We start from the raw sequence: 54,833 nt of genomic DNA on the forward strand, positions 1-54,833 counted from the left end.
GTGGCTCCGCGTCCTCTGGCGCTGTTGGCAATCCTCGACCCCCTACCAACTCAGCCACCATACGACCGCACAAGGCCTCACCATCCCCGCGCCCAAACCGGCTTGATGACTGGGGGCTTGACACAGGGTGTCTCATGCCTCGCCCCCCAGGACGTCTTGGATTTGCCCGACCGTCTGCTGCAGACGCTCCGGGTGGAGACTCTCGAGGCTGAGGGTGGCGGCCTTCCCGCCACCGCCCTGCGCCCTGATCAAGAGCGAAGGGAGGCGTTCGAAGTACGGCCGAAGCAGCATGAGCACCGTTTCCCCCACGACCACACCGCCGCCGTGCGCGAGGACCTGGATGAGAATGTTGGTCTGCTCGATCCCGGCGGCCCGGGCACCCGGGCCGGTCGGGGCTTCGGCCAGCGTGGCCCGCACGTCGGTCTCTCTGTTCAATGTTCTGCAGAGATCGCGAGTGAGGTCCTGCAAAGCCTCGGCGGAGAGCGCATCCGCCTGAACGGAAAGGGTCACGCTCATCGCCACACCTCGTGCCGTTTCCACAACCCCCGACGCCCGCTCATCGTACCCGGAGACTTACGCGCTGACCCCGACCCCCCCTTCCGTCAGAAGAACCGGGCCAGGCCGTTCATCCGAATCCCTGCCCGGCGTCGCCGCGGCGCCGGTCCGGGCCTCCCCGGACGACCGCCGGCGTCGAGCGCACCGGGCCGGGACGCCTCCGCGGCGGTCAGTTCTCGCCCAGCCCCCACAAGTCGCCGACAGTAAATCCGTTGGGAAACGGATCGTCTGCGTCGACGACGTACTGGGCAAATCCCGTGATCCACGCCCGGCCGGACAGGCGCGGGATCACGGCGGCGTACGGCCCGACCGTGGTCTCCGCGATGAGACGGCCCGTGAACGTGGTCCCCAGGATCCCTTCGTGCACGAAATCCTCGTGGAGGGGCAGCGTCCCCTTGGCGTGGAGCGCGGCCATCCTGGCGCACGTCCCGGTCCCGCACGGGGATCGGTCTAAGGTTCCCGTCCAGGATGCCTGGCGAGACCAGTCGAGCGTCCCGGTGGAGACGATGACGGTGTTCTTCGCCGTGGCCCCGCGGCGCGTCGGCGGCGCGGTCAACTCCGCGATCGTGACCCCGGCGATCTTGGGGTTCTCGGGGTGCACCACGGGAAGCTGCTCTTTGGTCGCCGCCTTGACCATTTCGCCGATCCGGATGATGTCTCGGCCTTCGTCCGCCGTCAGGCGCAGCCCCACTTGGGACGCGTCGGCGATGACATAGAACATGCCGCCGTACGCCACATCGACCGTCACCGTGCCGAGTCCGCGCACCTCCACCTTGGTGTCGAGATGGACCGCAAACGCGGGCACGTTTTGAAACGTGACCTGGGTCACCTTGCCCTGGGCGACGGCCGCCTGAACCGCGATCAACCCCGCGGGGGTGTCGAGCGTCAGGTTCGTCACCGGCTCGACCGCCGGCACCATGCCGGTCTCGAGCAGGGCCGTCACGACGCAGATTGTATTGCTCCCGGACATCGGCGGATACTCGGTTTGCTCCATGATGACAAAGCCGGCGTCGGCCCCGGGCTGCGTCGCCGGTAAGATCAGGTTGCAGTTGGCGGCCGGATACCCTCGGGGTTCGCGCAGCATGCGCTTTCGAAGGTGGTCCGCATGGGTCTCCAGGTAGACTTTCTTCTCGAACATGGTGCGGCCGGGCACGTCGAGCACACCGCCCACGATGACGCGGCCGGGTTCTCCGCACGCGTGCAGATCCACCGCATGGATCATCGACGAAAACCGCACCGTCCACCCCCGGGATGACGACGTCTCGCTGCCACGCCCGTCCGGGGGCGGGGCTGCCCTCGCATGGTGCGGCAGGGTCTCCTGCGCGAACTCACTCCTGCAACTCAGGCCCCCGGCCCCCGCTCCATCGAGTGGGGCTGCCACCGGGCGAGGCCGGTCTGCGCCAGCACCGACGGGTTCACGCAGCTCATCGGCCACCGACCGCTTAAGACGAGGGCGATCTCCTGCCCCACCCGGCGCCAGCGGGCCGGGTCCATTCGCGCCGACGCCGACGCCACGTGTGGCGTGAGGATAACGTTGTCCATGCGCAGCAACGGGTTCCCGGCGGCCGGAGGCTCCTGCTCCAGCACGTCCAGCCCCGCGGCCGCGATCCACCCCTCGTCGAGCGCCCTGATGAGCGCCCCCTCGGCCACGGTCTGGCCGCGGCCCGTGTTGATGAACAGCGCCGTCCGCTTCATCGACCGGAAATGCTCATCGGTCAACAGACGGTGGGCATCCGCCGTCGCCGGAGCGTGCATGGAAACGATGTCGGAGCGCTGCAGGAGCTCGGACAATCCCACCGGCTCCACGCCCTGCTGGGTCATGACCAACTCCTCCACGTAGGGATCATGGGCTAGCATGTGCACTCCGAACCCCTTGGCCCGGATCGCGACGGCCCGCGCGACGTGCCCAAAGCCGATGAACCCGAGCGTCTGGCCCATCAACCTTGGAAACTGGGACAAGAGCGGTCGCCCCTCTCGCCATCGCCCTTCTCGCACGAACCGGTCCATGACGACCACCCTGCGGAACGTGGCCAGGATCAGCATCATGGCGTGGTCTGCGACTTCTTCGATGAACGTGTCGGGGACGTTGGTCACCGGGATCCCGCGCGACGTGGCGGCCGCGACGTCGACGGAGTCGACGCCGACGCTGCCGAGCGCGATCACCCGACACTTCCCGAGCCCGGCGATGATGCTCCTGGTGATGGGCCGCCCCCCGCCGATCAGCGCGTCGGCGTCGCGCGCGACGCCCAGGAACGCCTCGTCGTCAGGGCCTGGGATTTCCACCAACTCCGCCCCGAGCGCGCCGAGCGCGTCCTCGACACCCGCCCCGAGCGCCGCCCGCACCGTCGTCACGACCTTGACCCGTGGCACGCCCGCCTCCTGGTGGTCGACATGGTCCTGGTCTGTTAACTACTCTTCGGAGGCGCACTCCCCTTTGTCCGGTCGCGCACGAGGACCCGTCGGCGCTGCCACCTAAGTCATTGTCGACGCGAATCGGGGGTGCATCTACCGTGCTGATGTACGACGTGACCAGCGAGCGCAACATGATGATGCGGCTCCACGACGGGACGAAACTCGCCTCTGATGTCTATCGTCCGTCCAGCGGCGGCCCGTGGCCCGTGCTGCTCGAACGCACGCCGTACGACAAGCTCGGCCCCGCCGGGGTCATGGCCGCGAAGTTCTTCGCCAGCCACGGCTACGCGGTCGTCATCCAGGACGTGCGGGGGCGCTTCGCGTCGGAGGGCGAGTGGTACCCGTTCGGCAACGAGGGCCCCGACGGGGTCGAGGCCGTCGCATGGGTGCGCGCGCAGCCGTGGTGCGACGGGCGGGTCGCGACGATCGGTCTGTCCTATTCGTCCTGCACGCAAACCGGCCTCGCCGCCATGAACCCGCCCGGGCTCGCCGCGCAGTTCGTCAGCCACGGGTTCCACAACTACCACACCGCCTCGATGCGGCAGGGCGGCGCGCTTGAGGTCCGCTTCTTCATCTACGCGTTCATGATGGCGACGACGTCGAACGAGGTCGCCGCCGACCCCGTGAAGCGCGCGGCGATGCGGCAGGCGTGGGCGGACATCCGGTCGTGGCTCGGGCGGCACCCGCTGAAGCCCGGCCTGAGCCCCCTTCGCCATGTTCCGTCCTACGAGCGGTGGCTGATGGATATCTGGCAGCACGGCGAGTACGACGACTACTGGCGCAGCCGGCCGGCGTACTCGATCGACGACCTGTACGATCGGCACGCGGACGTGCCGATCTATCTGCTGGGCAGTTGGTACGATTCGTACGCGCGGTCGACCGTCACGAACTACGTCGAGCTCGGCCGCCGCAAGAAGGGGCCCGTACGCCTCGTGATGGGCCCGTGGATCCACGGCGGCGGCAACATCGACCTCTCGTACTCCGGCGACGCCGAGTTCGGGCCGGACGCCCCGCTCGGCTACAACTACTTTCGCCTGCGGTGGTTCGACGCGGTGCTGAAAGGGCAGCATCACGGCGTGCTGGACAGCCCGCCGGTCCAGATCTTCGTCATGGGCGGCGGTTCGGGGCGCAAGATCGCGGGAACCAACAAGCTCGACGTCGGGGGGAGCTGGCGGTTCGAGCGGGAGTGGCCGCTCGCGCGCACCGAGTACACGCCGTTCTACCTGCAGCCCGGCGGGGGGGTGTCGCCAACGCCGCCGCCGGCCGGCGCCGCGCCGTCGCGCTACGTCTTCGACCCGAAGGATCCGGTGCCCACGATCGGCGGCAACATTTCGGTCGGCTACGACCTCATGCCCGGAGGCGGGTTCGACCAGCGAGGCGGCCCGCACGTGTTCGGGGCGAAGGACTCCCTCCCCCTCTCCGCGCGGCAGGACGTGCTGGTGTTCTCGACGCCGGTGCTGGATCGGGACGTCGAGGTCACGGGCACGGTCGTCGTCAAACTCTGGGCCGCGTCCACCGCGCCCGACACCGATTTCACGGCGAAGCTGATCGACGTGTACCCGCCGAACGCCGACTACCCGGACGGGTACGAGCTGAACATCGGCGACTCGATCATCCGCGCGCGGTACCGCCACTCGTGGGAAACGCCGGAGTTGATGGAGCCGGGCAAGGTCTACGAGTTCACGATCACGCTGTATCCCACGAGCCTGGTGTTCCAACGGGGACACCAGATCCGCGTGCACATCTCGTCGTCGAACTTTCCCCGGTTCGATGTCAACCCGAACACGGGCGGCCCGCTGGGTCGGGAGTTCGTGGCGCAGACCGCCGTTCAGACGATCTTCCACGACGCGGAGCGTCCGTCCCACGTCGTGTTGCCCGTGATCCCGCTGTAGGATTCCGGCGGCGGGCCCGGCCGCGAACGCGGCGGGCCCGCCCCTGTGTCTACCGGTACTTGTAGGCCACCACCTTGGGCTGGAGGAAGTTCAGCAGGTAGTCCGGTCCGCCCGCTTTGCTGTCCGTCCCGGACATGTTGAACCCGCCGAACGGGTGCGTCCCCACCATCGCCCCGGTGCACTTCCGGTTCAGATACAGGTTGCCGCACAGGAACTCGCGCCGCGCCTTGGCAAGCTTCTCCGGATTGCGCGAGTACACGGAACCGGTGAGTCCGAACGCCGTCCCGTTGGCGATCCTGAGCGCGTCGTCGAAGGTCTTCGCCGGGATCGCGGCGACCACGGGGCCGAAGATCTCCTCCTGCGCGATCCGCGCGTCCGGGGCGATGTCGAGGAACACGGTCGGCGCCAGGTAGTGACCGCCCTCCCGTGCGCGCCCCCCGCCGACGGCGAGACGCCCTTCGCGCTTGCCGACCTCGACGTATTCGAGGATCTTTTGCGCGGCCGGCGCGTTGATGACGGGGCCCGCCGGGAAGTTCTCCGGTCCCGGCCCCACCTCGAGGCGCCGCACCCGCTCGACCAGCATCTCCGTGAGCGGCTTGTACGCCTTCGGCGTCACGACCACGCGGGAGCCGGCGGAACACTTCTGTCCCTGATAGCCGTACCCCGAGGCCACCACGCCCGCGATCGCCTCGTCGAGATCCGCCTCGTCGTCGACGATGATCGCGTTCTTGCCGCCCATCTCAGCGATGATGCGCTTGAGCCAGATCTGGCTCGGCGGCGTTTTGGCCGCGAGCTCGAACAGGTGGGTGCCGACCTCCCGGGACCCCGTGAACGCGATCATGCGCACCTTGGGGTGGGTCGCGAGCCCTTCGCCCACCACCCCGCCCGGGCCCGGGATCAGGTTCAGCACCCCCGGCGGCAGCCCGGCCTCGGTCAGGGCGTCTAGGATCTGGTAGGCGACCGCGGCCGAATCGCTCGCGGGCTTCATCACCACGGTGTTGCCGGACACGATCGCGCCGACGGCCATCCCGGTGGGAATCGCCAGCGGGAAATTCCACGGCGAGATCACCGCGACGACCCCGATCGGGATGTACGTGTACTCGCTCATCTCGCCTTCGATCGGCGGCAGCGGCCGGCCCTGGGCGTACCGCAGGATCTCGCGCGCGTTGTACTCGACGAAGTCGATCGCCTCCGCGACGTCCCCGTCGGCCTCGGCCCAGTTCTTGCCGACCTCGTAGCACATCCACGCCGCCGCGCGCATGCGGCGGCGTCGAAGAATATGCGCCGCGCGCATGAGCAGCGCCGACTTCTCCTCGGCCGGCACCCACCGCCACGACTCGTAGGCGCGGGCCGCCGCCTGCACCGCGGCCTCCACATCCTCGGCGCCGGCCTGGTGGAGCACCGCCACCGCCTGCTCGGACTGCGACGGGTTCATCGACTGAAACGTCTTTGCACTGCGCACGGGCTTGCCGTCGATCCACAGCGGAAACTCGCGCCCGAGCTCGGCGCCGACCGATCGGACCGCCTCCAGCATCTCCCGCCGCGCCGCGTCGGTCGAGAAGTCACGGAACGGCTCGTTGCGAAACTGCTCCGGCAACATCATGAGCTCATCACTCCTTCGTGCGCCCCGATCACGCGGGGCGCGGCATGGGTCGGGGCGTGCTCCTCAGCGAGAACCGTCCCGCCGGACGGCGCGGGCGGACGCCGCAGCCGAGCGGGGCGCCGTCCCGAACGGGGCGGCGAGCGCCTGCGCGATCCGGTTCAGCCCCTCCTCGATCCGCGCCATCGACGTCGCATAGGACAACCGGAGGTAGCCCGGCGCTTCGAACGCCTCCCCCGGCACGACGGCCACGTGCGCCTGATCGAGAAGATGCTCCGCGAGCGCGAGCGACGTGGCGGGGCGGCCCCCCCGCCCGAGCACGCCGCGGAAGTCCGGAAACGCGTAAAACGCACCTTTCGGGGTCCCACACTCGACACCGGGAATCTCGTTGAGCCGCGCGACGATGTACTTCCGGCGGCGGTCGTATTCTGCGACCATCGCGGAGAGATCGATCCGAGCGGTCAGGGCGTGGAGCGCGGCCTTCTGCGCGATGGAGTTCGGGTTCCCCGCCAGGTGCGCCTGGATGTCCGTGATCGCCGACGCGATCGGCTTGGGCGCCGCCGCGTACCCGATGCGCCACCCGGTCATCGCATACGTTTTCGACATCGAGTTGAGGAGCACGATCTTGTCGCGCGCCTCGGGCCACGTCCCGGGCACGCAGGTGTGACGGGCTCCGTCGTAGACCATGCTCTCGTAAATCTCGTCGCTCAGCAGGTAGAACCCGTCGTGCTGCTTGGCCAGCGCGACCAGGCCGTCCAGCGTCTCGCGCGTGTACACGGCACCGGTCGGGTTGTGGGGCGAGTCGACGATGATCGCCCGGGTGCGCGGCCCGATCATCCGCGCGATCTGCTCGGGCCGCGGCTGCCAGTCGTCGCCCGCGTTCGTGGGCACCGCGATCGGCACCGCGCCCGCAAGCCGCACCTGCTCCGTGTACGAGACCCACGCGGGCACCGGGACCAAGACCTCGTCTCCCGGGTCGCAGAGCGTACGCAGCGCGAAGTAGAGCGCCGGCTTGCCTCCCGCGGTGATGACGACCTCCTCGGGGTCGTACGCGGCACCGTAGTCCTCTCGCAGGCGCGTTGCGACGGCCTCGCGCAGCTCCGGAATGCCCGCGGGGCCGGTGTACTTCGTGAAGCCCTCGCGGATCGCCGTGATCGCGGCCTCTTTGACCGGCTCCGGGGTGTCAAAATCCGGCTCGCCCGCGGCGAAGCTGAGGACGTCGACCCCCTTCCGTCTGAGCTGGCGCGCGCGGTCGTCCATCCCAATCGTCATCGACGGGGTGATCTCACGTGCGGCCTTAGACAGGTGCATCACCAGTCCCTCCGGGATCGTCTCGTTGGGCGGCCCGTCCGTGACGCGGCGCCGCCCGGTTGTTGGGGTATTCGCCGCTGACGGGACCGCTCCCCGTCGAACGTCCCGCGCGGTGGACGGCGCGCCGACACGAGGGTCAGCCACTGGACGCCGGGCGAGCGGTGGTCGCCCGGGCCCACAGCAGGCGGCCGAGCCCCACGAGCCCAGGCGGATAGAGCCGCATCACCGCCACGACCAAGAGCGCAAAGACCACCATGCGCAGCTGGCCGTAGGCACGGAGCGCCTCGGAGGCAACTTCCACGACGACGGCCCCCAGCACCGGCCCGGCCAGCGTGCGTTGGCCTCCGAGAATCACCATGATGATGATCAGCGCCATCTCGTCGAACTGCATCGCGACGGGACTCAGCAACCCGATGTAGTGGCCGTAGAGCGCGCCGGCGAGCCCGGCGATGCCGCTGCTCACGCCAAAGGCGAAGCGCTTCCACCGCACGGTGTTGACGCCGGCGGCGCGGGCGACGCCCTCGTCGTCTCGGATCGCCCGCAGCCGGTACCCGATCCGCGAGCGAAGCAACAGCGCGAGCGCCGCCACCGTCGCTGCGGCGCACGCCAGGAACGCCTCGTAGTAGGGCACCGGCGATGAGGTCGCGAGCAGCCTGGGCACCGCCAGGCCGAGATCCCCCCGGGTGACGCCGTACTCCATCGAGACGACGATTCGCGCCGACTCCGCGAACGCCCAGGTCGCGAGCGCCAGATAGAGCATGCGCATGCGCAGCGTGACCGTACCGAGACCGTAGCCCGCCGCGCACGCGAGCGCGCCTCCGCAGGCGACGCCGACGGGGATCGGCGCGCCCGTCCGGATCACGAGCAACGCCGACGCATACGCGCCGATCGCGGCAAACGTGTGATGTGCCAGCGAGAACAGCCCGGTGTAGCCGGCGATGAGGTTCCAGCTGGACGCCAGGATCACGTAGTAGCACGCGACGGTGAGCACGTGAATCTGGTAGCTGCCGAACGCGAGCGGCAACAACGCCGCCACGAGCAGCCCGCCGGCGAGCGCGGCCGGACCCCCGCGGCCGGCCGGGTCGTCCACCGGCGCTACGCCTCCCTGGCGCGCTCGCCCCACAGGCCCGTCGGACGGAACGCCAGAATCAGCAGCAACAGCCCGAATCCGTACACGTCCCGAAACGACGGAGCGATCAGCACCGAGCCCAGGCTCTCCACCAGTCCGAGCAACAGGCCGCCGACGACGCTGCCCGGCAGCGAGCCGAGGCCGCCGATCACGATGATCTCAAACCCCTTCACCGTGCTGAGCGCGCCGCTCTGCGGATAGACGAGAAACACCGGCGCGAGCAGCGCCCCCGCCGCTCCCGCCAACGCCACGCCGATCCCGAACGCGAGCATGTCGATCCGCGGCAGGCTGATGCCCGCACACAGCGCCCCGATCCGATTCTGCGCCACGCTCCGGAGCGCCAGGCCGAACCACGTCCGCCGCACCACCCAGTCGAACAGCGCCAGGAGCACCACCGCCCCGAGGAACGCGACGAACCGGCTCCCGTTGATCGGCAGCGGGCCGAGTTGGACCGGGGGCGCATAGTCGCGCGGGGAGAACTGGTACGGCCCGAACACCACCACGGCCAGATTCCGGAACAGCACCGTCAGGCTGATCGTCATGATCGTCGCGTACTCGTCCAACCGCTCGAGCCGGCCCGCAAACATCGGCTGGAGGAGCGCCCATTCAACGATCATGCCGAGCACGCCAACGCCAAGGATCGCGAGCGGCAGCGCGAGGTACCAGCGTGCCGGCCCGAGCCAATCGGCGAGCAAGAGATACTGCGCGTACCCGCCGATCATGTAGAACTCGCCCATCGCCCAGTTGATCATCTTCATGACGCTGTAGATGAACGTGATCCCGACCGCCATCAGGCAGTAGATCGCGCCGATGACCAAGCCGGCGAGCACGTATTGGGCGAGCAGGGTCGCATCCATCGCGCGCGTCCGTGGGGGCGGGTCCCGGTCCCTCCTTCGCAGCTTAGCGGGCCGCCTCGAACGTGCCCGTCTTCAACGCCGGCGGATAGAGGATCGGCGCCTGATCGTAGGTTTCGTCCTGTTTCGTGTACTGGAGGATCACGAGCGGCGGCGACCACTGGTGCCAGTACACGCCGGCTGCGCGGGGAAACGTCGCCCCGTTGCCGATCCACGTGTCGAATCGCCCCCGCTCGAGTTGCGCGATGATGCGCCGGGGGTCGCGGCTGCAGGCCTGGTTCATCGCCTCGGCGAGGATCACCGCGTCGCCGAACGAGTTCAGGTTGCTGTACACCGCGGTGGAGTGGAAGCGCTTTGCGTACTCGACGGCCGCCCACGTGCCGAGCGGGCTCAGCGCCATCCGGGGATGGAAGTACGAGATGAAGGCGAGCGACGTCCCCGTCGGGCCGAGGTTCTTCCAGTACTCCTCCGGGCGCACCGGGAAGTCGTAGGAGGCCAGCATCGGCGTCTGCGGGAACAGCCCGATGTCGTGCGCCTGCTTGATGATCAGATACGCCGGCGTCCCGACGCCGACGTTGAGCACGATGTCCGGCTTCTCCGCCTTGAACTTCAACAGCTGCGGCGTCAGGTCGGCCGAGGTGCGGTCGAAGATCACGGCGTCGAGCGTGATGTTGAGTTTCTTCTGGGCGATCAAGGTCTTTGTGGCCTCGGCGAGGCCGATCCCGTAGTCCGTGTTCTCCGCCAGCATCGCGACCTTATGCCAGCCCTGCGCCTGAATGAACCCGATCCAGGCGGCGGCACGATCCGGATCGACGGGGTGCGTACGGAAGACGGCCTGGAAGTGCTTGCCGGTAATGTCCGCCGCGGACGCCTGGGTGGAGATGTACGGCACGCCCGTCTCGTCCGCGAGCGGCGCGGTGGCGAGCATCGCGGAGCTGTGGAAGGCGCCAAACACGCCGACCGCGTGCTCCTCCGTCACCAGACGCCGGAAGCCGGCGACGGACTTCTCGGGCGTCCCGCTGTCGTCCTCGACGGCGACCGTCACCGGCGTCGCGGGAAGCGCACAGGACGTCTTCGGCCCGAACACCCCGCCCATCACCGTATTGATGTACTGTTCGCCGAGCTGTGCCCCCTGAACGATCAGCTGTCCGGCCGCCGGATCGCCGGGCGGCGACAGCGGCGTGAGCACGCCGAGCACGAGCGGACCCGACGTCGCACCCCAGCCGATCCCGGCGCCGGCCCCGCCGGCGAGCACGATCGCGATCACCGCGGCGACGATACCTCGCTGCATCCTCGTTCACCTCCAATCGCGTGTCATGCGAGCTCGGATCCGATCAACGCCTCCTGGACGATCCCGCGAAGGTCCGCCGCGAACGCCTCCCGCGGCCCTGCGCGCTGTACCCGCCCCATCGTGACCAAGTACACGTCGTCCGCCAAGGCTACGGCCTCGGTGATGTTCTGGTCCACGAGCAGCATCGTGATCCCGAGCGCCCGGCTTCGGTGCAGCAGCCCGTAAACGTCCTCGGCGATGCGCGGCGCCAGCCCCACGGTCGGTTCGTCCACGAGCAGCAGCGACGGCATGGCGACCAGCTCCTTCGCGATCGACAGCATGCGAAGCTGGCCGCCGCTGAGCACGGCGGCGCGGGCCCGGCGGAGTCCCGCGAGGGCGGGGAACAGGTCGTAGACCCGCGCGATCCCCTCGCGGAGGCGGGTGCGATCGTGCCGAATCGTCCATCCGCCGACGCGCAGCGTCTCGTCCACCGTCATCTGTGGAAACGTGCTCGTGCCCTGCGGCACGTAGCCGATGCCCAGCCGCTTGCGCTCGTCCGGTTGCAGCCGCTGGATCTCGCGCGCCCCGACGAGCACGCGGCCGCTCCGCGGCTGCAGCAGACCGAACACGACGCGGAGCAACGTCGATTTGCCCGCGCCGTTTGGGCCGATCACCGCCGTGATGCGTCCCGCCCCCGCGCGCAGCGTAAGACCGTCGAGAATGTCGATGCCCTCGTGGTATCCGGCGACGACCTGATCGACCCACAGCATCACGCGGCCACCCCCACCCAGAGGAACGGGGTCGCACGCACGCGGCTACGCGCGAGGGACCGCGGCAAGCTCGACCCCGGTCCGGCCCAGGTACGCTTCCACGACGCGGGGATCGCGCGCCACCTCGGCCAGCGCGCCGTCGGCGATCCACGATCCGTTGTGCATCACGGAGACCCGGCGGGCCAGCCGTCCGAGCACCGCCATCTCGTGGCTGACGATGAGAAACGCGACCCCCTGGGTCCGGTTGACCTCGAGGATCGTGTCGATCATCCGCTCCTTGATCGCGGGGTGGACGCCGGCAAACGGCTCGTCCAGCAGGCAGCACACCAACGGCTCGGCGGCGAGGCAGCGGGCGAGTTGGAGCAGCATCGCCTGGCCGCCGGACAGCACCCGTGCCTCCATGTGCGCCAGCGTCTCGAGCCGCACCACGCGGAGCAGTGCGCCGGCGCGGTCCCGCGCCGCGGACCACGAGGCCCGGCCGTGGTCCGCGCACGCGGGCAGGAGTACGTTCTCAAGCACCGTCATGTGGCGGCAGACCCGCGGGAGTTGAAACGTCCGGGCGAGCCCGAGCGCGGCGACCCGGTCGGGCGGCCACCCGGCGATGGACCGGCCCCCGAGCACGATCTCGCCTCCGTCCGGCGCCACCTGCCCGCCGATGAGGTTGAGCAGGGTCGTCTTGCCGGAGCCGTTGGGTCCGATCAACCCCCGGATCTCGCCGCGCGTCACGGTGGTCGAGACGTCCCACACCGCGGCGACGCCGCCGAACGTCTTGCGCAGGCGGTCCACGACCAGCAGCGGCTCAGTCACGCTGGAGTGTTCGCCGCTCCACATCCACGGTCCCCCGCCCCTTGTCGCGCCACAAGATGACGTTAATGAGGATCAGCATGGGCACCGCGTACATCATCTGCCCCATCACCCACATCAGGGCGCCGCCGAGCTTCAGGTCGTCAAGCGGCGACAGGCCCCACAGGCGCCCGACATCGGTATACGGCGTATAGAACGGGCGGCCGGCGAACGCGAGCGCGAATCCGAGCACGAAGTTGACCACGTCCGCACCCAAGAGCAGCGCGAGGCGAAGCCCGTACGACGCCCGGACGAGCGCCGGGGCGGGAGACACGATGACGCCCCAGAAGATGAGGCCCGCCGTGACGAACGTCGCGTGCTCCATCGCGTGGATCCAGGGGGAGCGAAGCGCCGCATCGTACGCCGCCGGCAGGTGCCACGCGAGCAGCACGCCGTTGTACACCACGAACGCCGGCACGGGCGCCCACAGGGCGCGCAGCACCCGCCGCAGGGCGGGCCGCTGAAACACCCACCCGAGCAACGTCGGGGGCACCGCGAGGGCGAGCAACGGCGGCGCGACGAGCAGCAGCAGCATGTGCTGCAGCATGTGGAGCGTGAACAGGTACGCGGCACCGCGGTCGAGCGGAGACACGAGCGCCAGGGTGAGGGCAAGGTACCCGACCGAGAAGTACCAGATCTGACGGCGCCGCGGCGGAAATCGCGCCGCGATCCACACATACGCGAGCGCGCCAGCCACGAGCGCGCCCAGCACCATCGGGTCGGCGTTCCAATCGGTCCAGCGGAGTGTGACGATGGACGCGCCTGGCCTACCGGCCGATCCAGTTTCTACCCCGATCCACCGCGCAGGTCAGCTTCAGCAGCGCCATGCGGATGTACATGCCCGCCTCGGTTTGATCGAAGATGATCACGCGGGGGTCCGCGTCCACGGACGTCGGCAGCTCGGAGTGAACCCCTTCGACCCGGGGGAGCGGGTGCATCACGATCGCGTTCGCGGGAAGCTCGCCGAGGATCTCCGGCGTCACGACAAACGCGTCGCGCACACGCTCGTACGTGCGTTGATCGTCTCCGAACCGCTCCTTTTGGATGCGCGTCACGTACAGTACGTCCGCGCCGCGGATGCCGTCCGCGAGATCGTCGGTCTGCATCACGGGCACCTTGTGGCGGCGCAGGTAGGCGAGCAGATCGTCCTTCATCTGCACCGCGGGCGGCGCGACCATGCGCACCGCGACGCCCCGGTACTTCGCCAGCAGGTAGCACAACGACCGCGCGGTCCGGCCGTTCATCAAGTCTCCCGCGACCGCGACCGTGACCCCGTCCAGCGTCCCGCGATGGCGCCAGATCGTGTAGGCGTCCAGCAGCGCCTGCGTCGGGTGCTGGCCCGGCCCGTCGCCGGCGTTGAACACGGGGATCGGCCGCCGCGTCCGCCCGTCGAGGGCGACCGAGGCCGCACGCTCCGCGGCGCCTTCCTGATAGTGGCGGATCACGATCGCGGCGGGGCGGTACCGGCAGACGACGCGGATCGTGTCTTCGATCGATTCACCCTTCGCGGCCGATGAAAACTCCCGTGCCGCCTCCGACGAGAGCACGCGCCCCCCGAGGTGGTAGGTGGCAAACTCGAACGACAGCCGCGTGCGCGTGCTGGGCTCGTAGAACAGGGTCAGGACGATCTTGCCCTTGAGGAGGTTGCTGCCCCCCGCGTCGATGATCTCCTCGGCGAGTCGAGCTTCCCGAAACACGCGGTCCAACGCCTGAGGATCGAACTGCTGAGCGCGCAGGACGTGGGGCCATCCGGCCCAGAGGTGGAGCGTGGCTGGCGCCGCCATACCATGACGACTGTTCGCGCCGGGGTCCCGCCGGCCCTCCCGCCGGGACCCAGGGGCGCGCCCCATCGAAGGAGAATTGCTCCCGCGATAACCGGACACGAAGGAGGCGTGACGTATGGTCCCGCCTGCAGGGACCCCCGCGTACCAGGATCTCCTGATCGCCCATTTGATCGCCTGGAGCCGGCACGATATCGAAGCGATCATGGGCATGATGACCCACGACTGCATCTTCGAGACCTCGGGCGGCCCGGATCCGTGGGGCCGCCGGTACGAGGGGCAGGCGGCCGTGCGGGAGGCGATCGAGGAGATCTTCGAGATGCTGTCCGACGTCCGCTACACCAACGCGCGGCACACGGCGTGCGGCGACCGGGGGGTGTCGGAGTGGACGATGATCGCCACTCGACCGGACGGCAGCCGCATCGAAGCCCGAGGGTGCGACTTGTTCGAGTTCCGGGACGGGAAGATCCACCGCAAGGACTCCTACCGCAAGCGCCGCGTCGCGCGGTAGCGCCGGCGATCGCGCGAGCCGATCGGCCCGACGGGGACCTCCCCGCGCGGGTGCGCCCGTCACTCCGCGAGCCTGCCGTCGCCGCCGGCCCACTTGCGGGCGGCGCGACACGGCGTCGAACGTCCCCGCGCGGTCGCCGCGGCTACCCGCAAACCGCCCCCTGAGCAGACGACGACACGAGCTTCGCGTACTTGGCCAGCGCGCCGGTGCGGTAGCGCGGTTCAGGGGCCGTCCACGCGCGCAGGCGCGCCTTGACGTCGTCAGGCGGCACGTCCAGATCGAGCCGCCGGTTCGGCACATCGATGCTGACGATATCGCCGTCCCGCACGATCGCGATCGGACCTCCGTGCGCGGCCTCGGGCGCCACGTGCCCGATCACCAACCCGTGCGAACCGCCGGAGAAGCGACCGTCGGTGACGAGCGCCACGTCCTCACCGAACCCTGCGCCGTACAACGCGCCGGTGACGGAGAGCATCTCGCGCATGCCGGGGCCCCCTTTCGGGCCTTCGTTCCGGATGATCACGACGTCGCCGCGCGACAGGCGGTGGTGGACCACCGCGTCCATCGCGTCTTCCTCCCGCTCGAACACGCGCGCCGGACCGCGGAGGACCTGACGCTTGACGCCGGCCGTCTTGATGACGGCACCCTCCGGCGCGAGCGTCCCGGACAACACGGCGAGCGTACCGCTCGGTTCCATCGGGCTGCCGATCGGGTGCACGATCTGCTGATTCGCCGGGCGCCGCACGTCGCGCAGGTTTTCGGCCATCGTCTTGCCGGTGACGGTCAGCACGTCGCCGTGCAGGTACCCGCCCTCGAGCAGTTCGTGCAGCACGACCGGGACGCCGCCGATCCGGTCGAGGTCCACCATCAGGTATCGGCCGCCGGGGTGCATGTCCGCGATGCGGGGGGTCTTGCGGCTGATCCGATCGAAGTCCGCCAGCGCGAGCTCCACCCCCGCCTCTCGAGCAATCGCCAGCAGGTGCAGCACCCCGTTCGTCGAGCCCCCCATCGCGACCAGCGTCGTGATCGCGTTCTCAAACGCCCGGCGCGTGAGGATGTCGCGCGGACGGATGCCGTCGCGCAGCAGCCGCACCGCAGCGTGACCGACCTGCCGGCATACCTCGGCGCGGCGCGGGTCGAGCGCCGGCACCGAGGCGCTGCCCGGCAGACACATGCCGAGCGCTTCGATGCACGACGCCATCGTGTTTGCCGTGTACAACCCGCCGCACGATCCGGCGCCCGGGCACGCCACGCACTCCAGGTGGTACAGTTGCTCGTCGGTCATCTTCCCCTCGGCGTGAGCGCCCACCGCCTCGAAGACGTCCACGATCGTGACGTCACGGCCCTCGAACTGGCCGGGCATGATCGTGCCGCCGTACAGGAACACGCCTGGCACGTTGAGGCGGGCTAGCGCGAGCACCATCCCGGGCAGGCTCTTGTCGCACCCCGCGATCGCGACAAGACCGTCGAACGCCTCCGCGATCACCATCAGCTCCACGGAGTCGGCGATGATCTCGCGGCTCACGAGCGACGCCTTCATCCCCTCGTGCCCCATGGAGATCGCGTCACTCACCGCGATCGTCCCAAACTCGATCGGCGTCCCGCCGGCCGCCCGCACGCCTTCCTTCACCAGCCGCGCGTCGACATTCAGGTGCAGGTTGCACGGCGTCACCTCGTTCCACGAGGACGCCACCCCAAACTGCGGCCGCGCGAGATCGTCGTCCTTCAGGCCGGTGGCCCGCAGCATCGCCCGGTGCGGGGCGCGCTCGGGTCCTTCCGTCACCGCCGACGAGCGGCGCTTCATGTCGGTCGTCGTTCTGGCCATCTGCGCTGGGCCTCCTGTCGGAAGTTTCCGCACACACAGTATCGGCAGGCGCGCGGGGCGGTCATCCCGCCCTTTCTCCGACGCGTGGGGTGGGCCCTGCCGCGAACGCTAGCGGGGGCGCCGGGACGACGACGCCGGGACCGTCCCGTTCGTCGATCCCTGACCGGCTTGCCCGAGGACGACAAACTCGCGGGCCAGGCGCGCGCGCACCGCCTGCCCGGTCGCGAGGTCCCAGCAGTTCACGATCGCCAGCCGGAATCCTCCCGGCGGCATCGCGTGCTGTTCGGGCGGCTTGCGCGGATCGAAGGTGATCTGGATGCTCGACACGCCGGCGACCGCCCGCAGCGCGCGGACGACCTCGGGGGAGATCCAGTAGCGCCGGCCGTGGGCACCGAACAACACGATGCTGTACCCGCGCCGGGGGCGGGTGTCGAACCGCCACCGCCGGTGTGCGTACAGGTCCACGACGCTTTCGAGCCACCCGGGTCCGTTGAGATCGACCCACTGCTCGGACATCCGGAGGTGGCATTCGATGATGGCCCCACCGATCGACTCGAAGTTCACGATCCCGGTGAACCCGCGCAGATGGCGCCGGATCCACCGCCCGCAATACGCTTCGAGCTTGGGGAGCCGGCGGGCGAGCACGGACCAATAGTCGAAGGTCCCGCCCGGCAGGCGCTTCCCCTCGGTGTGGCTCCACCACCGCGGCGTCCCGCGCACGAGCGCGACGTCCGTGCTGATGTGTCGCCCCCTGAACAGCGTCATCCACAGATGCCCGGGCGTGAAGCGCGCGTCGAGTTCGGCGCCGGAGCGGATCACGACGCTGCCGGCGCCCATGCCGTGCAGGTTCATGATCGGCTTGCTGAACACGGGGAACCGCGCGGGCGCAACGCCGTGCGGGGCGTGCACGATCCCCTGACTCTCGCAGATGAAGAGCTTGTCGTGCACGTGCCGATACCGAGGAAACAGTCGCCAGGCGGCGGGGTCGTCGATCGGGATCTCGACCGAGGCCGGGCATGCGACGCCTTCGAAGTACTGCCACCGCCACGGGTCGACCCCGGGAAACGCGGTTCGGTCCGGAGGTGGGGGCTCGTCCTGCAGGTTGTACAGCTCGAGCAGCGCCTCCCGGGGATCGCCGGCGCCGTTCTCACGGGTCCGTGCCGGCACAGCGACGGACCGCCCCGCGGCGCGGAGCTCTCGGGTGCGACCTGATAATGACCCGAGCGCGGTACTCATGCCGGTCGGGCGGCCGCGGGGAGATCCGCCGTACCCGTCCCCACGCCCACCTCGGCCAGAAGCGCGCGCAGTGTCTCGCGCTGGGGCGGCGACAGGGGGGAGACGGGCAGTCTCGCCGGACCCACCGGCAGGCCGCGAATCTCCATCGCTTCCTTGACGACCACCGGGAAGCTGCCGAGGTCGAATGCGTTCCGCAGCACCGCCAGCCGGGCCTGGAGCGCGCGCCCCGTTTCCAGATCGCCGCTGCGCACCGCGTCGTAGATTCCGACGGCCAGTTCCGGGGCCGCGCTCGCCGTGGCCGCAACCGCGCCCGGGAGCGCGTTCACGAGCGCCGAGAAGACCAGCGTGTCGCGGCCGACAAACACGGCGAACCCCGGCGGACACACCGCGGCGTAGGTCAACGCCTGGCTGAGGTCCCCGGTGCTATCCTTGATCCCGACGAAGTGGGCGAACTCGCGGGCGAGGGCCGCCGCGGTTTCCGGGGCCACGTTGTTGCCGGTGCGAGCGGGGTTGGTGTACGCGAGCACCGGGATCCGCACCGCGCGGAGCACCGCCCGGTAGTGCGCGGCGATCTCTGCTTGGGTCAGCTTGATGAAGTACGGGGTGACCAGGGACAGCGCGTCGGCGCCGTTGGCTTGCGCGTCGCGCGACAGCGCGACGGTCTCGGCCGTCGTCACGGCCCCGGTCCCGATCATCACCGGTACCCGGCCCCGCACCGCGTGGACGTACGCGCGCGTGAGCCTCGACCGCTCCTCGAACGACAGGGCAAACGACTCGCCTTGGCTTCCGATCCCGAAGATCCCATGCACCCGGCGGGAGAGCAGCCAGTCCACGATCTCCGCCTGCGCGCCGAGATCCAGCTCCCCCTGCGCGGTGAACGCGGTCGGAACCGCGGGATAGATGCCAACAAACCGGATACCGCCCATTGCATGCCTCCCCCCATTGTCCGGGGCGTTCCCTCGATCTTTCATGACACGCCTTCATACGCCGACTCACGCCGGCTCTCCTGTCGGCGCCCCGCGGACGGGACGGCGGGCGACAGGCCCGCAGGCCGTCCGGGTCGAACCGTGCACCCCATGACGCGCGCCGCGCCCCGCTCGGAGACCGCGAGGCGGGCTGGTGGCCCGGCCCCCGCGGCGACGGCCGTTGCCGTCGCCGCGTTCCTGACGATGCTGCTGCCGGCCGGTGTGCCGGCCGAACCGACCGCGGCGCCCGCGATCACGTTCATCCACATGGCCGGTCCGACGACCGGCTGGGCCCGCACCAACACCCGGTTGCTCCGCACCGACGACGGCGGCGTCCACTGGACGGACGTGACACCGCCGGGCCGCGCCTCGATCGCCGACGCCGCGCACGCGTTTCTCGGCGGATCCGCCGCGTGGATCGCCGTCGCGCCCGGTGCGGCGGCCACGGTCGACGTCTTCCGCACGACAAACGGCGGCCGGACGTGGCGCCGGGCGGTCGCGACCGCCCAGAACGTGGGACAGATGGTGTTCGCCGACGCGCGTCGCGGGTGGATGACGGTCGATCTCGATAACGCGATGAGCTCGGAGGCGCTGCGCCTGCTACACACCGAGGACGGCGGCGTCACCTGGACCGAGGTCGCCCGTACCGACCTCCCCGTCGATCCGGTGCGCAGCGGGCTTCCGATCAGCGGCGACAAGTCAGGGTTCGCGTTCCTCGACGCGACCACCGGATGGATCACGGGGTACGTCCCGAGGGACAACTACACGTATCTGTACACGACGACGAACGGCGGGCGCACGTGGCGGTTCGAGACCCTGCCGCTGCCGACCGGCATGGGGACGGTCCAAGTCGGGCTCAACCCGCCAGCGGTCTTCGCCCCGAGCGAGGCCGTGCTGACGGCGCAGCTCAACGGGGCGCGGGTGCCGCTCACGCTCGTGTACGTCACGCACGACGCCGGTGCCCACTGGGTCTTCACGGCGCCGGTCCCGGCGAACACGCCGGTGTCATCGTTCCTCACCGCGCGCGTCGGGTGGATGTCGAGCGGTACGACGCTGTACGCCACTCGGGACGCAGGGCACCATTGGACCATCGAGCCGCCGAGCGGCGTTTTTCGCGACGTCGCGGAACTGGATTTCGTCTCGGAGACCGCCGGATGGGCGGTCATCCGCAGCGCGCCGTTTCTGTTGAAGACGTCCGATGGCGGACGCACGTGGGCGCCCGTACGGTGATGCGGCTACACGCGGCCCCCTGTCGCGGCGCCGTCACGCAGTGTACGCGTCGTACACGGCCCGACCCACTTGGCCGATCGCCATCCGCCCCTTCAGATCGTCGCTGAGGTCACGGGTGAACACGGTCACGACGCATGTACTCTTCGGCGCGTAGAGGATCGCCGCGTCGTTGCTGACCCGGGAGACGGAACCAGTCTTGTGGGCGATCTCGACGCTTGCGGGAAGCAAGAGCGGGAGCCGGTCCCGAACCTGCTGGCGACGCATGATGTCGAGCATTCCCCGACACACGGTCTCAGACAGCGGCCCGTTCCCGCCCCCGCCGCCGTTCAGCGTCGGCGCGACCACCGCCTCCAACAGGCGGCCCATCTCGCGCGGCGTCGTCATGTTCGTGCCGGGGTCGCGGTAGACCCGGCAGTCTGGGTCGATTTCGCGGCGCCGGAGCCGGTCCAGCGCGGTCCGCCGCGTCTCAGGGGTGTCCGGCGCCCCGTCCATCCCGACCAGGTTGTAGAGCAACTGCCGGCAGCTCATCGCCACGGCCGTTCGCTCCAAGCCGCACGCGCGCAGCCTGGCGTTCACGGCGTCTTTCGTCACGAGCCCGAGGAGGATATCGGTCGCGGTGTTGTCGCTGACGATGATCATCAGCGTCGCGAGGTCGCGAAGCGTGAGCGACGTGCCCGCCGACAACTCCTTGAGCACGCCGGAGCCGGGCGACTTCAGGTCGTCGGCCAGGGTGATGCGGTCGTCGAGCGAACGCCGGCCGGCGTCGACCTGCGAGAGCAGCTCCGCGAGAATCGGGATCTTGAACACGCTCGCCATCTGGAACGGCTGGTCCGCGTTGATCGCGATCGTCTCGCCGGTCGCGAACGCGTGGACGTAGACGCCCATCGTCCCGTCGAGACGAGACACGATCCCCCGCAGTCGTCGTCGAAGCTGGTCGGCCATCGAAATCCCTCCCAGGGGGGCGTGAGGGCCTGAACCCGCGGTCGTCGTCCGGCCGGGGCGGACCCTTCGCTCTCGTTCCTTCTGGAGGCTCTCCGTCGAGACCTACCGCGCGAGACATGTCCGTTCACACCGCCCACAAAGGAGAGGACGGTTATAGAACGAAGTCATGCGTAACCCCCGCCCGTCGGACCGCGAGGCCGGCTCCGGGAGAGCGGGGACGCGGGGACGCCGCTGCCGTCGAGCACGGCGGGCGGCTCCAGGAAGCGGTGAGATTCCATGGCGCAGTGGACGGTATTTCCGAACAGCGTTCCGCCCGCGAAGACCACCGCCCTGGCCGAACAGATCGAACACGACGGCGGACATGTGCTCGCGGTCTACCGCGAGCCGCTCGGGGAGCACTGGCAGATCTTCTGTCTGCTTCCGATGGAGAAGGTCGAGCCGACGCCCTATCAGCGGGACCTCTCGCCCACCCACGTGAAGCGCCTCACCGGGGTGGTGAAAAAGCTCGACCGATTCGTCGACCCCGTCGTGATCATGTCGCCGGAGCCCGGGCGGTACTGGACGCCGAACGGGAACCACAGGCGCGAGGTCATGCGAAAGCTCAAAGCCGAGATGATCGCGGCGATCGTCGTGCCTGAGCCCGAGGTCGCCTTTCAGATCCTCGCGCTGAACACCGAGAAAGCGCACAACCTCAAGGAAAAGTCGCTCGAGGTCATCCGCATGTACCGGGGTCTTGCCGCCGCCGAGCCCGCCCGGGGCGAGGAGGACTACGTCTTCCAGTTCGAGGCGCCGCACTTCATTACGCTCGGGCTGCTGTACGAGACCAACAAGCGGTTCGCCGGGGGGGCGTTCGCACCGATCCTCCGGCGCGTGGACAAGTTCCTCGCCGGGACCTTCCGTAAGACGCTGCCCGAGCGAGAGGAGCGCGCCGCGTTGGTGCGCGAGGCCGACGAGACGCTCGGCGGCGTCGTCGAGAAGATCAAGCGACGTGGCATCCGCCATCCATACGTCAAGAACTACGTGCTGGCCCGGACGACGCCGCTCACGCGGCAGCGCAAGACGCTGCCCAGCTTTGACCAGACGTTCAAGAAGCTCCGCGCGAATCTCGAGGCGTTCGATATCGGGAAAGTGCGGTACGAGGACATCCAGCGCTCGGCGATCATGGCGGCGCCGGCCGCGGAGTAACCGCGCCCGCGATCATCCCGTGCCTTCCTCCACGCGCGCGACCGGCGGACTCGCCCGGTCCCTGCGGCCGGGGGCGCCTGCGGAACGCCGCAGGAAGACTGCATCGACGACGACGAGGCCCGCCGCGACCGCCAGGATCAGGAGCGTGGAGAGCGCCGCCATCGTCGGATCCTGAAACGTTTCCATATAGAGGAACATCTGCACCGGCAGGGTGGTCACGCCGGGCCGCACGAGAAACAGCGTGGTCTCCAGTTGGTCGAACGAGATGATGAACGCGAACGCCCCAGCGGCGAGCAGCGGGAGCCGGACCTGCGGGAACACGACGCGCCAGGCCACCTGGGGGATCCGCGCCCCCAGGTCCATCGCCGCCTCCTCGAGCGCGGGATCGAGATCCAGGAACGCCGCGCCCATCACGATCACGACAAAGGGCAGGGCGACGACGAGGTGCGTCAGCACGATGCTGGTGACCGTCCCGTTCAACCCGAGCCTGAGAAAAAAGATGAACATGGCGAGGCCGAACACGATCTGGGGAATCACGATCGGCGCCGTGAGGAACGCCCGCCATCCGTCGGTCCACCGGAGCCGGTGCCGCGTCAGCACCAGGGCCGCCGGGGCTCCGATCAACAGCGCGAGCGCGGCCGTGACCGCCGCGATCTCGAGGCTGACGCGGATCGCGCTTCCGAACTGCGCGAGATGGAAGAGATGCACGTACCACTGGACGGTCAGCGACGGCGGCGGGAACAGATTGTAGGCGGTGGAGTTCAGGGAGTTGATCACGACGATCACGAGCGGCGCGAGCACGTACGCGACGGCCGCCCCGAGGTAGACTCGCAGCGCCACGCGCACCCAGTCGATGCGGCGGGCGTTACCGAGGCTGGAGACCACGGGCGCGCCCGCTCCGTCGCGTGATCTGTAGCAAGGCGAGGGTGGCGAGCACGGTCATCAGCATGAGCACGATCGAGGCCACGGTCGCGATCGGCCAGTTCACGTTGATCGTCGTCTGGTAGATGAGCGTAGAGAGCACCAGCACGCGGCCGCCGCCGAGGAGCTGCGGGGTGACATACGCGCTCAGCGCCAGCGGAAACACGAGCTGCGCGCCGGCCGCGAGTCCGTGCAGCGTGAGCGGCCAGGTGACGGCGCGGAACACCTGCCACCGCGGCGCCCCGAGATCGGCCGCGGCCTCCTTGAGCGACACATCCACGCGGTCGAGCGCCGCGAGCAGCGGGAACACCATAAACGGCAGCAGGACATGCACTGTCGCGATCACCACGCCGGTGAGGTTGTTGATGAGCGCGATCGGCTGATGGGTGAGCCCGGCCCGCTGCAACAGGTAGTTCGCCGCGCCCTGGCGGCCGAGCAAGACCAGCCACCCGTACGCCCGCACGACCACGCTGACGACGAGCGGCGACATCACCGCGAACGACGCCCACCGCCTGGCCCGCGGGCTCCGCACGCTCCAGATCGCGTACGCGAGCGGATATCCAACCGCCATGCACACGAGCGTGACCACCGCGGCGAGTTTCAGCGTCGTCCAGACGTTGAGCCAGTAGTAGGCCTCGCCGGCAAACGCGCGGTACGCGTCGAAGCTGAACCCGCGAATCAGCCGGCCCTCGTGCAGCGTGTCGAAACTGAACCGGAGAAAATGCAGCAGCGGATAGACGAACAGCACGGCGACGACGAGCACCGACGGCGCCAGCGGGAGCCACCGCACCCAGCGACGCCGGCGTTGTGGGGCCGGTGGCGTCACGTCCAGGCCGGCACGCTCGCCGGCATCGCCCAGCGTCGGGCTAGTGGACCTTGGCTTTGATCATGGTGTCCCACAGCTGGTTCCACCCGTCGGTGTTCTTGGCCAGGCTCATCCAGTCCAGGTTGATGACCTTCTTGAGCGCGCCGGGCGGGTACGCGGCGGCGACGTTCGCGGGCAGCGGCAGCCGCCTGTTCGTCGGCACGTACAGCGTCGCCGCGGAGTACTTCGTCAGGGTGTCCGGCGCGATCAGCTCGTTGATGAGGTCGTCGAGCACGGCAAGCTGCGCGGGCGTCTCACCGCGAGTCACTTCGATGAACAGCGGCCACGCGACGGCACCTTCCTTGGGGATCGCGGTGCCGATCGGCGCGCCCTGCTTGGCCCACAAGGTGGCGATCTGAAGGTCGAAAAACGCGAGCGTGCCGTCGCCGCCGACGAGCGCGTTCTCCAACTCTTGGTTGGAATGAATGAACGTCGCGATCTGGTCGGTGTGCTGCGACCACATCTGGAACCCCGGCATGATGTTCGTGCCGGACCCGCCGTTGAAGAGGGCCGCCAGCATCACGGGCTCGAGCACGTAGTCCCACAACACAACCTTGTGCTGGAACGCCGGATTCCCCCACATGTCCGCGTACGACGTCGGCGGCCGCTTCACCAGTTGTTTGTTGTAGATCAGGCCGAACGGGCCGTAAGCGAACTCCACACCCGTGTCTTGCGGTTGGCGGAACTGCGCGTCGATCGTCTTGAGGTTGGGGATCTTGGACGCGTCGAGCGGCTGCCACATGTCGTTGACGAGGCCCTTGGTGGTCGTGTCCGCGTTGTAGTACCCGATGTCGATGAACGGCTTGTCGGGCGCCGTCTTGAACGCGGCGAGTTGCTGCGGGAACGTCTTCGCGTTGCTGGACTCCACGAAATCCACTTTGACGTTCGGATGCGCCTGCATGTACGCGCGGACCACGGCCTCGGGCACGTCCATGTGCCCGGCCGCCGCGAACACGAACATCGTCAGGTGCACCGGCGCGTCGGCCGCCGCGGCGCCTCGGTCGCTCCACGCCGCCAGACTCGCCGCCACCAACAACGCGCACGCCGCCACGGACGCCCGCACCAGCGCACGCACATGCCGTCCCATCATCATCCCCCTCGCCTCAGCACTGTGGTGGCATCGGCTTCGGGGGCCGCGGAACGATCTCCTCCGGTTGACACGTCCACATCGCGCAGGATCGTGCCTCGGCGGAGCGCACTCGCGCCGACCGGTCGAGTTGTGCCAAACTGGAGCGCGCGCCGCATCCTACATCTTCGACATACGGGTCAGCTGGACACCGATGATGTGCGCGGCCGCTTTGGCTTGCGCCATGGTCCCCATGGTGATCGCATCGCCGGCCATGTGCGCGAGCCACCACCTCCCCGCCCGAAGTTGTCCTCACGCCCTCCCTATCTGCCGAGGTCCGTAAAGATTTGATAACGGTCGCCACCCCCCAACCCGGGCACGCCGGCCGCACCTCCGGGAATGAACGGCATGCACGCGGCGGTTCGATCGTGTAGAGAGGCATGGCTGACCCGAAATGGGGGGTTCGGCGTGTTCAAGCGGCCGTTGACGTGGAAGCGGTTGAAGGATCGCGGTATGTGCGCGACGTGACCGACATCCTTGCTGCTCGGGGTAGCAGCGTTGATCGTCTACAACACAGGCTACGTGATCTGGCAAGCGCCGCGACTCGTCTGCGCCGTCTGGCGCCGCGGCGGTGACATCGACGCGTAAGGCACGAGGATGAAACCGGGCCGGGCTGGTAGAATGCACCGTGCGTGACCGAACACGACGAACGTGACCGCCGGCCTCGCGCGGGCGCGGCTCATGCTCCCGGCGACGCGGACATCGAACTGTACGACGTGCACAAGGCGTTCGGCGCCGTGGCCGCGGTGCGCGGGATCTCGCTCGCCGTGCGCCGGGGTGAGTTCTTCTCGCTGCTCGGGCCGAGCGGCTGCGGCAAGAGCACGACCCTGCGTATCTTAGCCGGCTTCGAGGAGCCGGATCAGGGACGGGTCATCATCGCCGGCCGTGACATGGTCGGGGTCCCCGCGTTCCGACGGCCGACGAACCTGGTGTTTCAGCGCTTGGCGCTGTTCCCGCACATGTCCGTGTTCGAGAACGTGGCGTTCGGCCTCCGGATGAAAGGCACCCCCCGCGCCGAGATCGCGCGCCGGGTGCGCGATGCACTGATGCTGGTGCAACTCGATCCGATGACCGACCGGAAGCCACACCAACTGAGCGGCGGGCAGCAGCAGCGCGTCGCGCTGGTCCGCGCCCTGGTGAACGACCCCCGCGTCCTCCTGCTCGACGAACCGCTAGGCGCCTTGGACCTCAAGCTGCGGGTGCAGATGCAGCAGGAGCTGAAACGGATTCAGGTGCACGTAGGCACCACGTTCGTCTACGTCACCCACGACCAATCCGAGGCCCTGACGATGTCCGACCGGATCGCGATCATGCACGAGGGTCGGGTGCTACAGGTGGACTCCCCGCGCGATCTCTACAACCATCCGAGGACCCAGTTCGTCGCCCTGTTCGTCGGGGACACCAACCTCTTGCACGGACGCGTGCGCGACACCGCCCGTGGCGGCGTCACCGTGGATGTCGGGCCGATCTTGGTGCACGCGCAGCCGACCGAAGAGATCGCTGCGGGCGCGGTGCACCTGTCGGTCCGGCACGAGCGCGTGCGCATCGCTCCGTCCCTGCCGCCGGACCTCCCGAACCGATTCCCCGGCCGGGTGCGCGAGGTGGTCTTCAGCGGCGCCTCGGTGCGGTACACGGTTGCGGTCAGCGGCGGCGCGCTGGACCTGTTCGCACTGCAGGCGTACGATGGCGGACCGGTCCCGTTCGGCGCGGGGGACGACGTGGTCGTCGGGTGGGAGGTCGAGGCGGCGACGCTGCTCCGCGCCTAGCGGCGGAACCTCCCGAACGGGTCCGGACGGGATCGCTGGCGACGGCAGGTCCGCAGATAGGCGGCGACCTCGCCCTGCAGATCGCCGAGGGCCTGGTGCGGATCGAATGTGGGCGGCGTCTCCGCCTGCTCGCGCACCTGAACGAGCCCGTTCCAGATCACCGCGTCCGCAGGGTTTATCGGCTGGCCGTGCAGGTACTGCAACTGGTCGATGCCGACGCGCGCGATGGGGTTCCGGTTCAGGCACGCAGCCATCCCATGTCACGCCTCCTGTCCTGTGTCTTCGATGACACGTTCCCACACCGGACGATTGCTGCCCGGCCAATCGGGGCGATCCACCGTGGCTCCGTCCGCGCCGCACGCGATGACGCGCCGCGCGATGAGCCCGTCGGAGATCCCCCACGCGCGCACCCGCACTCCGTATCGATGCGCCAGGCGCACGTCCGCCCTCGTCAACGTCGAGGCCCGGGGGCAGATCTGCACGCCGTCGATGGCGCGGACCGCCGCCACCGCATCCGGCGTGATCCGCTCGACGAGCCAGCCCACCGCCACCCACGACGCGCGGCGGCGCACCGTCTCAAGCACGGGATACTGAAACGAGGTGAACACGACCCCGGCCCACAGGCCGGCACGCTGCACCTCGTCCAACGCAGGGTCCACGGCGTGCGGCACCTTCAACTCCAACTCGAGCGACGTGCGGCCCATGTACCGCCGGAGGAACGACCGGAGGTCGGGGATCCGGAGGCCGCCAAACCGGGGGTGGAACCAACGGCCGGCGTCGAGCCCCTGCAGGTCCCGAAAGTTCAGGGACGCGACCTCGCCGCGTCCGTCCGTGTTGCGGTCCACCGTCGGATCGTGGCACAGCACCACGACGCCGTCGCGGGTCAGGCGCAGGTCGGTCTCGATTCCATCCGCATCCATTTCGATCGCGAGGTCGAACGCGGCGTCGGTATTCTCCGGCGCGTAGCCCGAAGCTCCGCGATGCGCGAGCGTCTTCACCAGGTGCGACCCTCCTCGGGGCCCGCGTCAGCCCTTGAGGCCGAACGCGGTCAACCCCTGCACAAATTGGCGCGCGGCCACGAGGAACAACACCACGATCGGCGCGACGATGAGCACCGACGCCGCCATCAGCTCGGACCAGCGGGTGCCGAGATCCGCATCCATGTGGTAGCGAAGCGCCACCTGCACCGCTCGCATCTCGTTGCGATCGGTCACGATCAACGGCCACAGGTAGCTGTTCCAGCTGGCGACGAACGTCCGCAGCCCGAGCGAACCCACCGCGGCGGTCGACGTCACGACCGGCGTGAAGAACGCCGCCCGGAACCGCGCGCCCCCGGGGCGCGCGCGGTTCAGCAACACGGCGATCGTAAGGCCCAGGAGCGCCGACGCCGGCACCGTGCCGGCCGTGAACGCGAGCGTCTTGGCCAGCGCACGGCGCATATCTGCGGCCGCGAACAGCCCGATAGTGGTCGGAGCCGATGAACACGGGCGCAGGGCGGATGATGCCACACGCGTGGAGGCTCAGGTCGCAGCGGTAGACGATCGGTGCCACAACGAACACGCCGGCGATCGCGACCGCGGGAGCCACGTACGGGTACGGTGCCAGTCGCTCGACGCGCACGCGCAACGATGCGGGCGCGCGTGTCCCCGCGCCGGTCTCGGGCCCCGCCCGCGACACGCTCGCCACCGTTTCGGACATCAACGCTGAACGTCCATCAGGGGATCTAGGGGCAGGGTAGCAGAGGCAAATTAACGCGCGCGGAACGTCTGGTTAAGAGACATCACAACTTCTGGGGCGGCGGATGTCTGCGTCCACTCGTCGGGAGCGGCGCTCTACCGGGTCGCACCAGGACTTGCGCGCGACGACCCGTAAAATTCAGGGGGGACACCCGCAATCGGAGGATCATTCATGCCGGAGTTCGCGAAGGTGACGATCGAGGTCGGTGGCGGCGTTGGCACCATCGTGGCCGAGCCGAAGCAGTTCAAGACCGGGTCGCGCGGTTTCTACGGCCAGGGCAAGGTGCAGGCGACTGACGGGCGCCGGTTCCAGGTCAGCATCAACATCGTCGAGATCGGGAGCAAAGGCAAGGCGGAATCGTAGCGACGCGCCGGTGTGGGGCGAAGGGAGCGAAGCGACGTGCGGGTCGAGATGCTGCAACGCAGGTTGTCGGAACGCGGCGAGGCCGCCGCGCTGATCTCCTCTCCGGAGAACCTCCGGTACTTCACGGGATTCTACACCTGGAACGCCCTCGTGCCGTTTGCGCTCGGTCTCATCCCGGCCCGCGGAAGCGCGGTCCTGCTTGTCCCCCGCGCGGACGAAGCGCTCGCCCGTGCCGTCGCACGATGCGCACTGGAGCCCTACGATCCCGGGACGGGCGGGTTCCGGACCACCGCGGAGCTGTGCCGGACCGTGCTCGATCGCGGCGGCGGCGCGGACGGAGCGGTGGCGATCGAATCCGGCACCGTGCCGCTCGACCGAGCCCGCGTGCTTGAGGAGGTGCTCGCGCCGCGCCGGCTCACGGACGCGACGGCGACCCTCTCCGCCATTCGCCTGGTCAAAGACCCGGAGGAGCAGCAGACACTCCGTCACGCCGCCGCGCTGGTTGCAGCGGCCATGCGGCAGACGGTCGCGCACCTCCACCCTGGGATCTCGGAGATCGAGATTAAGGCGGCGATCGATCTCGCCGTCCACACCGACGGCGCGCGCCGGTGGCCCGACGCAATCGTGCAGTCGCAGACGAACGTCGTCTCGGGCGGAAAACTCAACCGGCTGCACGACGCGGCCACCGGCCAGACGGTCGGACCCGGCGAGATGCTGTTCGTCCTGGGCGATGCGTCCGTCAACGGATACCGGGCGAACGTCGCGCGAACGCTCTTTGTGCCAGGCCGGGCGCCCTCCGACGACGCCCGCCGCGCGCTGGACGCGGCCGCGGCGGCGCAGCGGGCCGCGATTTCTCGGTTGATTCCCGGTGCGCTCCTTCGGGAAGCGGTCCAGGCCGCGGACGACGCGGTGGCCGCGTGCGGGTTGGCCGGCCGGAGAACCTACCCCCTCATCCGAGGGTTGGGACTCGGAATCGCCGAGCGGCCCCGCGCCGCAGACGCCGCAGACCTGGACCTGCGGCTCGCGCCCGGCATGTGCATGTGCGTGCAGCTCTACGTCCGGCAGCCGGCCTATATCGTCGGCAGGTCGGACAGTGTGCTCGTCACGGACGATGGGCCCGATGTGATCAGCGAGCCTCGGGGCGAGGGTGGGTGAGACCGTGACCGGCGACGTCCTCGTGATCGGAGGCGGCGTGCTCGGCCAGGCTGCCGCGTATCATCTCGTGCGTGAGGGGGCGCGCGTCACGCTGATCGACCGGGCGGACATCGGCCAGGCCACCGCGGCGGGCGCTGGCATCCTCTCGGCCGGAACGACCGCGCGCTACGCGGGCCCTTTCCACGACCTGTCCGTCAAGGCGTTCAACTACTACCCGACATTGATGGAGCACCTGGCGTCCGATGACGGCGGGGAGACGGGCTACGCGCGGTGCGCTCTGCTCGTCGTGGCGAGCGCGGCCGCCGAGCGCCAGGAGTTCGACAAGGCGCGGGCCGCCATCTTCACCACACAGGCGAGCAGCGGCTGGCCGTCATCAGAAGATCTCCACGAGATCGCGCCGGACGAAGCCCGCCAGCTGTTCCCCCCGCTCGGCGAGGTGCACGGCGCCATTCTGCATCGGACGGCAGGACGCGTGGACGGGCGGCTCCTGGCCCAGGCCCTGCGGCGGGCCGGCGAGCGTCGGGGCCTGCGCGTCCGACACGGCAGCGTCACCCGGTTGCTCATCGAGCGCCAGCGACTCGCCGGCGCGATCGTCGACGGGGAGACGCTGGCCGCCTCGAGCGTCGTGATCGCCGGAGGCGCGTGGTCCCCGGCGTTCGCTGCGCAGCTCGGCATTGAGCTGCCCGTCGCGCCCCAACGTGGACAGATCATCCATCTGCGCCTACGCGGCCGGCCCACGCACGACTGGCCCATCATCAGCGGATTTCGCGGCCATTACATCGTGGCGTGGCCGGCAGGCCGGATCGTCGTCGGCGCCACCCGCGAGACGGGCGCAGGGTTCGAGCCGACGCTCACCGCGGGCGGCGTACGCGAGGTCCTCTCCGAGGCGCTCCGCGTCGCACCGGGGCTCGCCCCGGCGGAGATCGTGGAGATGCGCGTCGGACTCCGGCCGCTGGCGGCCGACGGCATGCCCGTGCTGGGGCCGGTGCCCTCCGTTCAGGGCGTCTACCTGACCACCGGTCACGGCCCGAGCGGGTTGCAACTCGGGCCGTTCAGCGGCAAGCTCGTCGCCGACGCGGTGTTGGGGCGCGCGCCGGAGGTGGATCTCGGACCGTTCGGGGTGTCCCGCTTCCGGGCGTAGCTGCGCGGCCGCGGCGCGCGACAGCGCGTAGGCTCCCTAGCGCCCCGACGAACGCGGCCTCTCGGCGTTCGCAGTCACGCCATCGCGATCGCCCCACGCGATCACCGACAGGGATCCCCCGATCGTCGACTCCGCAAAGTGCAGCACCGCGGCTCTCGACCTGAACGGCAATCGCTTCGCGACCGCCAACTTCGCGATCCCGTGCACGAGCGACCAGGCCGCAAGCGCCCGTTGCAGCGTATCTCCCGGAGGCAGCGGCCCATCCCGTTGGCACGCCTCGATGAACCGCACCAGCGTGCCGAAGGCTTCGTTGGCGGCCTCCGTGCACTCCGGATAGTCCGCCTTGGAAACCGGTGTGTCGAACATGACGGTAAAGTGCTCGGGCCGTCGCAGGGCGAACGCCACATAGGCCAGCCCGGAACGTCGCAGGCGATCCAGCGCCGTGGGCTGTGACGCGGCCGCGTCCAGCATCGCCTGCGTCAGTTCCCGAAATCCCTCCGCCGCCACGGCCGCAACAAGCTCTTCCTTGTCGCGGAAATGCCGGTACGGCGCGTTGTGGGACACGCCCGCGCGCCGAGCCACTTCGCGCAACGTGAAACCGCGCGGCCCGACCTCGGCGACGATGTCGGTCGCCGCTCTGAGGAGGGCCTGTCGCAGGTCTCCGTGGTGGTACGGTCGTCGGCTTCGCATGTTCTCCATCTCTCTTATAGCACAAAATGTTGACAAGAGCAACATCGTGGGGTATGATGTATGTGGGCAGTGTCCACATTCACCGGTTCGGCGGAACGGGGTGAGCGCCATGACGCATGTCGGCGATTCCTACAAACAGCACCCTGTTGACGACGCCTACGACGTCATCGTCATCGGGTCCGGGATGGGCGGCCTAACCGCCGCCGCCCTGCTCGCCAAACACGCGGACAAGAAGGTGCTCGTGCTGGAGCGCCACTACGTCGCCGGCGGGTTCACCCAGGTGTTTCGCCGGCCGGGGTACGAGTGGGATGTCGGCGTGCACTACGTCGGCCAGGTCACCGACCCTCGGTCCGCGGTCCGGGCCGCGTTCGATCACGTCACCGAGGGGCGTCTGCGCTGGCACCCGATGCCGGACGTCTACGACCGCATCCAGATCGGCGACCGCCGCTATGACTTCCCGAGCGGCCTGGAGCGCTTCCGCGACCGCATGAAGGGGTACTTTCCGACCGAGGCCGCGGCGATCGACCGCTACATCGAGGCCGTATGCGCCGCGGCCCAGGCCAGCGGCCCGTACTTTGCCGAGAAGGCGCTGCCGGGGCCGATCGCCAGCCTGATCGGCGCGCCGATGCGCTCGCGGTTCCTGCGCTACGCGGACCAGACCACGGCCGAGGTGCTGGGCCGCCTCACCCGAAACCCCGAGCTCATCGCCGTGCTGGCAGGTCAATGGGGCGACTACGGGCTTCCGCCCGGCCAGAGCAGCTTCGGGATGCACGCGATCGTTGCCCACCACTACTTCGAAGGCGCGGCGTATCCAATCGGCGGCGCATCCGCGATCGCCGCGGCGATCGCCCCCGTCATCGAGCGCGCCGGCGGCCGCATCGCGGTCGGCGCCGAGGTGCACGAAATTCTGGTACACCGGAACGGCGCGGCCGGCGTCCGGATGGCCGACGGCCGTGAACTGCGCAGCGCGATCGTGATCAGCGACGCCGGCGCCTACAACACCTACGCCAGGCTGTTGCCCGCGGACGCGAGCGCCGGCCTCAACGCGCTCGAGGACCTCAACCGTCTCTCCCCCTCGGGGGCCCACGTCTGTCTGTACGTGGGCCTAAGACGCGACGAGGGCGAGCCGGAGTTCGACGCGACCAACCTGTGGATCTACCGCGACCGCGACCACGACGCCGCGTTCGCGCGGTTCTCGGCCGACCCGAACGGGGCGTGGCCGTCGCTGTTCATCTCATTTCCCTCGGCCAAAGATCCGACGTTCGCCCGGCGCTATCCGGGACGCTCCACGATCGAGGTCGTGACGGGAGCGCCCTATGGCTGGTTTGAGCGCTGGGCCGACACTCGATGGAAGCGGCGCGGGGCGGACTACGACGAGGTCAAGCAGACACTGGCGGCGCGGCTCCTCGGCGAACTCGAGCGCCACGTGCCGGCGACGCGGGGGCGGATCGACTACAGCGAACTGTCCACGCCGCTCTCGACCCGGCATTTTGTCAACCATCAGCGCGGAGAGATTTACGGCCCCGCCGCGGTGCCGGCCCGGTTTCGCGCCCGCGTCCTCGGCGCGCGCACACCCATCCGGAACCTCTATCTTACGGGGCAGGACGCGTGCTCGTCCGGCGTGACCGGCGCGCTGTTCGGCGGGATCATCGCGGCGTCGGCAGTCGTCGGCCGAAACCTGGTGTCCGTCGCGTCGCGACCGGCGGCCTGAACCGCGCGCCACGCCGGCGCGCGGGGGCGACCCGGAGTCCCGCCGCGCAGATCTCGCGCCGCCCGCCGGCCGGTTACCGATCCGGGTCGGGTCGCGCCTCGCGCGTGATCACGATGCTGCCGCCCGCGTGCACGCGGGCGGTCTGCCCGGGGTACACCACCGTGGTCGTGTCCGGCTGGTCCAGGATCGCCGGGCCGGCCACGACGCCCCCGACCGGCAACGCGAAACGATCATAAACCGGCGCCTCGGCATAGCCGCGTTCGGCGAAGTACATCCTGCGCGTGCCCGACGGTGGGGTGGACACGCGCGCGGCCTCCACCGCGGCGACCGCCGGCGCCGGAAGCGTGTACACGTGTACCCCCCGCACGCCGACGAACTCGACTTCGCTTTGCTCGCTGTGGTGTCCGTAGTAGCGGTCGTGGACCTCGTGAAAGCGCCGCCGCAGCTCCGCGAGCGCGTCGTCCGTCACCGGACCATCCAGGAGGGACACGCTCAACTCGTACGACTGGCCGACGTACCGCATCTCCGCGTACCGCTGAATCGAGACGCCGCCGGGCGGCACGCCTTCGACGCGCATCGCCGCCCCGCAGTGCTCATCCATGTCCGCGAACAGTGCCGCCAGCTCCGCGGCGGACGCCCGGGCAAACGGTTTCGGGTACGGACGGGCCTGCTCGTGACGAATGTCGGCCATCAGCAGACCGTACGCCGAGGCGACGCCGGGCCGCGAGGGCACGACGACCGCCTTGGCGCCGAGCAGGTCCGCCAGCCGCCCCGCGTGGATCGGCCCCGCCCCGCCCATCGCGACGAGCGCGATGCCGCGCAGATCGTACCCGCGCCGCACCGACACCAGCCGGACCGCCTCGGCCATCTGGGTGTTGACGATGTCGTGGATGCCCGACGCCGCCTGAGGGACGTCCATGCCGAGCGGTCCTGCGATCCGCCGAGCGATCGCCTCGTGCGCGCGGTCGGGGTAGAGCTCGAACCCGCCGCCGGCATAGGTGTCGGGATTGAGGTACCCGAGTACGAGGCTCGCGTCGGTCACCGTCGGCTCGGTGCCCCCTTTCCCATAGCACGCAGGTCCCGGCACCGCGCCTGCGCTCTCGGGTCCTACCTTGAGCCCGCCGGCCGCGTCGAGAAACGCGATGCTCCCGCCGCCCGCCCCGATCGTGTGCACGTCCACCATCGGCACGCGGAGCGGGTACTTGTCGATGCGTCCCTCCGAACTGGTCTCGATGCGGCCGTCCCGCACCATCGCCACGTCGAAACTCGTCCCGCCCATGTCGAGCGTCACGAGGTCGCCGAATCCCGCGGCCCGGCCCGCCGCTGCGCCGGCGACCACGCCGGCCGCGGGACCGGAGAGCATCGTCCCAACCGGGCGCGCGACCGCGAGCCGCGCCGCGGAAATTCCGCCGTGGGACTGCATGATCTGAAAGGGACAGTGGAAGCCGTGCCGGCCGAGCTGCTCCCCGAGGTCGGTCAGGTACGACGCGACCGCGGGGCGCAGGTAGGCGTCGAACGCGGTCACGACCAGCCGCTCGTACTCCCGGAACTTCGGGTCGACCGCCGAGGATAGCGAGACGGGCAGATCCGGGAAGTGCTCCCGGAGGAGCGCGGCCGTGCGTTGCTCGTGGCCGGGGTGGAGAAACGAGAACAGGTAGCACACCGCGATCGACTCGACGCCGTGCCCGTCCCGCAGCCGCCGCACCGCCTCGAGCACCGCGCCCTCGTCGAGGGGTTCGACGACGTTCCCGCGCGCGTCCACGCGCTCGGGGATCCCCACGATGCGGCGCCGCGCGGCCAGGAACAGCGGTTCCTCGGGATCCGCGTTGAGATTGTACATTTCTGTGCGTTTCATCCGGCCGATCGCGAGGACGTCTTCGAACCCGCGCGTCGTCAGGATCCCGAGCGTTGCCCCCTTGTGCTCGAGCACCGCGTTCGTGCCGATCGTCGTCCCGTGCACCACCCGCTCGACGTCGGCGGGCGCGCACCCCGCCTCAGCGACGATGCTGCGCAGGCCCTCCAAGAACGCGCCCGCCGGCCGCTTCGGCTGCGACGGGACCTTCAACGCAAACAACGCCTGCCGCTCGCGATCGACGGCGACGACGTCGGTAAAGGTGCCGCCGACGTCAATCCCGACGATCAGACGAGCCGTCCGGTCAGTCACCACGATCCCTCCACCCCGCCCGCGCGCTCGCGGGCATGTTGTACCGGCGTTGAGGTCATGCCTCGGAACGTCCGGCGCTTCTGGACTCGGCCCGCAGGGCATCGGTCGCCTCGCGGTCGACGCGCGTACCGGTCGCGTCCAGGGCGACGCCGTAGTCCCGACGCGCCGCCTCAACCGACACACGTCCATCCAGCACATCCTCGAGGACCCGGTCGGGGTCGCGGGCCAGCGGATCCCCGAACCCGCCGCCGCCCGTCGTGTAGAACCGCAGCACGTCTCCCTCGTCGAGGTGGGTCAGGATCTTGGACGGCAGGTCCTCCGTGCGGCCGTCGCGGCGGACGACCTCCGTCCGGCACACCGGCGCCGGGTACCCGCCCCGCAGCCCCCACGGCTGGAAATTGTGCCGGTCCCGTCGGTGCGAAAGCGTGACCGGCCCGCCGACCCACCGGCACACCGCGACGTATCCGAGCCCGCCGCGGTATGTGCCCGGCCCTCCGGAGTCCGTCCACAATTGCAGCCGCTCGAACTGGAGCGGCGACTCCATCTCGCATGCCTCGAGCGGATAGCTCGTGCAGTTGTTGATGTCGGTCTCCACCACGTCGATGCCGTCCTTCCCCGGGCGTGCGCCCCCGCCCCCGGAGAACGGCACCCCGATGAACCCGACGAACAGCGTGTTCGTGTCCTTGCGGCGGCCGCCGACGAGCATCAGCGAGATCTGGCCGTGCGAGGCCGCGGGGATCTGATCGGGCAGCGCCTGCGCGAGCGCGCCGAACAACACGTCGACGATGCGCTTGATCGTGTAGGACCGCAGCCCGACCGGCGCCGGCGGGAGCGGGTTGACGAGCGTCCCCTCGGGAGCCTCGATCTCGACGCACCGGTAGCACCCTTGGTTGTTGGGCACGTGGGAGCCGGCCAGCGCGCGCACCACGTAGTAGACGGCCGACATCGTCGAGGCGGGCACCGAGTTGATCGGGCCCTTCGCCTGCGCATCGGTGCCGGTGAAGTCCACGTGGAACCGGGATCCGCGAATCGAGACCGTGGCGCGAATGCGCAGCGGCCGGTCGCGCTCCACCCCGTCGTGGTCGAGGAAATCTTCGAAGACGTAGTCGCCGTCGGGGATCGCATCGATCGCGATGCGCGTGAGGCGTTCCGCGTAGTCTTGAAGCTCGTCGAACGCGCGCAGGAGCGTGGAGGCAGGGTACTCCTCGAACAGCGCCTCGAGACGCCGCCTCCCGATGTTCCCGGCTGCGAGTTGGGCGCGGAGGTCCCCGAGCAGCGTATCCGGCACGCGGGTGTTGAGCCGGAGGATCTCCCAGACGTCCCGGTTGGGCTGCCCCTCCACGTAGAGGCGCACCGGCGGGATCCGGAGGCCCTCCGCGAAGATCTCCGTGACGTTCGGCGGGGTGCTGCCAGGGGCGAACCCGCCGACGTCCTGATGGTGCGCCATCGTCACGCTTAACGCGACCACCCGGCCGTCCCAAAACACGGGCGCCACCACGGTGATGTCGGGCAGGTGCGTGCCGCCGTCGTACGGGTCGTTGAACGCGTAAACGTCGCCCGGGCGCATCTCCCCCGCCGGGAACGCTCGCAAGATGCGCCGGACGGCCGGAATCATCATGCCCAGATGGCCGGGAAGGGCCGCGGCTTGCGCGAGCGTGTTCCCGTCGCGGTCGAACAGCGCCGAGGAGGCGTCCATCGCCTCCTTCACGATGCTCGAGAACGCGCTTCGACAGAGGCTCGTCTCCATCTCGTCCGCGATCGACTGGAGGCGCTGGTTCACGACCTCGAGCGTCACCGGGTCGACCGCCCGGTCTCCGGCGCGCACCGGGTCCACGCGCGTTGCATCCATCCTCTGTCCCTCCTTGGTCCGCCGGCCGTGCCCATCGGTGGCTCGATCGCGGCGCCGCCTGTTCCCGCCCAGACCCGCGGCGCGGGCCGACGTGCTTACAGCGTCAACTTCGTGTCCAGCGCGTCGCGGAGCCCATCCGCGAACAGGTTGAACCCCAGCACCGTGCACGCGATCGCCAAGCCCGCGAAGGTGGCGATGTGCGGGGCTTCGAGCAGATAGTCGCGGCCCGTGCTGATCATCAGCCCCCACGAGGAGGTCGGCGGTTGCACGCCGAGCCCCAGAAACGACAGCGCCGCCTCCAGCAGGATCGCGCTCGCCATGTACAGCGCCGCGTAGACGATCAGGACGGAGACGCAGTTCGGCAGAACGTGCCGGAGGATGATCCGCATCGTGCGCGCGCCGATCGCGCGCGACGCTTCGACGTACTCCTGACCGGCAACCGTGAGCACCAGGCCCCGGATCACGCGCGCGAACCCGGGCGTCGCCCACAGCCCGACGGCGAGAATGGTGCTGCGCAGGTTGGCGCCGAGCACGCTGACCACGAGAATCGCCAGCAGCAGATAGGGAAACGCGAGAAGGACATCGAGCGCCCGCATCGTCAGCTCGTCCGCGATGCCGCCTCGGTAGGCCGCGAGGGTACCGAGCAGGGTCCCGAGGACCAGCCCGATGAGCACGGACGCGAACCCGACCACGAGCTCGACGCGGCTGCCGAAGATCAGCCGGCTCAGGACGTCCCGTCCGAACTCGTCGGTCCCGAGCCAGTGGCGCGCGGTCGGTCCCATGAGTTTGTCCGCGAGGACCTGGTGCGCGGGGTCGTACGGCGAGAGGTACGGCGCGCACACTGCGACCGCCACCAGGACACCGATGATCGCGCCGCCGCCGAGCGCGAGGTGGTTCCGACGGAATCGCCGCCACATCGCCGCCGCCGGAGAGCGGTACGACGCCGCGCCGCGGGTGCGTCCGACCACGGGAAGGGTCGCCATCGGTCCGCTCACGCGGCCAGGCGGCGCCGACACGGGGACGCCCAGCGCGTCGGCGCGCTCATCGGTACGCGATGCGGGGATCGAGGTACGCGTACGTGACGTCCACCGCCAGGTTCGTGACGACGAACGTCGCGGCGAGCACCAACACCCCGCCCTCCAGCAGAATGTAGTCACGCGATGAGATCGCCTGCACCAGGAGCCGCCCGACGCCCGGCCACGAAAACACCGTCTCCGTGAGGATCGCGCCGCCGAGCACCTGCCCGAACTGGAGCCCCAGCACCGTCACCACGGGGATCAATGCGTTCCTGAGCGCGTGGTGGAACAAGACCGCGGCCCCGCGGGCGCCTTTCGCGTAGGCGGTGCGAACGTAGTCCTCGTGAAGGACGCCCAGCATCGCCGACCGGGTCACGCGCGCGATCGTGGCCACGCTCGGGATCGCCAGCGTGACCGCGGGAAGAACGAGATGCGTCCACGCCCCCCGGCCGCCGCTCGGCAGCCACCGCAACCACAGGCTGAAGATGAGAATGAACACGATCCCGGTCCAGAATACGGGCATCGACAGGCCCAGCAGCGACAACACGCGGCTGGCGCCGTCGAACAACGACCGGTGCCAGTGCGCCGAGAGAATCCCGATCAATCCCCCGAACACGACGGTGAGCAGGAGCGCGGCGGCCCCCAACTCGAGCGTCGCGGCCCAGGCCTGCGCGATCTCCTCCGACACCGGCCGGTCGTCCACGATCGACCGGCCGAGGTTGCCGTGCGCGAGGCGCTCCAGATACTCCACGTAGCGGACCAGCAGCGGCCGGTCGAGCTCGAGTTGGGCCCGCAGCCGCGTGACCATATCCTGCGTCGCGCCCTGGCCGAGCATCATCGCCGCGGGGTCGCCGGGAATGACGTCCATCGTCCCCATGATCAGGAAGACGACGCCAAACAGGATCGGCACCGCCGCCAGCAGCCGCCGCACGAGAAACCGCGTCACGCCGCCGACCTCCCTCGCCGAACGGCGCGCCCCGGTGGTGCCTCCACGTGACCCCGCCCGCTACTTTTGGATCCAGACGGGCGCGACCCTGAGATCGTACTCGACGGGATGGGGCACGAACCCTTTGACGTTCGACCGCATCACCGCGATGTTGTCCATGTTGTAGAACGGCACAAATGGGATGTCGCGCGCCAACATGCCCTGCGCCTGCGCGTACAGCTGCTTCCGCTCCGTCGGATTGAGGTTCACCCGCGCCGCGTTCGCCACTTTGTCAAACGCGGGGTTGATGTAGCGGAACGTGTTCCACCCCGCTGGCGGGATCTGGTCGGACCGGAACACCGTCACCACCGTGAAATCCGCGTCTCCGGTCAGGTTGCCCCATGCGGAGAACAGGACGTGGACGTTCAACGTCGGGGTTCTGAGCGCGTTGATCACGACCGGATACTCCGGAAGCTGCAGGTCCACCCGGATGCCGATCTCGCGCATCTGGGCCTGGAACGCCTGCGCGATCTCGGCGTCCTTCGGGTACCGCCCGCGGGAGCTGATCATCGACAGCGCCAGCGGAGCGCCGTTTCGCTCCATCATGCCGCCGGCGCCCTGCGTGTACCCCGCGGACGTCAGCATCGCCCGCGCCGCCTTCGGATCGTACGGATACCGCGTGTCAAGGTGCATGGGGGCGTAGCCGAAGACCGTCGGCGCCATGACGCTGTCGGCGAGCGTGCCGGCGGACTGCACCAGGTTCGCCTGAATCGATTTCCGGTCGGTTCCCATGAACATCGCGCGTCGCACCCGCACGTCGTCCATCGGCGGCTGGGTCAGCGTGAGCGAGAGGAACACCGTCCGGGTCCCGGTCACGCCGGCAACCGTAAAGTTGGGATCGTGGCGCAGCGCGGGGAGCTGGTCCACCAGCGGGTTGAGCACCATGTCGGCCTCCCCGGTGCGCAGGGCGATCATGCGCGCCGAGTCGTCGGGGATCACCTTGAATACGATCCGGTCCAGCGACGGTTTGTCCCCCCAGTAGTCGTCGTTGCGCGACAGGGTGATGTGGTCTCGGGGCTGCCACTCCTCGAACTTGAACGGGCCGGTGCCGACGGGGTGGCGTCCGAAGTCGTCCCCGTACTTGCGCACCGCGGCGGGGCTGACCATCCCGCCGTGCACCATGCTCATGTTCAGCAGCAGCGGCGAAAACGGCTCCGTCGCGACCACGTCGACCGTGTAGTCGTCAACGACCTGCAACGCCTTGACCGGCCCGGCGAAGCTGGCCCAGATCCCCGGAGCCTTGGGGTTGAAGGTGCGGTCGAAGTTGAACTTGATCGCCGCCGCGTCGCAGGCGGTCCCGTCGTGAAACTTCACGCCCTTCCGGAGAGAGAACCGGATCGACGTCGGCGAGAGCACGCGCCAGCTGGAGGCGAGGCCGGGCCCCACCGTCATGTTCGTCCCGAGGGTGACCAGGGGCTCGTAGATCAACCCGTACACCCACGACGCCGGCGCGCTGCTATCCTTGAAGAGGTCGAGCGACGTCGCATCCACCGGGCGCGCGATCGTGAGCGTGCCGCCCCGGGTCGGCGCGGCCGAGGCAAGCTCCGGGAGCGCAACCGAGCCGAGCGCTGCGCCTGCCAACGAGGCCATCGATCGGTGAACGAGCTGACGTCGAGTCATCCGGGTGCCTGACATCTGAACCCCCCTTATCATGGTGGGTCGCTGCGCCGAGCGCCTGCGCCGGAGCCTCTTGCCCCTGGCACGCACACGTTATCGGCGCGACCGCGGTGTCACGGGATTGTAAACGTGTGCATACGATGCGTCGCAGCGGAGTTCCTGGTGCATCATGGTCCGTCGACGGACGCCTCCGCCCGGTTGCCGAGCAGCGCCTGCGCCTCCCGGAAACACGCGAGCGGCGCCGTGGCGATGCCCGCGCCGATCTGTCCGATTCCGGGTCTGCGGCCCGCGACCCCGGTGTTGAGAATCGGCGCGATCCCGGTCGCCACCACTCGCGCCACGTCGATGCCGCACGGGGTACCGCGAAAATCGAGCCCCGGCACGGTGAACAGCGGGTGCTCCACCTCCGTGATCGCGTACATCCGCGACGCGTGGGCGATCATCTCGGACGCCTTCCCGCCGATGAACCCGGCGATCGCGGGCGCGGCCGCCATCGCGAACGCGCCGATGCCAACGACCTCGGACACGTACGAATCGCCCATCAACGGTACGCCGTCCGCCTCAGTAAACCCCTCGAACCATCGCCCGACAGGCGGATCCGGCGGCGCCGTCACCCATGCGCGCCCAAGGCCGGCCACCCGCAGCCCGAACCGGACCCCGTTTCCGGCCATCGCGGTGACGAACCCGCTCCCCGGGATCGACGGCACGGCGTCCGTCAGCGCCTTGCTGTGGGCGATGGACAGGTTGAGGAAGAAGTGATCGTTCCCCCCGATGAACTCGAAACAGTCGGCGGCGACGCCGCCGGCGACCGCTCGCGCGAGGTGCGGTGCGACCACCTTGAGGAAGAGCGCCGTCGCCGCCTTGTTCCGGTTGTGGCACTCGTCGCCGCGGTGCAACGCCTCGACGATCAGCTGGCGAAGGTCGATCGGTCCGCTCCGCCGAAGCGCGCCGCGCAGCGCGGGGGCCAGCACATCGCGAATCCACGCGAGCCTGGTCAAGACGTCGACGTCGTTCGCCCCGAACCGGAGCACCCGACCGAGCCCCTCGTTGATGGTGGCGAACGCCAGGTTGCCGTACGTCTCGTTGCGCACCACGAACACGGGCATCGTGGAGACGACGATGCCGGCCATCGGCCCCACCACGCCGTGGTCGTGGGCGGACGCGAAGCGTACGCCGCCCCCCGCCGCTAGACGCCCCGCGTCCTCGATCGTCCGGCACAGGCCCGCATGCACGAGCGCGCCCTGCACCGCGGCGCGCATCGGCGGGACCATTTCGTCCCATGCCAGCGGCGGGCCGGCGTGCAGCACGAGGTCGGCGCGCATCCCCGGCACCACCTCGATCGCCGGACGCACATCCACGAGAAACGGGTGTCCGGCCAGCAGGCGCTCTACGGCCTCTCGGTTCGGCTGCCGAGGGGCGGCGGCCGCCCCGCCGGCCGCTACGCCATCTGCGCGGCCGCTCACGGCATCAACGCTCCGCCGTTGATGAACAGGGTTTGCCCCGTCATGTACTCCGTCGCGGAGGATGCGAGCAGCACGACGACCTTGGCGATGTCGTCGGGCTGACCGACCCGCCCCAGGGGGATGTGGGCGCCCACCTGCACCAGTTCGTCGCGGGTGCGCCGCGGGGCAATGAGCGGGGTGTCCACGATCCCGGGCGCGACGCCGTTGACGTTGATCCGATGAGGCGCGAGCTCCAGCGCGAGGGTCTTGGTCAGGGCGATCACGCCGGCCTTCGACGCCGCGTAGTGCCCCACTTCGACCGATGGGGTGTGCCCCAGGCCGGAGGCGATGTTCACGATCTTTCCAAAGCGGCGCGCGACCATGCCCGGCGCAACGGCCTTGCAGCACAGGAACGTTCCCTTCAGGTTGACGTCCATCATCCGGTCCCACTCGCGCTCGTCGAGCTCGAGCAGCGGTTTCCAGGTCAGCACGCCGGCCCCGTTGACCAGCGCGTCGATCCGCCCAAACGCGTCGAGGACCTTCGCGGTCATGCGCGCGACATCGTCCGCGCGACCCACGTCACAGGTGACCGAGATCGTCCGCCCGCCCTCCGCCGGCACGCCCGCGGGCGCGGCGCGATCCACCAGCGCCACGCGGCTCCCCTCCGCCAGGAACCGGCGCGCGATCTGGCCGCCGATTCCGCCCGTCGCCCCCGTCACCACCACCACGCGATCGCGCAATCCGAGATCCATCCCGTCACCTCTCCGCCGAGTCCACCGGCAGCACCTGAACGTCCTGCGGTTCCCACGCGACGCGCACGGAGGCGCCGACGTCGATGCGCGGCGCCCCGCGCCGGTTGGCCACCCGCGCGATCAGCACCTCGTCGGGGTTCAGGCGCACGACGTACTTGGTCGCGTCCCCGAGGTAGATCGCGTCCTCGACCACGGCCGGCACCGTCCCCGGCCCCGCCGCGCCGGCCGCGGCCAGCCCCACCGCTTCCGGTCGGATCGAAACCCGGAGGGCCGTACCCGGGCGCGCCCCGTTTGCGACGATCGTGAAAGTGCTCCCGCCGGCGGTCTCGACCGTCGCGGACGCCCCTATCTGCGCCAGGACGCGGCAGTCGAGCAGATTCGACTCGCCGATGAAGCTGCCCACGAACGCGGACGCCGGGCGCTCATACAGCTCCGCCGGTGTGCCGACCTGCTCGATGCGCCCGTGGTTCACGACCGCGATCCGGTCGGACATCGTCATCGCTTCCGACTGGTCATGGGTGACAAAGACCACGGTAATACCGAGCCGCTCGTGAAGGCGCCGGAGTTCGATCTGCATGCTCTCGCGCAGCCGTTTGTCGAGCGCCGCAAGCGGCTCGTCCATGAGCAGCAAGCGCGGGTGGAACACGAGCGCCCGCGCGAGTGCGACGCGCTGCTGCTGCCCGCCGCTCAACTGGCGGGGATGCCGTGCCCCGTAGCCTTCCAGACGCACCATCGCGAGCGCGGCCTCGACACGGCTGGCGATCTCGCCCGCCGGCATCCGGCGGATCCTGAGGGGGAATGCGATGTTGTCGAACACCGTCATGTGCGGGAACAGCGCATAGTTCTGGAACACCATGCCGATGTCGCGCTTGTCGGGCGAGAGCCGAGTGATGGGCCGATCGCCAAGCACGACCTCTCCGCTCGTCGGCCGCTCGAACCCGGCGACCATGTTCAGGATCGTGGTTTTCCCGGATCCGCTGGGGCCGAGCAGCGTCATGAACTCGCCCGCCTCGACCTCGAGCGATACCCCTGCGACGGCGGTCACGGAACCGAACAGCTTCGTCACCTCGCACAGCCGGAGCGCGGCGCCCCGGAACTCCGCCGACGACCAGGCGCCGGGAGCGGCCCCGCCCCCCGCACCCGCCCCCGCCGGCCGGGGGCGGGGGTGACCGCGACGGCTGCGGAAGAACTCCAGCGCCCCCAGCGCCAGCACGACGACGACCATCTGGATCGACGCGACCGCCGTCACCGTGGGGTTGATCTCGTCTTGGGAGACCGCGTCCCACATCATCTTCGGCAGCGTCACCACGTCGCGGCCGCTCAGAAAGATCGCGATGACGACCTCATCCAGGGACGTGATCAGCGCGAACAGCGCCCCGGCGATGATCCCCGCCCGGATCAGGTGCACGGTCACCCGCCAAAACGTCTGCCACCCGGTGGCGCCCAAACTGCGGGCGGCCCGCTCCATCTGGGGGTCGAACGCCCGCATCACCGCGACCACGTTGATGACCACGTAGGGCACGCCGAGCACGGCGTGCGACAGCGCCAGCGCGGTGATCGTGCCAACGAGATGCGCCCGCGCGTAGACGAAGTAGAACGAGATCGCCAGGATCATCACCGGCACGACCATCGGCGCGAGCGTGACCGCGTACAGGAGATCCTTCCCGGGGAATCGCGCTCTGGCGAGCGCCATCCCCGCCGGCGTGCCGAGCGCACACGCCAGCGTGGTCGCCAGGAACGCCACGCGGACGCTCGTCCACGCCGATCCCATCCAGTCACGGTTGGACAGGAAGTCCGCGTACCACCGGAGCGACAGCCCGTGGGGCGGGAGCGTGAGCCACGACGTGTTGCTGAACGACATCGGCACGAGCGCCGCCATCGGCGCCACGATGAACGCCAAGGTCAGGCCGCACACGACCGTCACGCCCGCGCGCCACATGGCCTACGTTCCCCCGCCGAAGAGACGGTCCAGGTTCATCGCGCGGCTGTACAGGGCGATGACCAGCACGGTGGCGACAAGCAGCACGAGCGACAGCGCGGCGGCCAGCCCCCAATCGAGCGCCTGATTGATGTAGGCTTCGATGAGCATCGACACGGTCGTCACCTTGCCGCCCCCAAGCAGCGCGGGGGTGATGAAGAATCCGAGCCCCACGACGAACAGCATCAGGCAGCCGGCGGCGACCCCGGGGAGGCTGAGCGGGAAGAACACGCGCCGGAACGCCTGCCACTCCGTCGCCCCGAGGTTGCTCGCCGCCCGCAGCAGGGAGGTGTCGATGCCGCGCATGACCCCGTACAGGGACAGGATCATGAACGGCAACAGCACGTGCACCATACCGATGTACACGCCGATCTGATTGTAGATCAGCGACACCGGCGCCCGGACCAGGTGGAGCCCCAGCAGGACCTGGTTGACGACCCCGTCCCGCTGCAGGAGGATCATCCACGTAAAACTCCTCGCCAGGATGCTGATCCAAAACGGGGTGACGACCAGGATCAACAACAGATTCGCCACGCGCGGCGGCGCCATCGTCAGCGTGTACGCGACCGGATACCCGAGCGCGAGGCACAGCAGCGTCACCACCACGCTGATCTGGAGCGTCTCCCACATGACGCGCCGGTACAGCGGGGTGGTCAACAGCTCGCGGTAGTGCGCGAGCCCGCCTCCCTCGGGCGAGATGCTGAACGACAGCATCTGCCCCACGGGGTACAGGAAGAACACGAGCAGAAACGCAAGCAACGGCAGCGTCGGTAGCAGACCGCGGAGGACCGGCGACCGCATCATGCGTTCCCCCGCCCTCCACGGCCCGGCATGACAGACCCCTACCCGTTGACGAACGCCAACCAGCGCTTCGTCATCGCGTCCCCGTTGTCCGCCCACCACGTGGCATTGACCTGGATCTCCTTGCCGACGTTGGCGGGGTTCGTCGGGAGCATCGCCGCGGTCGCCGGCGGCATCAGGCCGTACGCCTTCGCGTTCGGGACCCCGTACGGGAACACGTCTACGAACTTGGCCTCGTTTGCGGGCCGCGCATAGTACGCCATCAGCTTCATGGCGTTCACCTTGTTCTTGGCGCCCTTCGGCGTGATCCAGTACGACTGCATCCACGCGGCCTGGTTCCACGTGAACGCGGCGGGGCTGCTGCTCCGCTGGAGCTCGAGCACGCGGCCGCTCGTCGCCTCGATGAGGTCGACGTCTCCACCCCGCATGAGCGTCGTGATCTGATTCGTGTCCTTGTACCACACGTTGATCTCCGCTTTGCGCGGCTGCAGGAACTTATAGGCTCGGTCCACGTCCAGTGGGTACAGCTTGTCCCGCGGCACGCCGTCCGCCAGCAGCGCGAACTCGAGCACCGGAATCGGCTGATTGTACATCGCCCGGTGCCCGGGGAAGCGGCTGTCGTTGAAGAAGTCCGCCCACGTCGCGGGGGCCTTCCCGGCGGGGAACTTGGTCGTGTTCCAGGCCAGCACGTACGCATACGCCACGGACCCGATCCCCCACTCGCTGGATGTCCCAGCGATCAGATCCGCCTTGTTAATGATCGAGTAGTCGGCGCGCTCGAGCATGCCCTTCCGGCCGAGCTCGATCATCATCTCCCCTTCGGAATCCACGAGATCCCACTCCACGTTGCCGGTCTGCACCATCGCTTGGATCTTGGCCACGTCCGGCACGCCGACGATGCGGACCTTGATGCCGGTCTCCTGCTCGAACGGGTCGAAGAACGCGGTCTTCTGGGCGTTGGCGTACGATCCGCCCCACGTGCAGACGACGACCTCGCCGGTGCCCTTGATCGGCACCGCCTGCCCCGCGCCGGCCAGCAGGTCCACCACGGCGCCCGACACCGCCGCCGCCGACATCCCCATCGTCAGGGCCCGGCGCACGAACTCGCGCCGCGTCATCCCGCCAAGGTAGTACTGTTCCACGAGCCTGTCCACGCGCTTCATCTCGCCCATGACTCCTCCCCCTGTGCTCAGTTTCGACCGACTGCGGTCTGGGCCTTCGGACGATGGGCCCCCATCTCGCTCGGATCGATGATGACGTTCAGCAGGATCGGACGGCCGGCGCCGAGCGCGCGCTCCAGAGCGGGCCGGATCTCCGCCGGCCGGGCGACCTCGACGGCCTCGACCCCCATGCTCTGCGCCAGCCCGACGAGATCGACCGCAGGATCGCCGATGTCGGTGCCGACGTACGTGCCGGTCTTCGCGGCATGCCGCGTGTGGTCGTGCAGCGCCGACTTGATCGCCATGTACGTGCCGTTGTTGAACACCACGAAGACGACGGGGATCCGATAGCGGGCCGCCGACCACAACCCCTGGGCCCCGTAGACGACCACGCCGTCGCCGACACAGCTCACGACGGTGCGCGAGGGGTCCCCGAGCTTCCAGCCGATCGCTGCCCCGATCCCCCACCCCATGTAGGTGCTGGAGTTCATGGCAAACGTGCCCGGCCGCCGGAACTCGTATCCGCGCAGGATGTAGTTGCCCATCGTGACGGCTTGGTTCACGATGAGGGCGTTGTCGTCGCACACCTGCGACAGCTCCGCCACGAGACGCCACGGCTTGATCGGCACGGCGTCGCGCGCCTGCCCCAGTTCCGCGTCGCGCGCCTGCCGCAGGGCCATCGCGGCGCGGGCGACCACCCCGCGGCGCGACGCGATCCCGCGGGCGTGACCGGTGGTCATGCGCGCGCGCACCGCCTCCAGCAGCGCCCGGAGCGCGCTCAGGCTGTCCGCAACGATCGGCACCGCCGTTGGATACACGCGGGCCACCTCCCACGGGTCCTCGTGGATGTGCACGACGTCGGCGCCTCGCGGCACCATCGGGACCCGGGGATAGTCCGGCTCGATGAACATGCGGCTGCCGACCCCGATCACGAGCGAGGCCTCCGCAACCATCGGATGTCCCGGCGCGTACAGGCCGAGGTAGCAGGGGTGCGTCGAGGCCACGCTGAGATACGTGCCGAACGGCTCCGCGAACACGGGCAGCGCGAGGAGTTCCGCCAGTTCCGCGAGCAGGTCGGCGGCGCCGTGCGCGACGACCTGGCCCCCCGCCACGAGCACGGGGTGCTCCGCGCGCAGCAGCAGGTCTGCCGCCCGGTCGATCTCGCCGGGGTCCGCCGGGATCCGACGGGCCACTTGGAACCCCGCGGGATCGGGCACCTCCACCTCCACGGGCGCGCGCAGGAAATCCTTGGGAATCGCCATGTACGTCGGCCCGGTCGGCAGTGCCCCCGCGATCTTGAACGCGCGCGCGGTCTCTTCCGCGATCCGCGAGGGATTCGGGACCACAAGGCTGTGCTTCGTGAACTGGCGGACGGTCCCGATGAGGTCGAGCGCCTCGCCCTGGGCGTCGCGAAACAAGTGGCGCGTGTCGTGGCATCCCGCGGACACGACGATCGGGGTCCGATCCTTCGCGGCGGTGAGCAGCGCCCCCATACCGTTCGCCGTGCCGACCATCGCGTGGAGGTTCGCGAACGACGGCCGGCCGGTCGCGCGGGCGTAGCCATCGGCCATGGCCATCGCCGCCTCTTCATGCAGGCCGAGCACATAGGTGAGGGACGGGGTCTGCCCGATCGCGTCGAGGATGTCGATCTCGATCGTCCCCGGATTGCCGAACACGTGCCGGACGCCCTCGGCCTCCACGGCCTTGATCAGCGCCTCCGCGCCCGTCATCTGAGCCCTGGCAGGGCCGTTGTGCTTCGTCGCCATCGGTGCGCCACCTCATTGGAAGTGCCGTCCCTCGATCACCGGTCGGGCTCGTCTGCGGGGCCGGGCGGCGGGAGGCCGGCGTTACGCACGGTCCGCGCCCGCCTCCGCCATCGCGCGGGCCGCGACGTGAATGGCCTCCACGATCTTCTTGTAGCCGGTGCAGCGGCAGAGGTTCCCGCTGATGTATTCGACGATCTGCGCGTCGGACGGGTTCGGGCACTCGGCGAGCAACGCCCGGACCGTCATCACCATCCCCGGCGTGCAGAACCCGCACTGCAGGGCTCCGCAGTCGACGAACGCCTGCTGGATCGCGTGGAGGCGGCCGCCCTGCGCGAGCCCCTCACACGTCTCGACCGTCCGCCCGTGGGCCTCCAGCGCGAGCACGCTGCATGCGCTGACCGGCAGGCCGTCGATCAGCACGGTGCACGCGCCGCACACCTGGACATCGCAGCCGCGCTTGGCGCCGATCAACCCGAGATCGTTCCGCAGAAAATCGAGCAGGGTGCGGTGGTTCGGGACGTCGACCCGAATCGACGCACGGTTGACCGTGCACGCCAGCGCGTACGTCTCCCCGTGTTCGGCCGCCCTACTCACGCTCCTGCTCCCTCCCGATCAGACGGGCTCGCGCCTGTTCCGCGGCGCGACGCATCAGCACGCCGGTGAGATGTCGTTTGTACGAGGCCGACCCGTAGAGATCATCCACCGGCGCGCAGCGCCCCGCCAGCGCCGCTGCGGCAGCGGCGCACGCCGCGGAGAAACGGCCGCCGCGCAGCGGGGCGCCGCCGAACGCGCGCTCCGCCTCCGCCACCCGGATCGGGGTCGGCCCGACGCACCCGACGGCAACCCTGGCTTCTACGATCCGGTCGCCGCCGGGGTTTCCGACCAGCACGACCCCAACACCGGCGGTCGGACGCTCATAGAACGCGACCTTGAGATACGCCGCCCCCGCCTCCGCGGGCAGCGCGGGCACCAGTACCGTCTCCAGCAACTCGCCCGGCTGCAGGTCGGTAGTGTATCCGTCGACGAGGAACGACGCCAGCGGCATGGTCCGCGACCCCGCGCGGCTGGTCAGGACGACGGTCGCGTCGTGCAGAAGTAAGACCGTCGCCACGTCCGAGCGCGGTTCCGCAAAACAGAGGTTCCCGCCGATCGTGCCGACCGTTCGCACGCGCACATTGGCCACGCGGGCCTCGACGTCCGCGAGCAGCGGCACCCGACTCCGGACCTCGGCGTCGCGCTCGACCGCGCGGTGCGTCGCCGTCGCGCCGATCGCCACCCGGTGCGTCCCGGCGTTGTATGTGATCCGGTCGGCACCGACCCGCTTGATGTTGACGAGATGCCGATACCGGAGCACCCCCTGTTTCATCGCGACGAGCAGCTCGGTGCCCCCCGCATATACGGCAGCCTCGGACCCGTGGGCGAGCAACACCTCGGAGGCTTCCCCCAACGTCCGGGGCTCGTGGAACCGGAACGGCGCTAGCACGCCTGCCCTCCGCCCGGGCGGGGGTGCTCTTGACGGAATTCCCCGCGACCCCGCACAATTGTGTTGTGGCGACCAACGGCCGTCGGGCATCGTCGAACGGGCGTCTTCCCGCGGACCCGATCACCATTGCAGACGTGGCGCGACGAGCGCGAGTCTCGACGGCGACGGTATCGCGCGTCCTGACCCGATACCCGCACGTTAGCGACCAGACGCGCCGGCGGGTTGAGGCCGCCTTGCAGTTTCTTCGGTACGAGCCGAACCGCATCGCACGGAGCCTGCGGGCACGGGCGACGCACACGATCGGGCTGATCATCAGGGACGCGGCGAACACCAAGTTCGGCCTGATCGCCAAGGCGGCCCAGGAGGTGGCCAACGCCCGCGGCTACTACGTGCTGGTGGGCAGCTCCGACCGCAGCGCCGACCGCGAGCGCGAATCGATCGACCTGTTGTTGCAGCTCAGGGTTGACGGGCTCGTGCTGTATGTCGCCGACGAGCGCATCAACCACCTGGCAAACCGCAAACGCCTGGATATCCCGGTCGTGCTCGTCGAGAGCACGCTGCGCGGCTACGCGTTCGATGAAGTCTGTTCCGACAACGTCGGCGGCGCCCGCGCCGCGACGGAGCACCTGCTCGGGCTCGGCCACCGACGCATCGCGCTCCTGCACGGTCCGCTCGGCATCCGTCCGCTCCGCGAGCGCCGCCAGGGCTACCTGGAGGCCTACGCCGCGGCGGGGGTACGCCCAGATCCGGCGCTCATGGTCGAGACCGGCACGCGGGAGGAGGATGCCGCGGAGCACGCCGCGCGGCTCATGGCCGGGGACGCTCCTCCGACGGCGATCTTCGCCGCGTCCAGCGCGATGACGATCGGCGTGCTGCAGGCGATCCGGGCGCGGCGGGTGCGGGTGCCCGAGACGCTGTCCGTGATCGGCTTCGACGATACCGACGTCACCGCGCTCGTCGACCCGCCCCTCACCGTCGTGACGCGAGACCTCCACCTCCTCGGGGCCACGGCCGTGGAGACGCTGATGGAACGCCTGGCCGATGGTCCCCGCAGCCCCGCGAAGCGCATTGTGCTCCCGGCCACGCTGCACGTCCGGGACTCCTGCGCCCCGCCGGCGGGTCGCCGCGCGACGGAGGCGCACTAGCGCACGGCCTCCGGCGCGAACGGGTCGTGCGCCCCGACGGGCCGCCCACCGAGCCTGACCCGAAGCCCGGGGAGCCCGACATCGATGTGCGATGACGGCCGACGGCCAGGCACGCGGCTACCCTTCTCCCGCGCGCAGCGCCAGCAGCAGCCGCTCGGGCGTGATCGGCAGCTCGGTCACGCGCACGCCGACGGCGTCGTAGATCGCGTTGGCGATCGCCGCCGGCATCGGCACCATCCCGATCTCCCCGACACCCTTCGCCCCGTACGGTCCGACGGGATCGGCCTTCTCGAGGATGACGTGCGTCAGCTCGGGCACGTCGCCGGCGCGCGGAATTCGATAGTCGAACGCGTGGGGGTTCATCACCTGGCCATCCTGACAGACGATCTCCTCCATCAACGCATAGCCCAGGCCCATGACCACGCCGCCCTCGATCTGTCCTTCGACGATCAGCGGGTTGATCGCCCGGCCGACGTCCAGGGCGCTGATCACCTCGAGCACGCACACGTGGCCGAGCTCGACATCCACCTCCACCTCGACGATCTGGGTAGCATAGTCGAACGCCTGGAACGGGCTCCCGCGCCCTTCCGCGTCGAGTTGGACCACCGGCGCACCGAACGTCGCCGTTCCGATCGGCTGCTCGCCGACGGACCGGTGCGCGAACGCGACGACCTCCTCGAGCGAGCAGGAGCGCTGGGACGCGCCGCGCACGGCGATCCGACCGGCACGGCACTCCAGATCGGCCGGGTGAGCTTCAAGCATCCTGGCCGCGATCGCAAGCAGTTTGTCCCGAAGCGCGACGGCCGCCGCGCGCGTCGCGTTGCCGGTCACGTACATCGTCCGGCTGGCCGACGCGCCGCCATCGAACGGCATGGTGTCGGTGTCCTTGAGCGCGACGCCGATCTGGGACATGGGCACGTCGAGCTCTTCGGCCACGATCTGGATCAGTGCCGTCGTGGCGCCCTGCCCCACCTCAGACGCCCCAGAAACGAGTGTCAGCGAACCGTCCTGATTGGCCTTGATGATCGCGGTGGCGGTGTCGGCACCGGACCAGATGCCGCCGCCGATGCCGTGATGGGCGGTGGCGACCCCGATGCCGCGGCGGAACCGGCCCGCGCCCGGCAGGCGCTGGCGGCGGCGCTCTGTCCACGCGCTCTTCTCGGCAGCCGCTCGCAGCGTCTCCCGCACCGTCACGCTGTAGCGTGTCGGATCCAGCACCTGCCCGGTACAGGTGACCGACCCCGGCCCCCAGGCGTTGCGAAGGCGCAGCTCGATCGGATCGATCCCGCGGTCGGCCGCAGCCTGATCGAGCAGACTCTCCCGCGCAAGCGCTACCTGCGGCGCCCCGAATCCCCGAAAGGACCCGCTCAACACGTTGTTGGTGGCGACGCAGCGTACCCGTACCGCGATGTTCGGCACGTCGTACGGCCCCTCGAGGTGCGTCGCACCGTGAATCGACAGCATCGACGGCATCGAGTTGTACGGCCCGGAATCGGTGAGAATCTCGGCTTCCATGAACGTGATCCGGCCGTCCGCGTCGATGCCGATGGCCAGATCGGTGTCGAACGGCAGCTTGCACGTGGAGGCAACGAACTCGTCCTCGCGGCTGAAGACGCCCTTCACAGGGCGTCCGGTCCGCATCGCGAGCAGCGCGCAGTACGGTTCGATCGTCAGCTCGCCCTTGCCGCCGAAGTCCCCGCCGGCGGGCAGATGCACAATGTGCACCCGGCTCATGGGGAGTCCAAGCACCGCGGTCAGCTGCGAGAGCGTCCGGAACGGCTTGCCCGTCGAGCTCCAGACGGTGAGCCGGTCGGTCCCATGCTCGTAGCTCGCGACGGCTGCGTGCGGCTCCATCGAGAAGTGCTCCATGCGCTGCGTCCGGAACCGGCCGCGGACCACATGGTCGGCCGCCGCCCGGCCGCGGTCGACGTCGCCCCGCCGCACCCGGAACTGCGTGAACACGTTGCCCTGATCGTAGACGACATAGGGCCGCATGAACGGCGCGACCTTGTACTCGGCGCGGCGCTCGTGAATCCGCGGCGCCCCGCCCAAGAGCGCGTCCTCCGGCGTGTACACCGCCGGCAGCGCCTCGTACGCGACGTCGATCAGCGCAGCCGCGCGCTCCGCCGTCTCCTCGTCCTCGGCCGCGACGGCGGCGACCACATCCGCGACGCTGCGCACGGTGTCCCCGGCGAACACGGGTCGGTCGCTGATGCTCACGCCGGTGAACACGGGGCCGGGCAGGTCCGACGCCGTCAGCACGGCCACGACACCGGGCAGGGCCCGGGCCGCCGCCGTGTTCACCCGCGTGATGCGGGCGTGCGCGTGCGTGCTGAACACGAGCCGGCAGTGAAGCATGCCGGGGAGGACCACGTCTGTCGTAAACCGCGTCTGCCCCGCGGCGAGCGCCGCGGCGTCCACCCGCGGCATCCGGCTCCCGACGCCGGCGCGGATCACGCGATGGCCTCCGACGTCACCGGAGTGGCGGGCGTCACACCATCGCACGTCACGATTTCGCCCCGCCATGTCGCTCCCCCGCACGGCTGGGAACGGCGGCGGATCATTGCGGATCTGCAATCGTTTACAACCACGTGCGCACCTCATCGCGGCTGCTCCGCACAACGTGACGCTTGTTGTTCAACAATCGCGCATCCGTTCCCTCCACACCGCCGCTCGCCGCAGGCGCTCCTCGCGCCGTTTCTCCGCGGCGGCACCGCAGCGCACATCGAGCGCATGCGGTGTTCTGCGCGTCGCCGCCTTGGAGCGCGACGCTGATGTCGTAGTTCAGCAATCCTGTCATGCTAACGGTTCAGCGAAAATGTCACCCCCTGGGCGCTGAGCTCTTTGCGGCGAGCGATCTGAGCGTATTGCCTCCAGGGATGATCGGGC

At 69.5% G+C, this 54,833-nt stretch carries 47 protein-coding genes; 10 read left to right on the forward strand and 37 right to left on the reverse strand.

The genetic code is table 11. The features are described from left to right. Positions 1–132 precede the first annotated feature (132 nt). The 3 genes from VKZ50_00850 to VKZ50_00860 all read right to left on the reverse strand — a co-directional run bounded on the left by VKZ50_00850 (position 133) and on the right by VKZ50_00860 (position 2,925). Positions 133–516, reverse strand: coding sequence for a hypothetical protein (locus VKZ50_00850; protein HLJ58262.1), 384 nt, complete (start codon positions 514–516; stop codon positions 133–135). A gap of 208 nt (positions 517–724) precedes the next feature. Then, entirely contained in the window at positions 725–1,792 is a 1,068-nt protein-coding gene (locus VKZ50_00855) for a proline racemase family protein (GenBank protein HLJ58263.1), read from the reverse strand. A 104-nt stretch (positions 1,793–1,896) separates the two neighbouring features. After that, a complete protein-coding gene (locus VKZ50_00860) occupies positions 1,897–2,925 on the reverse strand; it encodes a C-terminal binding protein (GenBank protein ID HLJ58264.1) in 1,029 nt (342 codons plus the stop codon). Between the two features lie 146 nt (positions 2,926–3,071). On the opposite strand from VKZ50_00860, the gene VKZ50_00865 reads away from it, so the two are divergent. Then, positions 3,072–4,859: a CocE/NonD family hydrolase gene (locus VKZ50_00865; GenBank protein HLJ58265.1), complete on the forward strand. Its 1,788-nt coding sequence runs from the start codon at positions 3,072–3,074 to the stop codon at positions 4,857–4,859. Positions 4,860–4,908: 49 nt separating this feature from the next. Here the strand turns inward: VKZ50_00865 and pruA are convergent, their stop codons facing one another. The 9 genes from pruA to pyrB all read right to left on the reverse strand — a co-directional run bounded on the left by pruA (position 4,909) and on the right by pyrB (position 14,486). Further along, the gene (gene pruA, locus VKZ50_00870; protein HLJ58266.1) at positions 4,909–6,462 is read right to left on the reverse strand and encodes an L-glutamate gamma-semialdehyde dehydrogenase; all 1,554 of its coding nucleotides are present in this window, start codon (positions 6,460–6,462) and stop codon (positions 4,909–4,911) included. Positions 6,463–6,525: 63 nt separating this feature from the next. Continuing rightward, positions 6,526–7,770 (reverse strand): pyridoxal phosphate-dependent aminotransferase, encoded by a 1,245-nt coding sequence (locus VKZ50_00875; GenBank protein ID HLJ58267.1) that lies wholly within the window; start codon positions 7,768–7,770, stop codon positions 6,526–6,528. Positions 7,771–7,906: 136 nt separating this feature from the next. Then, positions 7,907–8,860 carry a branched-chain amino acid ABC transporter permease gene (locus VKZ50_00880; GenBank protein HLJ58268.1) on the reverse strand — a complete coding sequence of 318 codons (954 nt, stop codon included), beginning with the start codon at positions 8,858–8,860 and terminating at the stop codon, positions 7,907–7,909. 5 nt (positions 8,861–8,865) lie between these two features. Further along, complete coding sequence (locus VKZ50_00885) at positions 8,866–9,756, reverse strand: branched-chain amino acid ABC transporter permease (GenBank protein HLJ58269.1); 891 nt, start codon at positions 9,754–9,756, stop codon at positions 8,866–8,868. A 43-nt stretch (positions 9,757–9,799) separates the two neighbouring features. Beyond that, the gene (locus VKZ50_00890; protein ID HLJ58270.1) at positions 9,800–11,044 is read right to left on the reverse strand and encodes an ABC transporter substrate-binding protein; all 1,245 of its coding nucleotides are present in this window, start codon (positions 11,042–11,044) and stop codon (positions 9,800–9,802) included. Positions 11,045–11,067: 23 nt separating this feature from the next. After that, positions 11,068–11,793: an ATP-binding cassette domain-containing protein gene (locus tag VKZ50_00895; GenBank protein ID HLJ58271.1), complete on the reverse strand. Its 726-nt coding sequence runs from the start codon at positions 11,791–11,793 to the stop codon at positions 11,068–11,070. 45 nt (positions 11,794–11,838) lie between these two features. Further along, positions 11,839–12,600 carry an ABC transporter ATP-binding protein gene (locus tag VKZ50_00900; GenBank protein HLJ58272.1) on the reverse strand — a complete coding sequence of 254 codons (762 nt, stop codon included), beginning with the start codon at positions 12,598–12,600 and terminating at the stop codon, positions 11,839–11,841. Next, positions 12,593–13,351: a cytochrome c oxidase assembly protein gene (locus VKZ50_00905; GenBank protein ID HLJ58273.1), complete on the reverse strand. Its 759-nt coding sequence runs from the start codon at positions 13,349–13,351 to the stop codon at positions 12,593–12,595. The genes VKZ50_00900 and VKZ50_00905 overlap by 8 nt, the downstream gene beginning before the upstream one ends. Before the next feature lie 52 nt (positions 13,352–13,403). After that, positions 13,404–14,486 carry an aspartate carbamoyltransferase gene (pyrB, locus tag VKZ50_00910; GenBank protein HLJ58274.1) on the reverse strand — a complete coding sequence of 361 codons (1,083 nt, stop codon included), beginning with the start codon at positions 14,484–14,486 and terminating at the stop codon, positions 13,404–13,406. Positions 14,487–14,535: 49 nt separating this feature from the next. Here pyrB and VKZ50_00915 point away from each other — a divergent pair, with 49 nt between their 5' ends. Continuing rightward, the gene (locus VKZ50_00915; protein ID HLJ58275.1) at positions 14,536–14,928 is read left to right on the forward strand and encodes a nuclear transport factor 2 family protein; all 393 of its coding nucleotides are present in this window, start codon (positions 14,536–14,538) and stop codon (positions 14,926–14,928) included. A 142-nt stretch (positions 14,929–15,070) separates the two neighbouring features. Here the strand turns inward: VKZ50_00915 and ilvD are convergent, their stop codons facing one another. From ilvD to VKZ50_00930, 3 genes are all read right to left on the reverse strand, one after another. Continuing rightward, positions 15,071–16,753: a dihydroxy-acid dehydratase gene (ilvD, locus tag VKZ50_00920; protein ID HLJ58276.1), complete on the reverse strand. Its 1,683-nt coding sequence runs from the start codon at positions 16,751–16,753 to the stop codon at positions 15,071–15,073. Between the two features lie 108 nt (positions 16,754–16,861). Further along, positions 16,862–17,920, reverse strand: a complete 1,059-nt coding sequence (locus VKZ50_00925) for a hypothetical protein (GenBank protein HLJ58277.1) — start codon at positions 17,918–17,920, stop codon at positions 16,862–16,864. A gap of 65 nt (positions 17,921–17,985) precedes the next feature. Beyond that, complete coding sequence (locus VKZ50_00930) at positions 17,986–18,915, reverse strand: dihydrodipicolinate synthase family protein (GenBank protein HLJ58278.1); 930 nt, start codon at positions 18,913–18,915, stop codon at positions 17,986–17,988. Positions 18,916–19,065: 150 nt separating this feature from the next. On the opposite strand from VKZ50_00930, the gene VKZ50_00935 reads away from it, so the two are divergent. Then, on the forward strand, positions 19,066–20,184 hold the full coding sequence (locus VKZ50_00935; GenBank protein ID HLJ58279.1) for a hypothetical protein: 1,119 nt from the start codon (positions 19,066–19,068) through the stop codon (positions 20,182–20,184). A 33-nt stretch (positions 20,185–20,217) separates the two neighbouring features. Here the strand turns inward: VKZ50_00935 and VKZ50_00940 are convergent, their stop codons facing one another. Next, complete coding sequence (locus VKZ50_00940) at positions 20,218–21,126, reverse strand: serine hydrolase (protein HLJ58280.1); 909 nt, start codon at positions 21,124–21,126, stop codon at positions 20,218–20,220. Between the two features lie 276 nt (positions 21,127–21,402). On the opposite strand from VKZ50_00940, the gene VKZ50_00945 reads away from it, so the two are divergent. Next, positions 21,403–22,311 (forward strand): chromosome partitioning protein ParB, encoded by a 909-nt coding sequence (locus VKZ50_00945; protein HLJ58281.1) that lies wholly within the window; start codon positions 21,403–21,405, stop codon positions 22,309–22,311. A 12-nt stretch (positions 22,312–22,323) separates the two neighbouring features. Here VKZ50_00945 and VKZ50_00950 read toward each other — a convergent pair whose 3' ends face one another. From VKZ50_00950 to VKZ50_00960, 3 genes are all read right to left on the reverse strand, one after another. Then, a complete protein-coding gene (locus VKZ50_00950; protein HLJ58282.1) occupies positions 22,324–23,196 on the reverse strand; it encodes an ABC transporter permease in 873 nt (290 codons plus the stop codon). Continuing rightward, positions 23,177–24,022 (reverse strand): ABC transporter permease, encoded by an 846-nt coding sequence (locus VKZ50_00955; protein ID HLJ58283.1) that lies wholly within the window; start codon positions 24,020–24,022, stop codon positions 23,177–23,179. Before VKZ50_00955 ends, VKZ50_00950 begins: the two co-directional genes overlap by 20 nt. A 76-nt stretch (positions 24,023–24,098) precedes the next feature. Next, positions 24,099–25,190, reverse strand: coding sequence for an extracellular solute-binding protein (locus VKZ50_00960; GenBank protein ID HLJ58284.1), 1,092 nt, complete (start codon positions 25,188–25,190; stop codon positions 24,099–24,101). A 665-nt stretch (positions 25,191–25,855) separates the two neighbouring features. Between VKZ50_00960 and VKZ50_00965 the strand changes: the two genes are divergently transcribed. Next, positions 25,856–26,989 carry an ABC transporter ATP-binding protein gene (locus VKZ50_00965; GenBank protein ID HLJ58285.1) on the forward strand — a complete coding sequence of 378 codons (1,134 nt, stop codon included), beginning with the start codon at positions 25,856–25,858 and terminating at the stop codon, positions 26,987–26,989. Here VKZ50_00965 and VKZ50_00970 read toward each other — a convergent pair. The 3 genes from VKZ50_00970 to VKZ50_00980 are packed head-to-tail and all read right to left on the reverse strand — an operon-like array spanning position 26,986 to position 28,428. Further along, positions 26,986–27,243, reverse strand: a complete 258-nt coding sequence (locus VKZ50_00970; GenBank protein ID HLJ58286.1) for a hypothetical protein — start codon at positions 27,241–27,243, stop codon at positions 26,986–26,988. The genes VKZ50_00965 and VKZ50_00970 overlap by 4 nt on opposite strands. 6 nt (positions 27,244–27,249) lie before the next feature. Next, entirely contained in the window at positions 27,250–27,987 is a 738-nt protein-coding gene (locus VKZ50_00975) for a glycerophosphodiester phosphodiesterase family protein (protein HLJ58287.1), read from the reverse strand. A 27-nt stretch (positions 27,988–28,014) separates the two neighbouring features. After that, positions 28,015–28,428, reverse strand: a complete 414-nt coding sequence (locus tag VKZ50_00980) for a hypothetical protein (protein ID HLJ58288.1) — start codon at positions 28,426–28,428, stop codon at positions 28,015–28,017. 469 nt (positions 28,429–28,897) lie between these two features. Here VKZ50_00980 and VKZ50_00985 point away from each other — a divergent pair, with 469 nt between their 5' ends. From VKZ50_00985 to VKZ50_00995, 3 genes are read left to right on the forward strand one after another with little or no spacing between them, the layout of a single operon-like run. Next, a complete protein-coding gene (locus VKZ50_00985; protein HLJ58289.1) occupies positions 28,898–29,089 on the forward strand; it encodes a hypothetical protein in 192 nt (63 codons plus the stop codon). Positions 29,090–29,125: 36 nt separating this feature from the next. Then, complete coding sequence (locus VKZ50_00990; GenBank protein ID HLJ58290.1) at positions 29,126–30,244, forward strand: M24 family metallopeptidase; 1,119 nt, start codon at positions 29,126–29,128, stop codon at positions 30,242–30,244. A 4-nt stretch (positions 30,245–30,248) separates the two neighbouring features. After that, complete coding sequence (locus tag VKZ50_00995; protein HLJ58291.1) at positions 30,249–31,385, forward strand: FAD-dependent oxidoreductase; 1,137 nt, start codon at positions 30,249–30,251, stop codon at positions 31,383–31,385. Positions 31,386–31,421: 36 nt separating this feature from the next. Here the strand turns inward: VKZ50_00995 and VKZ50_01000 are convergent, their stop codons facing one another. Further along, positions 31,422–32,075: a TetR/AcrR family transcriptional regulator gene (locus tag VKZ50_01000; GenBank protein HLJ58292.1), complete on the reverse strand. Its 654-nt coding sequence runs from the start codon at positions 32,073–32,075 to the stop codon at positions 31,422–31,424. Positions 32,076–32,184: 109 nt separating this feature from the next. On the opposite strand from VKZ50_01000, the gene VKZ50_01005 reads away from it, so the two are divergent. Next, positions 32,185–33,786: an NAD(P)/FAD-dependent oxidoreductase gene (locus VKZ50_01005; GenBank protein ID HLJ58293.1), complete on the forward strand. Its 1,602-nt coding sequence runs from the start codon at positions 32,185–32,187 to the stop codon at positions 33,784–33,786. A gap of 73 nt (positions 33,787–33,859) precedes the next feature. Here the strand turns inward: VKZ50_01005 and VKZ50_01010 are convergent, their stop codons facing one another. The 13 genes from VKZ50_01010 to VKZ50_01070 form a co-directional block, all read right to left on the reverse strand. After that, positions 33,860–35,950, reverse strand: coding sequence for a hydantoinase/oxoprolinase family protein (locus VKZ50_01010; GenBank protein HLJ58294.1), 2,091 nt, complete (start codon positions 35,948–35,950; stop codon positions 33,860–33,862). A 55-nt stretch (positions 35,951–36,005) separates the two neighbouring features. Beyond that, positions 36,006–37,799, reverse strand: coding sequence for a hydantoinase B/oxoprolinase family protein (locus VKZ50_01015; GenBank protein HLJ58295.1), 1,794 nt, complete (start codon positions 37,797–37,799; stop codon positions 36,006–36,008). Positions 37,800–37,894: 95 nt separating this feature from the next. Next, on the reverse strand, positions 37,895–38,782 hold the full coding sequence (locus tag VKZ50_01020; GenBank protein HLJ58296.1) for an ABC transporter permease: 888 nt from the start codon (positions 38,780–38,782) through the stop codon (positions 37,895–37,897). A 58-nt stretch (positions 38,783–38,840) separates the two neighbouring features. Next, positions 38,841–39,761 (reverse strand): ABC transporter permease, encoded by a 921-nt coding sequence (locus VKZ50_01025; GenBank protein HLJ58297.1) that lies wholly within the window; start codon positions 39,759–39,761, stop codon positions 38,841–38,843. A gap of 60 nt (positions 39,762–39,821) precedes the next feature. Continuing rightward, the gene (locus VKZ50_01030) at positions 39,822–41,435 is read right to left on the reverse strand and encodes an ABC transporter substrate-binding protein (protein ID HLJ58298.1); all 1,614 of its coding nucleotides are present in this window, start codon (positions 41,433–41,435) and stop codon (positions 39,822–39,824) included. A gap of 149 nt (positions 41,436–41,584) precedes the next feature. After that, positions 41,585–42,880 (reverse strand): DUF1116 domain-containing protein, encoded by a 1,296-nt coding sequence (locus VKZ50_01035; protein ID HLJ58299.1) that lies wholly within the window; start codon positions 42,878–42,880, stop codon positions 41,585–41,587. Next, positions 42,877–43,611, reverse strand: coding sequence for a 3-oxoacyl-ACP reductase family protein (locus tag VKZ50_01040; GenBank protein ID HLJ58300.1), 735 nt, complete (start codon positions 43,609–43,611; stop codon positions 42,877–42,879). Before VKZ50_01040 ends, VKZ50_01035 begins: the two co-directional genes overlap by 4 nt. 4 nt (positions 43,612–43,615) lie before the next feature. After that, positions 43,616–45,550, reverse strand: coding sequence for a polyamine ABC transporter ATP-binding protein (gene potA, locus VKZ50_01045; protein HLJ58301.1), 1,935 nt, complete (start codon positions 45,548–45,550; stop codon positions 43,616–43,618). Positions 45,551–45,553: 3 nt separating this feature from the next. Beyond that, positions 45,554–46,393 (reverse strand): ABC transporter permease, encoded by an 840-nt coding sequence (locus VKZ50_01050; protein HLJ58302.1) that lies wholly within the window; start codon positions 46,391–46,393, stop codon positions 45,554–45,556. A 38-nt stretch (positions 46,394–46,431) separates the two neighbouring features. Beyond that, positions 46,432–47,562, reverse strand: a complete 1,131-nt coding sequence (locus VKZ50_01055; GenBank protein HLJ58303.1) for an ABC transporter substrate-binding protein — start codon at positions 47,560–47,562, stop codon at positions 46,432–46,434. A gap of 17 nt (positions 47,563–47,579) precedes the next feature. After that, on the reverse strand, positions 47,580–49,316 hold the full coding sequence (locus VKZ50_01060; protein ID HLJ58304.1) for a thiamine pyrophosphate-binding protein: 1,737 nt from the start codon (positions 49,314–49,316) through the stop codon (positions 47,580–47,582). 81 nt (positions 49,317–49,397) lie between these two features. Then, a complete protein-coding gene (locus VKZ50_01065) occupies positions 49,398–49,910 on the reverse strand; it encodes a (2Fe-2S)-binding protein (protein ID HLJ58305.1) in 513 nt (170 codons plus the stop codon). Continuing rightward, complete coding sequence (locus tag VKZ50_01070) at positions 49,903–50,799, reverse strand: FAD binding domain-containing protein (GenBank protein ID HLJ58306.1); 897 nt, start codon at positions 50,797–50,799, stop codon at positions 49,903–49,905. The genes VKZ50_01065 and VKZ50_01070 overlap by 8 nt, the downstream gene beginning before the upstream one ends. A gap of 134 nt (positions 50,800–50,933) precedes the next feature. Between VKZ50_01070 and VKZ50_01075 the strand changes: the two genes are divergently transcribed. Next, positions 50,934–51,944, forward strand: coding sequence for a LacI family DNA-binding transcriptional regulator (locus tag VKZ50_01075; GenBank protein HLJ58307.1), 1,011 nt, complete (start codon positions 50,934–50,936; stop codon positions 51,942–51,944). 117 nt (positions 51,945–52,061) lie between these two features. Here VKZ50_01075 and VKZ50_01080 read toward each other — a convergent pair whose 3' ends face one another. Then, positions 52,062–54,401, reverse strand: a complete 2,340-nt coding sequence (locus tag VKZ50_01080) for a xanthine dehydrogenase family protein molybdopterin-binding subunit (protein ID HLJ58308.1) — start codon at positions 54,399–54,401, stop codon at positions 52,062–52,064. Positions 54,402–54,833: the final 432 nt, after the last annotated feature.

The sequence above is a fragment of the bacterium genome, from assembly GCA_035295165.1.
Lineage (GTDB): Bacteria > Sysuimicrobiota > Sysuimicrobiia > Sysuimicrobiales > Segetimicrobiaceae > JAJPIA01.

What these genes read in the sequence shown, in the direction of transcription:
- VKZ50_00850 (HLJ58262.1), bottom strand. Translation starts at nt 516, where the DNA reads ATGAGCGTGACCCTTTCCGTTCAGGCGGATGCGCTCTCCGCCGAGGCT.
- VKZ50_00865 (HLJ58265.1), top strand. Translation starts at nt 3,072, where the DNA reads ATGTACGACGTGACCAGCGAGCGCAACATGATGATGCGGCTCCACGAC.
- pruA (HLJ58266.1), bottom strand. Translation starts at nt 6,462, where the DNA reads ATGATGTTGCCGGAGCAGTTTCGCAACGAGCCGTTCCGTGACTTCTCG.
- VKZ50_00875 (HLJ58267.1), bottom strand. Translation starts at nt 7,770, where the DNA reads ATGCACCTGTCTAAGGCCGCACGTGAGATCACCCCGTCGATGACGATT.
- VKZ50_00885 (HLJ58269.1), bottom strand. Translation starts at nt 9,756, where the DNA reads ATGGATGCGACCCTGCTCGCCCAATACGTGCTCGCCGGCTTGGTCATC.
- VKZ50_00890 (HLJ58270.1), bottom strand. Translation starts at nt 11,044, where the DNA reads ATGCAGCGAGGTATCGTCGCCGCGGTGATCGCGATCGTGCTCGCCGGC.
- VKZ50_00895 (HLJ58271.1), bottom strand. Translation starts at nt 11,793, where the DNA reads ATGCTGTGGGTCGATCAGGTCGTCGCCGGATACCACGAGGGCATCGAC.
- VKZ50_00905 (HLJ58273.1), bottom strand. Translation starts at nt 13,351, where the DNA reads ATGGTGCTGGGCGCGCTCGTGGCTGGCGCGCTCGCGTATGTGTGGATC.
- pyrB (HLJ58274.1), bottom strand. Translation starts at nt 14,486, where the DNA reads ATGGGGCGCGCCCCTGGGTCCCGGCGGGAGGGCCGGCGGGACCCCGGC.
- VKZ50_00915 (HLJ58275.1), top strand. Translation starts at nt 14,536, where the DNA reads ATGGTCCCGCCTGCAGGGACCCCCGCGTACCAGGATCTCCTGATCGCC.
- ilvD (HLJ58276.1), bottom strand. Translation starts at nt 16,753, where the DNA reads ATGGCCAGAACGACGACCGACATGAAGCGCCGCTCGTCGGCGGTGACG.
- VKZ50_00930 (HLJ58278.1), bottom strand. Translation starts at nt 18,915, where the DNA reads ATGGGCGGTATCCGGTTTGTTGGCATCTATCCCGCGGTTCCGACCGCG.
- VKZ50_00935 (HLJ58279.1), top strand. Translation starts at nt 19,066, where the DNA reads ATGACGCGCGCCGCGCCCCGCTCGGAGACCGCGAGGCGGGCTGGTGGC.
- VKZ50_00940 (HLJ58280.1), bottom strand. Translation starts at nt 21,126, where the DNA reads ATGGCCGACCAGCTTCGACGACGACTGCGGGGGATCGTGTCTCGTCTC.
- VKZ50_00945 (HLJ58281.1), top strand. Translation starts at nt 21,403, where the DNA reads ATGGCGCAGTGGACGGTATTTCCGAACAGCGTTCCGCCCGCGAAGACC.
- VKZ50_00960 (HLJ58284.1), bottom strand. Translation starts at nt 25,190, where the DNA reads ATGATGATGGGACGGCATGTGCGTGCGCTGGTGCGGGCGTCCGTGGCG.
- VKZ50_00970 (HLJ58286.1), bottom strand. Translation starts at nt 27,243, where the DNA reads ATGGCTGCGTGCCTGAACCGGAACCCCATCGCGCGCGTCGGCATCGAC.
- VKZ50_00980 (HLJ58288.1), bottom strand. Translation starts at nt 28,428, where the DNA reads ATGCGCCGTGCGCTGGCCAAGACGCTCGCGTTCACGGCCGGCACGGTG.
- VKZ50_00985 (HLJ58289.1), top strand. Translation starts at nt 28,898, where the DNA reads ATGCCGGAGTTCGCGAAGGTGACGATCGAGGTCGGTGGCGGCGTTGGC.
- VKZ50_01000 (HLJ58292.1), bottom strand. Translation starts at nt 32,075, where the DNA reads ATGCGAAGCCGACGACCGTACCACCACGGAGACCTGCGACAGGCCCTC.
- VKZ50_01005 (HLJ58293.1), top strand. Translation starts at nt 32,185, where the DNA reads ATGACGCATGTCGGCGATTCCTACAAACAGCACCCTGTTGACGACGCC.
- VKZ50_01015 (HLJ58295.1), bottom strand. Translation starts at nt 37,799, where the DNA reads ATGGATGCAACGCGCGTGGACCCGGTGCGCGCCGGAGACCGGGCGGTC.
- VKZ50_01020 (HLJ58296.1), bottom strand. Translation starts at nt 38,782, where the DNA reads ATGGCGACCCTTCCCGTGGTCGGACGCACCCGCGGCGCGGCGTCGTAC.
- VKZ50_01030 (HLJ58298.1), bottom strand. Translation starts at nt 41,435, where the DNA reads ATGTCAGGCACCCGGATGACTCGACGTCAGCTCGTTCACCGATCGATG.
- VKZ50_01040 (HLJ58300.1), bottom strand. Translation starts at nt 43,611, where the DNA reads ATGGATCTCGGATTGCGCGATCGCGTGGTGGTGGTGACGGGGGCGACG.
- potA (HLJ58301.1), bottom strand. Translation starts at nt 45,550, where the DNA reads ATGTGGCGCGCGGGCGTGACGGTCGTGTGCGGCCTGACCTTGGCGTTC.
- VKZ50_01050 (HLJ58302.1), bottom strand. Translation starts at nt 46,393, where the DNA reads ATGATGCGGTCGCCGGTCCTCCGCGGTCTGCTACCGACGCTGCCGTTG.
- VKZ50_01055 (HLJ58303.1), bottom strand. Translation starts at nt 47,562, where the DNA reads ATGGGCGAGATGAAGCGCGTGGACAGGCTCGTGGAACAGTACTACCTT.
- VKZ50_01060 (HLJ58304.1), bottom strand. Translation starts at nt 49,316, where the DNA reads ATGGCGACGAAGCACAACGGCCCTGCCAGGGCTCAGATGACGGGCGCG.